This is a genomic window from Flavobacterium sp. Sd200, assembly GCF_009826935.1.
In the GTDB taxonomy this organism is placed as follows: domain Bacteria; phylum Bacteroidota; class Bacteroidia; order Flavobacteriales; family Flavobacteriaceae; genus Flavobacterium.
This window is the reverse complement of the sequence record NZ_WUMN01000004.1, coordinates 1-57,671: the sequence shown is the minus strand read 5'-3', so window position 1 is coordinate 57,671 and position 57,671 is coordinate 1. Positions and strand designations below refer to the sequence as shown.

At 39.1% G+C, this 57,671-nt stretch carries 43 protein-coding genes (1 of these 43 running past the window's edge); 16 read left to right on the top strand and 27 right to left on the bottom strand.

Going from position 1 to position 57,671, the window contains the following annotated elements:
* From GR160_RS12100 to recR, 21 genes are all read right to left on the bottom strand, one after another.
* Window positions 1-1,112: the 5' portion of a glycosyltransferase gene (locus tag GR160_RS12100; protein ID WP_160750142.1), read on the bottom strand. It extends 52 nt beyond the left edge of the window; 1,112 of the gene's 1,164 nt are visible here — the first part of the coding sequence; its start codon is at window positions 1,110-1,112; its stop codon lies off the left edge, out of view.
* An 11-nt stretch (window positions 1,113-1,123) separates the two neighbouring features.
* Window positions 1,124-1,753, bottom strand: a complete 630-nt coding sequence (locus GR160_RS12095; protein ID WP_237421219.1) for an acyltransferase — start codon at window positions 1,751-1,753, stop codon at window positions 1,124-1,126.
* 43 nt (window positions 1,754-1,796) lie between these two features.
* Window positions 1,797-2,924, bottom strand: coding sequence for a glycosyltransferase family 1 protein (locus GR160_RS12090; protein WP_160750140.1), 1,128 nt, complete (start codon window positions 2,922-2,924; stop codon window positions 1,797-1,799).
* A 35-nt stretch (window positions 2,925-2,959) separates the two neighbouring features.
* Window positions 2,960-4,018 carry a glycosyltransferase gene (locus tag GR160_RS12085; RefSeq protein WP_160750139.1) on the bottom strand — a complete coding sequence of 353 codons (1,059 nt, stop codon included), beginning with the start codon at window positions 4,016-4,018 and terminating at the stop codon, window positions 2,960-2,962.
* Window positions 4,019-4,066: 48 nt separating this feature from the next.
* Window positions 4,067-5,167 carry an acyltransferase gene (locus tag GR160_RS12080; RefSeq protein WP_160750138.1) on the bottom strand — a complete coding sequence of 367 codons (1,101 nt, stop codon included), beginning with the start codon at window positions 5,165-5,167 and terminating at the stop codon, window positions 4,067-4,069.
* Between the two features lie 11 nt (window positions 5,168-5,178).
* Complete coding sequence (locus tag GR160_RS12075; protein ID WP_160750137.1) at window positions 5,179-6,696, bottom strand: hypothetical protein; 1,518 nt, start codon at window positions 6,694-6,696, stop codon at window positions 5,179-5,181.
* A gap of 7 nt (window positions 6,697-6,703) precedes the next feature.
* Complete coding sequence (locus tag GR160_RS12070) at window positions 6,704-7,861, bottom strand: glycosyltransferase family 4 protein (protein ID WP_202390776.1); 1,158 nt, start codon at window positions 7,859-7,861, stop codon at window positions 6,704-6,706.
* Window position 7,862: 1 nt separating this feature from the next.
* A complete protein-coding gene (locus GR160_RS12065) occupies window positions 7,863-8,723 on the bottom strand; it encodes a hypothetical protein (protein ID WP_160750136.1) in 861 nt (286 codons plus the stop codon).
* Between the two features lie 136 nt (window positions 8,724-8,859).
* A complete protein-coding gene (locus GR160_RS12060; protein WP_160750135.1) occupies window positions 8,860-10,383 on the bottom strand; it encodes a lipopolysaccharide biosynthesis protein in 1,524 nt (507 codons plus the stop codon).
* Window positions 10,384-10,456: 73 nt separating this feature from the next.
* Window positions 10,457-11,446 carry an acyltransferase gene (locus tag GR160_RS12055; protein WP_160750134.1) on the bottom strand — a complete coding sequence of 330 codons (990 nt, stop codon included), beginning with the start codon at window positions 11,444-11,446 and terminating at the stop codon, window positions 10,457-10,459.
* Window positions 11,447-11,553: 107 nt separating this feature from the next.
* Window positions 11,554-12,666, bottom strand: a complete 1,113-nt coding sequence (gmd, locus tag GR160_RS12050; protein ID WP_160750133.1) for a GDP-mannose 4,6-dehydratase — start codon at window positions 12,664-12,666, stop codon at window positions 11,554-11,556.
* Window positions 12,667-12,690: 24 nt separating this feature from the next.
* Window positions 12,691-13,641, bottom strand: coding sequence for a GDP-L-fucose synthase (locus tag GR160_RS12045; RefSeq protein ID WP_160750132.1), 951 nt, complete (start codon window positions 13,639-13,641; stop codon window positions 12,691-12,693).
* A gap of 276 nt (window positions 13,642-13,917) precedes the next feature.
* Complete coding sequence (locus GR160_RS12040) at window positions 13,918-15,147, bottom strand: hypothetical protein (RefSeq protein WP_160750131.1); 1,230 nt, start codon at window positions 15,145-15,147, stop codon at window positions 13,918-13,920.
* A gap of 118 nt (window positions 15,148-15,265) precedes the next feature.
* Window positions 15,266-16,714, bottom strand: a complete 1,449-nt coding sequence (locus GR160_RS12035) for a hypothetical protein (RefSeq protein WP_160750130.1) — start codon at window positions 16,712-16,714, stop codon at window positions 15,266-15,268.
* A gap of 131 nt (window positions 16,715-16,845) precedes the next feature.
* Complete coding sequence (locus tag GR160_RS12030) at window positions 16,846-17,841, bottom strand: mannose-1-phosphate guanylyltransferase (protein ID WP_160750129.1); 996 nt, start codon at window positions 17,839-17,841, stop codon at window positions 16,846-16,848.
* Window positions 17,842-17,899: 58 nt separating this feature from the next.
* Window positions 17,900-18,769: a glucose-1-phosphate thymidylyltransferase RfbA gene (gene rfbA, locus GR160_RS12025; RefSeq protein ID WP_160750128.1), complete on the bottom strand. Its 870-nt coding sequence runs from the start codon at window positions 18,767-18,769 to the stop codon at window positions 17,900-17,902.
* A 15-nt stretch (window positions 18,770-18,784) separates the two neighbouring features.
* Window positions 18,785-19,840, bottom strand: coding sequence for a dTDP-glucose 4,6-dehydratase (gene rfbB, locus GR160_RS12020; protein ID WP_160750127.1), 1,056 nt, complete (start codon window positions 19,838-19,840; stop codon window positions 18,785-18,787).
* Between the two features lie 88 nt (window positions 19,841-19,928).
* Window positions 19,929-21,332, bottom strand: a complete 1,404-nt coding sequence (locus tag GR160_RS12015; RefSeq protein ID WP_160750126.1) for a UDP-glucose 6-dehydrogenase — start codon at window positions 21,330-21,332, stop codon at window positions 19,929-19,931.
* A gap of 147 nt (window positions 21,333-21,479) precedes the next feature.
* Window positions 21,480-22,751, bottom strand: coding sequence for a nucleotide sugar dehydrogenase (locus GR160_RS12010; RefSeq protein WP_160750125.1), 1,272 nt, complete (start codon window positions 22,749-22,751; stop codon window positions 21,480-21,482).
* A gap of 4 nt (window positions 22,752-22,755) precedes the next feature.
* On the bottom strand, window positions 22,756-23,757 hold the full coding sequence (locus GR160_RS12005; RefSeq protein ID WP_160750124.1) for an SDR family oxidoreductase: 1,002 nt from the start codon (window positions 23,755-23,757) through the stop codon (window positions 22,756-22,758).
* A gap of 129 nt (window positions 23,758-23,886) precedes the next feature.
* A complete protein-coding gene (gene recR / locus GR160_RS12000) occupies window positions 23,887-24,507 on the bottom strand; it encodes a recombination mediator RecR (protein ID WP_160750123.1) in 621 nt (206 codons plus the stop codon).
* A 172-nt stretch (window positions 24,508-24,679) separates the two neighbouring features.
* Between recR and GR160_RS11995 the strand changes: the two genes are divergently transcribed.
* Entirely contained in the window at window positions 24,680-26,179 is a 1,500-nt protein-coding gene (locus GR160_RS11995) for a sodium:solute symporter (protein ID WP_160750122.1), read from the top strand.
* A gap of 288 nt (window positions 26,180-26,467) precedes the next feature.
* Here the strand turns inward: GR160_RS11995 and GR160_RS11990 are convergent, their stop codons facing one another.
* Together GR160_RS11990 and GR160_RS11985 are read right to left on the bottom strand one after the other, a co-directional pair.
* Window positions 26,468-26,833: a CoA-binding protein gene (locus GR160_RS11990; RefSeq protein ID WP_160750121.1), complete on the bottom strand. Its 366-nt coding sequence runs from the start codon at window positions 26,831-26,833 to the stop codon at window positions 26,468-26,470.
* A gap of 203 nt (window positions 26,834-27,036) precedes the next feature.
* Window positions 27,037-28,131: a carboxypeptidase-like regulatory domain-containing protein gene (locus tag GR160_RS11985; protein WP_160750120.1), complete on the bottom strand. Its 1,095-nt coding sequence runs from the start codon at window positions 28,129-28,131 to the stop codon at window positions 27,037-27,039.
* 108 nt (window positions 28,132-28,239) lie between these two features.
* Here GR160_RS11985 and GR160_RS11980 point away from each other — a divergent pair, with 108 nt between their 5' ends.
* The 3 genes from GR160_RS11980 to GR160_RS11970 all read left to right on the top strand — a co-directional run bounded on the left by GR160_RS11980 (window position 28,240) and on the right by GR160_RS11970 (window position 30,669).
* Entirely contained in the window at window positions 28,240-28,869 is a 630-nt protein-coding gene (locus GR160_RS11980) for a hypothetical protein (protein ID WP_160750119.1), read from the top strand.
* Between the two features lie 89 nt (window positions 28,870-28,958).
* Window positions 28,959-29,720 (top strand): intradiol ring-cleavage dioxygenase, encoded by a 762-nt coding sequence (locus GR160_RS11975; RefSeq protein WP_160750118.1) that lies wholly within the window; start codon window positions 28,959-28,961, stop codon window positions 29,718-29,720.
* 316 nt (window positions 29,721-30,036) lie between these two features.
* Window positions 30,037-30,669, top strand: a complete 633-nt coding sequence (locus tag GR160_RS11970) for a MarC family NAAT transporter (protein WP_160750117.1) — start codon at window positions 30,037-30,039, stop codon at window positions 30,667-30,669.
* Window positions 30,670-30,750: 81 nt separating this feature from the next.
* On the opposite strand, the gene GR160_RS11965 is transcribed toward GR160_RS11970, so the two are convergent.
* The 3 genes from GR160_RS11965 to GR160_RS11955 form a co-directional block, all read right to left on the bottom strand.
* Window positions 30,751-32,847, bottom strand: a complete 2,097-nt coding sequence (locus GR160_RS11965) for a glycoside hydrolase family 97 protein (protein WP_160750116.1) — start codon at window positions 32,845-32,847, stop codon at window positions 30,751-30,753.
* A gap of 322 nt (window positions 32,848-33,169) precedes the next feature.
* A complete protein-coding gene (locus GR160_RS11960) occupies window positions 33,170-33,934 on the bottom strand; it encodes an alpha/beta fold hydrolase (protein ID WP_160750115.1) in 765 nt (254 codons plus the stop codon).
* Between the two features lies 1 nt (window position 33,935).
* The gene (locus GR160_RS11955) at window positions 33,936-34,649 is read right to left on the bottom strand and encodes a pyridoxine 5'-phosphate synthase (protein WP_160750114.1); all 714 of its coding nucleotides are present in this window, start codon (window positions 34,647-34,649) and stop codon (window positions 33,936-33,938) included.
* A gap of 98 nt (window positions 34,650-34,747) precedes the next feature.
* Between GR160_RS11955 and GR160_RS11950 the strand changes: the two genes are divergently transcribed.
* The 7 genes from GR160_RS11950 to GR160_RS11920 all read left to right on the top strand — a co-directional run bounded on the left by GR160_RS11950 (window position 34,748) and on the right by GR160_RS11920 (window position 42,247).
* The gene (locus GR160_RS11950) at window positions 34,748-35,407 is read left to right on the top strand and encodes a CBS domain-containing protein (protein ID WP_160750113.1); all 660 of its coding nucleotides are present in this window, start codon (window positions 34,748-34,750) and stop codon (window positions 35,405-35,407) included.
* Between the two features lie 6 nt (window positions 35,408-35,413).
* Window positions 35,414-36,292 (top strand): NAD kinase, encoded by an 879-nt coding sequence (locus GR160_RS11945; protein ID WP_160750112.1) that lies wholly within the window; start codon window positions 35,414-35,416, stop codon window positions 36,290-36,292.
* Between the two features lie 158 nt (window positions 36,293-36,450).
* Entirely contained in the window at window positions 36,451-37,134 is a 684-nt protein-coding gene (locus GR160_RS11940; protein ID WP_160750111.1) for a DUF6089 family protein, read from the top strand.
* 1 nt (window position 37,135) lies between these two features.
* Complete coding sequence (locus GR160_RS11935) at window positions 37,136-37,876, top strand: isoprenyl transferase (RefSeq protein WP_160750110.1); 741 nt, start codon at window positions 37,136-37,138, stop codon at window positions 37,874-37,876.
* 1 nt (window position 37,877) lies between these two features.
* Entirely contained in the window at window positions 37,878-40,529 is a 2,652-nt protein-coding gene (gene bamA / locus GR160_RS11930; protein WP_202390775.1) for an outer membrane protein assembly factor BamA, read from the top strand.
* A gap of 36 nt (window positions 40,530-40,565) precedes the next feature.
* Window positions 40,566-41,693, top strand: a complete 1,128-nt coding sequence (locus GR160_RS11925; protein ID WP_160750109.1) for an OmpH family outer membrane protein — start codon at window positions 40,566-40,568, stop codon at window positions 41,691-41,693.
* Window positions 41,694-41,728: 35 nt separating this feature from the next.
* Window positions 41,729-42,247 carry an OmpH family outer membrane protein gene (locus tag GR160_RS11920; protein ID WP_160750108.1) on the top strand — a complete coding sequence of 173 codons (519 nt, stop codon included), beginning with the start codon at window positions 41,729-41,731 and terminating at the stop codon, window positions 42,245-42,247.
* A 62-nt stretch (window positions 42,248-42,309) separates the two neighbouring features.
* Here GR160_RS11920 and GR160_RS11915 read toward each other — a convergent pair whose 3' ends face one another.
* Window positions 42,310-43,242 (bottom strand): hypothetical protein, encoded by a 933-nt coding sequence (locus tag GR160_RS11915; RefSeq protein ID WP_160750107.1) that lies wholly within the window; start codon window positions 43,240-43,242, stop codon window positions 42,310-42,312.
* A gap of 332 nt (window positions 43,243-43,574) precedes the next feature.
* Between GR160_RS11915 and GR160_RS11910 the strand changes: the two genes are divergently transcribed.
* From GR160_RS11910 to GR160_RS11895, 5 genes are all read left to right on the top strand, one after another.
* Complete coding sequence (locus tag GR160_RS11910; RefSeq protein ID WP_160750106.1) at window positions 43,575-43,772, top strand: hypothetical protein; 198 nt, start codon at window positions 43,575-43,577, stop codon at window positions 43,770-43,772.
* Between the two features lie 30 nt (window positions 43,773-43,802).
* Complete coding sequence (locus tag GR160_RS11905; RefSeq protein WP_160750105.1) at window positions 43,803-45,491, top strand: tetratricopeptide repeat-containing sensor histidine kinase; 1,689 nt, start codon at window positions 43,803-43,805, stop codon at window positions 45,489-45,491.
* An 11-nt stretch (window positions 45,492-45,502) separates the two neighbouring features.
* Window positions 45,503-46,168 (top strand): response regulator transcription factor, encoded by a 666-nt coding sequence (locus GR160_RS11900; protein WP_160750104.1) that lies wholly within the window; start codon window positions 45,503-45,505, stop codon window positions 46,166-46,168.
* A gap of 149 nt (window positions 46,169-46,317) precedes the next feature.
* Window positions 46,318-46,632, top strand: coding sequence for a DUF6804 family protein (locus tag GR160_RS19575; RefSeq protein WP_370519217.1), 315 nt, complete (start codon window positions 46,318-46,320; stop codon window positions 46,630-46,632).
* A 367-nt stretch (window positions 46,633-46,999) separates the two neighbouring features.
* Window positions 47,000-57,671 (top strand): SBBP repeat-containing protein (locus GR160_RS11895; protein ID WP_160750103.1); only part of this gene is annotated, 10,672 nt, incomplete at its 3' end.

Sequence of the window (57,671 nt, the reverse complement as noted above, 5' to 3'; positions counted from 1 at the left end):
TTATAAACTTCGAGCGCATTGTTGCCCATTGCCTTTTTCTCTTCATCCGGCAAATTGCTCCAATCAAAAAGTATTTTATAAGTATCTTCTTCAGTATCATTGCCAATTAAGCCAGCATTTCCATTGTCGATTTCCCGCCAAATATTAACCTGCTTACTAATTAATACGGGGCTTCCCGTTGCCATAGCTTCTACTACCGAAATGCCAAAATTTTCCTGATGGCTTGGAAGAATAAATGCTTCACAATTATAGAATGCTCCCCACTTTGAATTTCCGGAAAGCATTCCCGGAAAAATAATGTTACTATCTTTTTCGGCAAGCTTTTTAATTTCCTGTCCAAAATCAGTGTCTAACCCTGGCCCCGCAATTACTAAAGGAGCTACGTCTATATTATTATCTTTTAATTTTAAGTATGCTTTTACCAGTAGGTCTACCCCTTTCTTTTCGTGTATCCTACTCAGAAACAAAATAAATTTGCTGTCTTTTAATTGAGGGCACTTTTCTAAAAATGCTTCGGTCATTGCAGGCATGTAAACCGGGGGCTGCTGTATTCCATAGCCCACGTTCAGTTCCTGTTCCGGTTTATAATCATTAAAGGTTTGCCTTGCCAAAATCAATTCTTCCTGACAGGTAAATAAAACACCTGTAGCACCGTTAACAGCTCTTTTTTCAAACAATTTCCAAAAAACAGAATTGCGTATTGCTTTAAGTTTACGCTCCGGAGCTTTTTGAAAATACGGATCCAGCATGCCATGCGGCATTACATAAAGCTTTGGTGCGTTGCCATGCTTTGATTTATATTTTTTCCAGGCTTTATATGTTCCAAAATTATTATACAGCCATAATCCGTGAATAATAACAGCATCAAATCTACTAAAGTTATCTAAAAGCCATTGATGCAATGATGGACAGTATGCATATGGGCCTTTAGAAGGACCTATAGCATGTATTTTAAAACTATCATTGCCTAAAAAACCGGCATCAGGGCTATCAAAACACACAACTTCATTGTACACACCTATCTTTTCCAGCGCAGGTATACTATTCCTTATACCCTGGCATGGCCCTCCGTTTTCAGGATTCATAGATGTTATTACACGTAATACTCTCATAACTTAATTATTTATACAACAAACCCTGTATCACGGCTAAAGTATTTAGCATTTTTATCTATATCCAAAATAGGCTTCGCAGGATTACCTCCATACAGCTTCCATTCCTCGGTATAAGCTTTATTAAGCAAAGACTTAGCTCCTAAAACAGAATAGCCCGGCAAAACAGCTCCTCCAAGCATTACTACATTAGTACCTACAAAACAGTAATCACCAATTACAATTTGCTTACTGTCCTGCCTGTTATCATATACATTTATTGAATGACTGAGAAATTGAGACTGATACCCTGCAATAGTAACAAATTTGCCAATTATAATAGGGCTTGTGCAGTCTATATGATGATTTTTAGTTATGGCACTATGATCTCCAATACTTAAAATTGATTTCCTCTCGGGCTGGTGTTTAAAGTGTTTGGAAGCAGTGCCGGTTGCAAAACCTGTTATCCAGTTGCCACGCCCAATAGATACACGCTCACCTAAAATAATTTCGTCTAAATGCACTGCTGTATTAAAATGTCCTATGCGGCTGTTTGGCCCCATAGTTAGTTTTTTAGGATAGATCCATGATAAACCAATATGGGCTGTTTTATGAATTTCATACTTATAAAAAAACTTAAGCAAATGTCTTTTTATAAACATGGGCATTAAACAAATAAATAACTTCAACAGTTTATGCATAATATTATATCGTAAAAAAGTTCAAATATGCTTTGATCATAACGTCAGTATCAAAACGTTTTGTGTTCTCAAAACCTGAAGCTACTAATCTCTCAGCTACACTTGGGTTAATTATTTCTAAAAATTTAGCTGCAAAACTATCTGCATCATCAGGGTTTGCATATAAAGCACCATTGCCTCCTACTTCGGGCATCGGCTCTAAATGACTTGCAAGCACTGGCGTACCACATGCCTGAGCCTCTATTACAGGCCATCCAAAACCTTCTGAATAAGACGGAAAAACAAATACCTGAGCTCCACAAATTAAGGCTTCAAGATATTTATGGTCAGGCTTTTTAATTTCCACAATTCTGTCTGTAAGATTAAGTTCCTGTGCCAGTTGCTTCAGTTTACTATCCATGGGTTGTCCTGTAAAACAAATAATACCATCCCATTTAGCACCAAGTTTATCAACCATTAAAAGCAACATCTTTCTGTTCTTTCTTGGCAAATTAGATCCAACATGAACTATATATGGCTTATTAATTAACCTTTCCATGTTATGTTCCCTCAGCTTCTGTTGCCATTCTTCCTCTTTAAGAGACACAAAACCTGCATTAAAACCGTTATGTATAACGGTCCAGTTAGGTTTGCTTTTACCGTTGTTCAGATCGGTAAGCTGATTATGTGTTAAATGCGAAACCGATGCTATTTTATCTGTTTTCAGCAAATTTTTCAATATACTGTTTTGCAGCACTTTTCCCATAGCGGAAGCCTCACAGTAGGCATCCTTAAATCCTAATGCCCCTCTTATGGCCAGCACGTCATGACAGGTAATACTTGTTCGTGATTTAGGCAGCGGATTTAGATATGCCGAATTGGAGTGATCGCAAATATGATAATGATATTCTTTACTTAAAAACAGTCCCCTGAAAAACAATACAACAGGAAACAGCAACCATTTATCAATATACCCCAGCCATTTTCCAAAACCGCTCAGTGTGGTTTTAGGTATGTATCCAAAAAAAACTGTGGGACGCCAAACTGTAACCGAAAACCCTGATTGCTTAAAACCGTCACGCAACATGTTTGTAAAGCGTCTCATGCTTTCCTGCCTGTCAGGAGTATAATTATCTATTAATATAATTTTCATAATAATATTAAATGTCCATTGCTGTTATCTCAGCATTAATTAGCCTTCAACATGTTATTATTGCGCAACTCGTTTATAATTGCATTACACACATCTTCATTTCCGGCTTTATTTAAAAGTATCCTTTTTCTTCCGTTCAATTTTATTTCATCAATAAGCTCCGGTTTATTCAATATTTTTTTACATTCGGCAATACACTCATCGGCATTATCCCAAAATAAAGCTTCAGTGCCTTCATTATACATTGCTGTATGTTCTGTAGTTCTCTCCGCGCACAGCAGCCCGCCTATATAAGGTATTTCTAAAGAACGTGTAGTATGCAAATCACGGTTTCCTTTAGAGAGCATTCCTAAACAAATTTTTGCTCCCTGTATGGCTGCAACATAATCACGTCCACCCAGAGACCCGCCTTTATAACTGCCTTTTAGTTTATCCCACAGCGGAGATTTAGGCCATCTGTCTCCCCAAATATTTACAGGTATACCCGCTTCGATCAGTTTCAAAATAAACTCGTCCCTGTTTTCATTACGCATCCATGTACCAATAAATGCAACATCCGACCTGAATTTCTCAGGTATCTCTGCAGCAGAATCAAAGGGTTTATGAGCTACTTCATCATAAGACATATTGACCCTTATTACATTCTTTGCTCCTAAAGCTTTAAACTCTTCTACATTTTGGTTACGAACCACAGCACAAAGATCATAATACGGTATGGCATTAAGAAGGGTTTTAAACCTGTTTCCGTCTCTGCCTCCTGTAGGGTCATCATTATGATATAATATTACCGGAACACCTTCCTTTTTTAATTCCTGTACACATTTAGAACCAATGAGCTCGCCGGCGTTTACCCAAATTAAATCGGGCTTAAACTCACCAGCAAGTTCCTTTTTCAGCCATTTAAACATGGTGTTTTGAAATAGGGCATAACCGGTATGAAAATGTACTTTGCTTAATATAGGATGCTTAAGTTGTTTACTAACTGCATTTTTAGGGTTAATGATGTGCACAGTATGCCCTAACCTTTGTAAAGCAGTTGCTCTATGATAAGATGTAGAGGATTTGCCGTCATCCCCGATATATAGAATATTCATTTTTAAGCATATAATTATTTAATACCTATACTATTTATACTTCCTTAATTATTTAGAAGATTTTGACAAACTATTAATGACATTTTTACCCCATGTGATCGATGGTGCTTCTGTAATATGAAAACTAGCCCATGCTAACAACAAAGATGATACTGTACACACCAAAAATGTTATAGCATTACCTTCGTGAAAATACATACTGACAAACAATAGCGATACAGGGTGCCATAAATAAAACGAATAAGATATTTTACCCATCCATTTTAAAATATTGCTGCTCCATGTTTTTACAGGAGAAAAAATAAGACCACCAAAAAACACAAAACTTATTACAGGTAAAACAAATCTTTGATATTGTAAAGACATTGAATCACTCATGAAAACCAACGGAACGAAACATAATAAAAGTGCGATAAATGTAACAGGCGTACTGCTTAAAAACTTAATCAGTCCTTTAGGTTTTAAATTATAGTAAAACTCTGCCAGCACCATACCTAAAACCCATTTCCACAATAGTGCCACAGAGGTATGCTGATGCATGATTCTTTCAGGACCCGGTACCGTAAACTTTGCTGATAAAACAAAATAAGCCAAGCCTATTAGAAGAGTAACACCCAATACTGTCCAGATAGAATAGCGCCTGAGCATCCACCATAAAACAGGATATATTATATAAAAATGTACCTCTACTATAACCGTCCAAAAAATGGCATTTATATTCTCAAAATAATGTGTAAAATAGGTACTTATCATTGTAATGTGCGCAAATAAGTTACCAAAGTCTTCATTAGAGATCATGTTAGACTGAAAATACTTACCCAAAACATACGAGAATATTAAACAAACCAAAAAAGGCGGATATATCCTGAAAAAACGTCTCATGAAATAGTTTTTCCATGAAACAGTATTAGTTTTTTCAAACTCCCTCCTTGTACCGCTATGAATTAAAAAGCCGCTTAATATAAAAAAGATAGATACACCCCAAACTCCAAGAACATCTGCCCTTGCACCTAAAATGCCTAATGTTTTAGTGTTATAATATAACTGTATAAAATGTATCAAAAATACGGCAAGAGCTGCAATCCCCCTAATTTCATCAAGAGGTCCATAAGTATGGTGGGTAACAGTTTTAGGTATATTTTTTTCCATATATAGTTTAATTAAATAGTAGCAAGGGTGTTTGACGGTTTGTTTTTAATAATTTTAAAAAATAATAATGCTTTATATACGAGTACCCAAAACAAAAATGACCTAAGTGCCACCAGCCACGCCAATGGCGAACTCTCTCCAATTGAGGCCATAAATAGTTCCTGGAATACGCAGATACTTATACTTATATATATACCCTTTAACTTAGAATTGTATGAAAGGGTAATTATCAGTTTCCATAATGAATACAAAAGCCAACCGTAAAAAAGGATGCCAAACCACCAAAACTCCGTATAGGCAGTTAGGTATAATGAATCGGAGGTGTCTTCTTCATCATCCTTACCAATCTTAAAGTGTTTGTACAAAAGTGTTTCCTGTGTAGGATAATCGCCCTTATTTTTAATCAGAGGTCCGGGAATAACCCACACGATTGAGTTTATAAGATTCTCACCCAAAGTATACGATGCAAACTGCTCAGGATATTGCAAACACATGGCAAGTGGTGTAGCAACGAGCGGCCTCGAAGCAAGGTTGTTTGTTGTTGTTTCTTCTTCCTGCTCCAAAATTTGCGACGATGAATTGAAACTCTTCCAGGCTGCAGGAAGGAAGTCAATTGCACTTGCTGTTTGCCATTCTGCAGAGGCATTCGCACCCCTTAAAAAGTTACTGAACAGTAGTAGCTGGGATATAAACGGATATAAGACGACTACTATGATAATAATTCTTTTTAGTTTTGGACGTATTCCAAGGAAAAAGCAATACCAAAAACCAAAAATGATTATGGAGAAAACCAAGGGTCTTCTTCCTTGCGAAAAATACATATAAGTGGTAATAAGAATAGAGAACACTAGTAATGCCCAATATATCTTATTACTGTTTTTTAATAATTTTATTAAAAGGATGGCATTAAGCAATGTTATTACCGGTAGTATGGATCTGAACAATACATACCAAAACGGCAGCTTACCCTCATCATAGCCCTCTACAACAATGTTCCTCTGCCCTACAACTCCGGTAAGTATCATTAATAACGACAGTCCTGCAACAACTGCAACACACCTTACAATGTGTGAAGTAGATACGAATTGAAAATCATACAGCGCTTTGCAAAACCACATTTCGAGTTTTAAAACTTTTTCCTGAGACCCCAAATAGCATATAAATGCCCCAAATAAAGACACATATACGATAGCCAAAAAGTAAGACTCAATGCGCATGCCTCCGCTCATAAGGGTACTGAGAGTAGACTCAATAGACCTGTTTAGTGAAGAATAGTGGATGTTGGCTGCTGACAACCAGCCTGCATTTTGAAACAGGCATAAAAAGACTGCTCCTAACCTAAGCATCCTTACCATTTCAAGGCTGTTGCCTAACGCATTCCATAACCAAACAGAAAGTACAACCGTACCAAAACCTGCTGCAATGAGGCCCAAAACTTCTAACTGACCAAAATAAGCAACTAACCATAATGGAATAGTTATCATTATGGCCTGAGTAGGCGATTGTATTTTATTTACATTAAACTGCATTCAGCATTTATTTATTCAAACTTGCTACAAGTTTCCCCATCAAATCTCCATAATTGTCCCATCCTCCAAAACTTTTTACCTTTTCTATAGCCGAAAAAGACATCTCTTCCCTCAAAACAGGATTATCGCTTAGTTGTTGCATGTATCCTGCTATCAGCTCCGGGCTTCTCACCGGAACGATAAAGCCCTGTTTACCCGGATCGATCAAATCCTGAGCACCTGTATTACTACTGGCAATAACCGGACAGCCACAGGCCATAGCTTCACCCTGCACCATGCCGTATCCATCTTCTAAAGAAGGAAATAAAAATACAGATGACGTGCTGTATAAATGGGGCAACTCTGCATTAGGAACTAATCCTTTAAAGGTTACATTTCTTAAATCCTGCCCTACGAGCAATTGTTTAATTTCGGGGGTCATACCTCCAATAACCAAAAACTCTTTGGTAGGGTTTTTAAGTAGCTGAAAAGCCTTAAGTGCATCCATAAAACCTTTACGGATACTTACGCCCCCTACCCAAATAACCCTAAAAACATTTTTATCAGGTTCGCCAACTTTGCTAAAACGCTCTAATCTGGCACCATAAGATATTTTTACCAGCTTTTCGGCCGGAACGCCTTTATCTATAAACGACTTTCTTACAAACTCTGAAGGTATTGTAATTTTATCAGCCAAACTATATTCTGCTTCCTCTTTATCTATAACTCTCGGGTCTACACCTTTAAACTTATATCCCCAGCGCTTATATTCTTCATGCAATACCTCGTCCTGAAAACGGATATGGGAAGAGCCTCTGTCGCAAATAAATTTACCACCCAATTCCTGCACTTTTTTCCCGCAAATAAGGCCACTGCTCGACAGTGCTATAAGCACTGTTGGGTGTGTAATTTGCGATGCAACATATTTATCCATAGTTTGCCTGGCAATCCACTCCCATTCTTTATTTAATACTTCCCATTTATCAAGATGCAATACAGTTCTTTTCATGTATGGGGTATGAAACCACGGAAATGTAATGATCTTGTCCTGAGGTATTCCTGGTTCATCCTTTAATTTAAACTTAGGATAGCCGGTGTAAATGCTTTCCAGCAACCCTAAGCGTTCCATTTGCCTTGCAAGATGAAAATGATGAAAACGTCCTATAGAAACCTGAGTTACCTTCATGCTATTTATTTAAAAATTTTTCCCAAAGGGGTTTAGAATAATCCATTGAAAATTCTTCCTGCTCCTTAGGCCATTTGCCTTGTTTAAAATTATTTACAACCTCTGTCATTATAGGGTCATTCGCCTCTCCATTAGATATTATATGCAAGGTATTGCCAAACTTTTTATCTATTTGGGTATGGGTCAAAACGCCTTTATCAATCGCATCATTTATTGCTCTTTCTAAACTAAAATACAAACTATATTTTTTAGAATCAAAGATATCCTGTCTGCGATATATACGGGCCGCTATTTGTATTAAAGACAGTTTGGGCAATACAATAGGAAGCTTTGACCCATAAAGCTTTTTCCTGTTTATAAAAAAGCCACGGCTCGACACAGTATGCCCCGGCAGAGGGTTACGCGGTGGGCTAACTATATCGTACTGATCAAGAAGTTTTATTGCCTCGTTGGTAAAACCATTTTCATAAGTAACGATATCGCAATCACATTTAAGCATTATATCATACTTAGCTTTATCTATAGCATATAAAAAAGTATAAATTGGCGAGCCATTTTGGCAACGCACCGGGCTTCCTTTTTTAAACCACTTCCTTGAAATTACTTCAAGTTCTGAATAATCCAGGTTTAAAACTTTAACCCTCGGATCTATCTTTGTTAACTCATTTAATTGCCCCAAAATATCTTCAGAGGTATACTGCTGTTTGTGCAATTGTTTGATGCGTCCCGAAAGTTCGTTATTATCATAAATCAAAAGCAACTCTCCAAGATTTTCGTCAAATACTTCTAACCAATGCGGTATGATATTTTTAATCCTTGGCAAATCTGCATTCGAGATATTCGTAGCTATTGATATTTTCATTATTTCTAATTTGTCTTAAACTATCGTATAGTAATTATTAAACTTCACCAGGCGTTAAAAACAGCAAAGAGCCGCAATAATTGCTGAATTTTTAACATTTTTCACCCTCAAAGATATTGTATTTAAGTAGATATTGTTATTTTTTTCTATAAAACTTACCCAATAGCTGCTGAACTTTGTTTCTGGCAATTTGTGGTAGTGTAGCCCAATACTTTATGCTTATAAAAGCATACAAAACTAAGTATCCTAATAATACTAAATATTTATATTGTGGTAACCATATAATTAATAACCCAAAAATAAAAGCACTCCACATAGAGAGCAGTGCATACTGAAAATTTTTAACAGGCCAGGTTAAACCTTTTTCATTTATCCATCTTTTTGCATAAAGTCTGTAACCATAGGTAGACATGAGCTCTGCAATAACCAGCGCAATACCGGCACCTACTATATCTAAATACGGAATTAGCACAAACATAAGAACGATCAGTACTACACTGGACAGCACAGACATTTGGAGCTGCTGCTTTAATAAATTATTACCGGTTACCAAAGCTATTGCAGGCTGGGATAAAGTATAGATCAGGATTGTAAAGGAAAACAATAGAAACAAAAGAGGATCGAACTCTATCTGGCCTTTAGTCCACGCTATAAAAATAGGCTCCATTATCAACTGCAAAATTACTATTCCTGGAGCCATCATAAACACGAGTAGTGCCCATATGGTATTAAATGCTGCATCGATGCGTGGTTGGTCTTTGTTTCTCAAAAACTGCATTAACTCCGGTATCATAGGATTAGTAATAGTATTTAATCCCTGAAGCAAAACATTCGCCCCCGTTCTTGTAGTAGAAAAAACAGCCAAACCTGCTCCACCAACAATAGAACTCAACACAACACGTATGCCCTGTTGCCTGAAATTTTCTAAAACATCTTTTACTGATACTGCTAAAGACTTGAATAAATTACTAAAACCTATTGATGAAGAAAACTTGCCTAATGATATATCCTTTTTTCTGATAATGCGGTACATATCTATATGAAAAGGAATATTGAATATCATACTTCCAACAAACAGGCTCATTGTAGCCTCCAATAACGTTCCTCCAAGGTAAACAGTAATAGCAGGTGTTACAGCAGTAACCGTAGTACCCAAAACATTCCACCATGCAACTCTGGGATAATATCCCTTAACAGCAAGAATACGCCCCATTAAACCACCCGAAATACCAAATAATACCCAGACAAGCCCCTGTAATAACAAAGACATATTTATAAAATGAAGACCTTCGGGAGTGGTAGTATCTGTTAGACCAAAGAGTTGCTTTGTAAATCCAAACCCTATTATACCAAAAATAATTAATACCTGAAGTAAACCGCTTAAGATGCCGACCCTTAAACTTGAGCCAAAAAACAAATTAAATTTGTTTTTTTCGCTTTCATCCATTTTTAGGGCCTCAAAATAAATATAGTATTGGTGCCCCTTATCGATCATCGAAATAAGACTTATAAAAGACTGTATAGCAAGCCATATACCATACTGTTCTTTGCCCCATGCAACTAAAAAAACAGGAACAAGAACAACCTGAACAACAAGTGTAATGAGTATTTGAACCCAAGACGCAACGCTACCCGAAATCAAACGTCTTGTAATAGACATATCAAATTATGTTAAGAAAGTTATGCTTATACAAAAGCATTATAATTAAGACTTAAAGCAAAAAAAATTAAAATCAGAACTTAATTGATCTTGCAATTTTATGCGAGGGTTTTTCGATTAAATTATAGAATACCCACGAAGCCACTATTACTAAAAGTACAGATATGATGAATACTACTAAACTATAGTTTCCTAAAGCTGTAGTTAATAAATATTCTTTAGAAAGATGTAAAATAAGTATATGAACAAGATATACTGAATAACTTATTATACCACCATAACTCAACAAAGCACTCTCCTGTTTATCTTTATAATAAAGAATCTCCTTTTTGATCCATGCAAAAGTAAGAATCCCAAAAAGAGGCATTGTGTAACCATAAGGTATATTTGCCTGAAAACGCAAGATCAGAATAAATGAAGCAATGCCATAAACACAGATTCTCCATATCCATAATAATTTATACGTCGGAGCCTCCTTGTGCTGTAATTCCTTTTGATATTGATCTGCCAGAAGTACACCCAATAGCCAAACAGGCAATCCTACAATCCATGTTAACAAGAAGCCATCGCGATGGAAGTTGCCATTATAATCACCATCGGCAAAAAGAGTGTAATTAAGGGTCATTAGATAACTCAATACAAAAGACCCTATCAACATCTGTTTGAAATATTTTTCTTTATACTTAAGAATTAACGGATATAAAAAGTAATAAAACACTTCGCAGATTAAACTCCAAATAACGGTAAGCTCTACATCGAAAAAATAATATATTATTAAAGCGGCAATTGCAGGAAGTGCCACCCTCAATATCCTTCTTGAATAAAATTCAGGAATATTAATGGTTTTTCCAGTTGCGAACGGATAATGAATAACAAAGCCTGAAATTACGAAAAAAGCCATTACTGCTCCAAGACCATTAGGAACCATTGCCTTGATACCCAGATCAAGATATCGTAAATATTTACTACCCTCATGCGGAATAGAAGGAATAGATGCATGACCCAAAACAACAATTAATGCCAATATAATTCGTATAGGGTCTAAACCAAGAACTCTTTTCATAAAAATAGCAAGGGGTTATATCTACAATTATTAAATACAAGGAAAAATTAAAGCCAATATTAAATTTGTTTTTTTTGAGATTTAATATTGGCTTTTAAAAGTTTTTTTTATCCGGCTAAGTGCTCTAACTGAGAGTTACGGCTTTGTTTAGCCACCTCAATATCGCCTGCCATCATTTCTTTAACCAATCCGGCAAGGTCATATTTAGGCTCCCAGCCAAGCTTGGTTTTAGATTTCGTAGGGTCGCCAATAAGTAAATCTACCTCAGTAGGGCGATAGTATGTTGGATCTACCTGAACAACAGTTTTTCCTATTTCAAGTTTGTATTCAGGATTATTGCAGGCTTTTACTTTAGCCACCTCATTTTCATTCTCGCCTTCAAACTCAAGTTCTACACCAACCTCTGCAAAAGCAAGACGCACAAAATCACGTACAGATGTAGTTATACCGGTAGCAATAACATAATCTTCTGCCACATCCTGTTGTAAAATTCTCCACATTGCTTCAACATAGTCTTTAGCATGCCCCCAGTCTCTCAAAGCGTTAAGATTACCTAAATAAAGGCAATCCTGTTTTCCAAGAGCAATGGCAGCTGCTGCCATTGTAATTTTACGGGTTACGAAAGTTTCTCCCCTTCTTGGCGATTCGTGGTTAAACAAAATACCATTACAAGCAAACATATCATATGCTTCACGGTAGTTTTTAGTTATCCAGAAACCATATATTTTTGCTACCCCATAAGGAGAACGTGGATAAAACGGAGAGTTTTCATCATAAAAACCTTTCTCGTTTTTATTTTCTTCAAGACCACCATACAATTCAGATGTAGATGCCTGATATATTCTTGTTTTCTTTTCAAGGCCTAAAATACGAACAGCCTCTAATATCCTTAATGTACCAATACCGTCAACGTTTGCAACATATTCTGGCGAATCAAAAGATACCTTTACGTGGCTCATTGCGCCAAGATTATAAATTTCGTCAGGTTTTATTTCCTGTATAATCCTTATAAGATTGGTAGAATCTGTCAAATCACCATAATGCAGCTTAAAATTAACATTTTTTTCGTGCTGGTCTATGTACAGGTGATCTATCCTTTGAGTGTTAAACGACGACGACCTTCTTTTTACGCCATGTACATTATATCCTTTTTCTAACAAAAGCTCAGCCAAATAAGACCCATCTTGCCCTGTAATTCCTGTAATTAAAGCTGTTTTCATATAATAATTGCTGTGGTTTGTTCTTTATATCGTTACTTTTTTAACATCGTTTATATTCTCCGTAAACCACTTGTAGGTTTTCTCTATACCCTGCTCAAGCTCAATCTGGTGTTTCCAGCCCAGATCATGCATTTTAGACACGTCCATTAATTTTCTTGGAGTCCCATCAGGTTTTTCGCTATCCCAAATTATCTCTCCGGTATGACCAACTATCTTTGCAATTGTTTCGGCAAGATCTTTTATTGTTAAGTCTTTTCCTGTACCAATATTGTACAAATAATCCGGAAGCCTGTTTTCAAGTGCAAACACCACAGCGTCGGCCATGTCATCTACAAACAAAAACTCCCTCATAGGCGTACCGCTCCCCCATAAGGTTACAGGTGTTTGCCCGTTTTCTTTAGCTTCATGAAACTTACGTATCATTGCAGGAAGAACGTGTGAACTATTCAAATCAAAATTATCGTGAGTACCATAAAGATTGGTAGGCATAAGACTTACATAATCTTTATCAAATTGCTTTCTAATAGACTGACAAGCCTTTACCCCTGCAATTTTTGCTATGGCATACCACTCGTTGGTAGGCTCAAGCGAATCTGTTAAAAGATAATCTTCTTTTAGTGGTTGAGGAGCAAATTTAGGATAAATACACGAACTGCCTAAAAAAATAAATTTTTCTACATTAGTTTTTAGAGCAGCATCTATAAGATTATTTTGTATTTGCATATTTTCCATCAGGAACTGATATGGAAAATTATTGTTTGCAAGAATACCCCCTACTTTTGCAGCAGCATCTATTATAACATCGGGTTTTTCCTGAGCCATGTAATCCCTTACATCCTGTTGCTCTCTCAGATCGAGCTCTTTACTTGTAGAACCAATTAGATTTTGATAACCCTTAGCACTGAGAGACCTCCATATAGCACTCCCAACCATGCCTTTATGTCCGGCAATATAAATTTTAGCGTCCTTATTCATAATACATATTGATTCTAATCATTAAGAAATCCCCAAAAACACTGGTGTTTTTTTGATTTAGGCAAATATAACAAAATTTAAACAATCACAATATAATTAAAAAAATTTTGTTAAAATTCACACCACACATATCATTATAACAACAAACAGCATAAATAAATGGACATTTATTGCAATTTGTTTACAAAACAGTAAACTTCAGTTTAAACAAAATTTCAACACTCAAACCGTGCTAAAAAAGTTTCCAATCCTGCTATTTATCGCTTCTCAAATATACTATAATAATCTATTACTTTTTTTATGGTTTGTTACAATATAAAACAGCACATAGCACACTAAAGCTATTGGCAGTGTTGCAGCAAGTTGGCTAAGGCGCAGGTTACTGAAATTAAAGTTAAACACCACAAAAACATACATAAATTGCAGCGCAGGGTTAACCACTTCTTTCTTCAAAAAGCCATATACAAGAGCAAATATCAATCCTTGTAAATAAAACGCAACAATAACACCCGGCAATAAAAAATTTGCGTATCCAAAACCAAAGTTTTCTATAGGCCACGAGTTTTTATGCATTTTGCCACGGGGTATTGATGGACTAAAATCTTTCTTATATTTTACTATATTCCAAAAATAAACTCCCTGATCTACCGGAGGAGCTTCAGACTTATCTCCTTTAAACAGAAATACCTTTACGGGATCTGACAAACCTTTAAGATGCCAGGCATTTTCTTCGTTAAAATAATTGGCAGCAAAAACGTCTATAAAGGTATACGAAACATTATAAAGCAATGTTTTTACACTAAGGGCTTTTTCATAATTAATTTCTTTACTCTCAATTTTTGCCAAAGCATCCTTACGCCTCACTATAGGTATGGCAAGAATATATAAACTGAGAGCCACTACAGCTATTAGCAAAAATGTTTTGTTTACACCTTTAAACGTAATTTTTTTTAATGTGTAATGATAAGAGACCACAACTAATATGAGCAATATAAGTGTGTTTTTACGGGCACCAAAACTTGAAAAAATAAAACTTATTAAAACGATACTCAAAATTAGCAGCACTTTATCTGATACTTTATTTTTTAGCTTTATACACAACATTAAGAATAAAGGAACAAAATATAAAAAGTTTAAAGCTATTAAATAATACTGTCCGCTTTGCAATTCGACCCTGTTATGTAAATGTGTAAATAAATAACCGAAGCCTCCTATCCTGATTATAAAAAAAGAATATCCTGATATGGCAACAACCAACAAAGACAAACCAAGTCTTTTTATATTTTTATAATTATATAATATTTTAAAACTATCCGGTTCTTTAATTGAATTCCGTGTAAACCTGCTGTATGTATATATACCCAAAATCAATGACACAAAAGCGATTGACTGAACAACGGTATATTTTAAAAATGCATCATTAAGGTTTGTACTACAGGCTTCAAGTATAGATTTATAAAAACTCTCCGGATAAAGAGCTGTAAACAATATAAAAGGTAAATTCAACAACGCATATTTTACAGAAACAAACCTAACCGGCGAAAGATTATCGTTTGTTTTAAAAAGCAGGTAAACACCTGCATACATTATCAAGAACCAAAAGAAGCAAAAAAACACCATATTATTAAGTGTGCTTAAATTTGTATATAGACAATATAGCTAAAAAGTTACACATTAAAAGCAATGCATAGTTTTGCAAATAAATATAAAGCGCCAGTGAAATACTAAAAATTACTACAGGCAGCAAATTGCCAATAAAGATCTTTAAAACATAATTTGTCTTAAAAGAATTCATTACAACTTTAAAAACATATACAAGAGATACTACCTCACCCATAATCATAGCAATACCTAACCCCGGAACATTGTTTATAAAACCAAACAAAAAAATACCGCTAACGGTTAGGCTAACTTTTATAATATTTACAGTGAGCATTTGTTTGGTTAAATTAGTCTTTTTAAAGAACTCTATAAATATCATACTAAAGTTTTGAAAAGCAATAGCAATAAATAAATAACAGATAAGCCCCATATTGAGCTCTAACTTATTGCCAGTCCAAAACTTATACAGATCAAAAAAAAAGGGCATTCCCAAAGTAATACACACAATCAATACTGCGTTGGAAACCCTCCAAAAAGTAACCATATTGGACAAAACGTAGCGTTCATTGTTAAGCGTAAACTCTTTTTGAATAGCCGGAAAAAGGGGCTTAACCATTACATCCGAAACGCGGTATAAAAAATTCGACATTACCCTATTGGTCGTAAACTGTGGCAGTACCTGAGTAGCATACGTCCTTACAACCACCAAATTTAATCCTACTTCATATATCTTTTCTATAACGAAACTAAAGGTTAGATACATTGAAGCTTTTACTATCAAAAAAGATTCGTAATAATTTATCCCTTTAAAAACAGGAACAGTAAACGGAACATTCCGTTTTACAAACAGGTAAATAAATACTAAAAAAACCAATGAAAACACAAATACTATTAAACAGCTATAAAAAATACTGCCGCTAATATATATGCCTATTAGTAATGCCGCAAAATCGATCAGGTCTGAAAAAAACTGATATTTAATTGTAAGGTTAATTTTACCCAAAGGCTCAAATAACCTAAGAAGATACAAATTAGTATACTGAAAAATAATTCGGGAAAAGAGCAATAATATAAAACTGTATTGGGCCCAGCTCGAAACAAGATAATTTACAGAAAAATTAGAAAAAAAGGCAAGCACCTGCGGAAACGATACTGCCAATCCTATTATTACCTGTATCAATATCCATATTATATTTGCCCCCTGACCAGAGCGAAGTTCTGAATCAATATTTTTCTTATAATGATAATTAAGATTGATAAGGTTAGACGTATAGTGCAACTGGCCAAGGTTTAAAGACCTTATCATTAAAACAATTGCACTAAGCACTAACCAAAAGGCATAATCATTAAAGCCTATAGCAGCAAAAAAAACAGGCACTATTAAAAGCTGCCTTATAAAGCTGAGTGCTATTATATAGCCACCCCATTTTACAGAGTGAAAATATCCGGATCTAATTTTAAACAGACTCAAGGGCTATACTTTTGATAACACAAAAATTTTATGTCAAATTACAATAAAAGCAAATATAGCTAATAAAAAAATCTGCCTGCAAAATAATACTCACGGGATAATTTTGCAGACAGATTTTTTTATTTATTCATTTAAAGCAAATGAGGCTTATTTTTTTCTAAGTGATTGTATACATTTTTAACCTCCTGAGAATGTTCTTTATGCAGAATAAGATTAGCTGTTGGTGTATATACAAAAATCGTATTTTCCAATCCTAAAAACGCCGTATAGTTGTCATTACCTATTACCATATTGCCTGACTCATCTACGCTATGACCCTTAGACTTTAAATAGTCATAAACAGAATCAAAAGACCCAAGATCAGACCAACTAAAAATAGCAGGAACAACCCTGATCTTTTTACTGCGCTCCATAACTGCATAATCTATACTTATAGAAGGTATATCCATAGACAATGCCTCATCAAGCTTTCCGTCTTGCGCTGCATTCCATGCAATTAAAGATTTTTCATAAACTTCAGGCTGATAAGCCTTAAGCTCCTCTAACAAAACACTGGCTTTAAAGCAAAACATACCACTGTTCCATAAAAAGTTACCACGATCTATAAAATCCTGAGCAGTAACAAGATTTGGTTTTTCCCTAAAAGATAATACCTCATCTTCTTTATGCTCTATATACCCATAGCCTGTTTCCGGTTTGGTTGGGTGTACACCAAAAGTTACAATAAAGTTTTGCTTTGCTTTTTCCACTGCTTCGGCAATAGCCTGGGCATAGGTACTTTCACCATCAATAACGTGGTCAGAAGGAGTAATAATAAGCACATCTTCCGGATCTGAAGCAAAAGCTGCAAAAGCAATAGCTGCAGCAGTATTTCTTGGCACTGCTTCTACAATATCTAAATATTCCTTTCCTGCCTTTTCAAGAATCTCCCTGCTTAGGTGGCAGTTATCCCTGCTTCCCACAACAACAAGCTTTTCGGCCACAAGACTGTTTCTTTCGGCAGTCATCTCAAAAAGAGACTTACCTTCAAATATTTCAAGATACTGTTTTGGCCTGCTTTTTCTTGAAAGTGGCCATAAACGGCTTCCAACGCCACCAGTAAGTATAACGTGTGTAATTTTACTCATATAATTGTTTATAATTGGTTAGAACACCTAAAAGATAAGGTTAGCAATTACTATCCTTTTATTTTCTCCTGTCAATCAACGACAGTAATTTTTTACCATAACCGCTCTTTAGCAAAGGTTCGCAAAGTGCCCTGAACTGAGTTTCGTCTATATAGCCCATTTCATAAGCTATACCTTCTATAGCACCTATTTTTAAGCCCTGGCGCTCCTCAATAACCTCTACAAACTGACTTGCCTGCATGAGCGATTGAAATGTGCCTGTATCAAGCCATGCGGTACCTCTGTCTAATATACTTACCTTAAGCTTTCCCTGCTCTAAATAAGCTTTATTAACATCCGTAATTTCATATTCGCCCCTATGGCTTGGTTTAATGTTTTTGGCAATTTCTATAACACTATTGTCATAAAAATAAATTCCGGGCACTGCATAGTTAGATTTCGGCACTACAGGTTTTTCTTCTATAGAAACAGCCATACCGGCATCATCAAACTCCACAACGCCATAACGTTCAGGATCATGCACATGATAGGCATAGATAACACCTCCATCGGGATCGTTGTTACTTTGAAGCAGTTCTGCCATACCCGATCCATAAAATATGTTATCTCCCAGTATTAGCGCAACTTTATCGTTACCAATAAACTTTTCGCCAATAACAAATGCCTGCGCAAGTCCGTCAGGTTTTTCCTGTACAGTATATTCAAAGCTGCAGCCATATTTTTTGCCATCCCCTAAAAGGTCCTGAAACAGAGGCAGGTCTTTGGGAGTAGATATAATAAGTATTTCTCTTATGCCCGCCTGCATTAATGTAGAAAGAGGATAATATATCATTGGTTTGTCATAAATAGGCATCAATTGCTTACTTACTGACAGTGTTAGCGGATGAAGCCTCGTTCCCGAACCTCCGGCCAATATAATTCCTTTCATTAGTACATACTTTAATTAATGGCTGTCAAGGTATTGCTTCTCATAATATTTTTCATATTCTCCCGAAGTTACATTTTTAAGCCACTCTTTGTTCTCTAAAAACCAATCGATAGTAATTTCAAGTCCCTGTTCAAAAGTAACAGATGGTTTCCAGCCGAGCTCACGATTTATTTTTGTAGCATCAATGGCATACCTAAGGTCGTGTCCCGGGCGGTCTGTTACATAAGTAATAAGCTTTTCAGATGTTCCGGCTCCCCTGTCAAGCTTAACATCCATAAGTCTGCACAACAGTTTAACGAGGTCAATATTTTGCCACTCATTAAAACCGCCTATATTATAGGTTTCATGGTTCTTGCCTTCAAAAAATATAAGATCTATAGCTGCTGCGTGGTCTTTTACAAAAAGCCAGTCGCGGGTATATTTACCATCTCCATATACAGGCAAAGCCCTGTTTTCTATAATATTATTTATAAATAACGGAATAAGCTTTTCAGGAAAATGGTTAGGTCCATAATTGTTAGAGCAATTAGATATTACGTAAGGCAATCCGTAGGTTTCGCCATACGCCCTTACAAAATGATCTGATGATGCTTTTGAAGCGGAATACGGAGAATTAGGATCATAAGCCGTAGTTTCGGTAAATAGACCTTCAGCCCCTAAACTTCCGTAAACCTCATCGGTGCTTATATGATAAAAACGCTTTTCTCCGCTATCTTTACCCCAAAGCTCTTTACTTGCATTAAGCAGGTTAAGTGTACCTATAATGTTTGTTTTTACAAACGCTAACGGATCTTTTATAGATCTGTCTACATGTGATTCTGCCGCAAGGTGAATTACTCCATCAAAAGAAAATTTATTAAAAAGCCCGGTTATAAAATCAGCATCAGTAATATCACCTTTAATAAAGGTATAATTATCAGCTTTTTCTATATCCTTAATATTTTCAAGGTTTCCGGCATAAGTCAATGCGTCCAGATTATAAATATGTATATCAGGATACTTGGTTACAAATCGTCTAACTACATGCGACCCTATAAAACCGGCTCCTCCGGTAACTAATATTCTTTTCATGTCTTGCTGTAACAGCGCTTAAAATCACATTATTTTATTAATACAAAGGAGATACGTTTTAAAGCATCTCCTTTGAATAATTATTTTTTTATTTGCTTTTTCCTATAACCTGGAATACAAAGCCAATTTCTTCAAGTTTTTTACCGTCAAGTACGCTTCTTCCGTCAAATACAAAAGCAGGTTTTTTCATATTATCATAAATACGTTGCCAGTCATAGCCTTTAAACTCATCCCATTCTGTTAAAACAGCTATAGCATGGGCATCTTTACAAGCTTCATATGCATCTTCAAAAGTTGTAACAAGCTTCGCATTTTCATCTTTAGACCTTGTATCAAGATAATCAAGGTCGGCAAGAACTTTTTCGCTCTCAACTTTAGGATCATAAACCGCTATTGATGCCTGCTCATACAAAAGTTCATCGGCAACCTGAATTGCAGCAGACTCTCTTGTATCGTTAGTATCTTTTTTAAACGCCCATCCAAGGAAAGCTATTTTCTTACCAGAAACAGTGTTATATAATGTTTTAACAATGTTTGCAGCAAAGCGCGATTTTTGGTGATCGTTCATTATAACAACCTGTTCCCAGTAATCTGCCACTTCGTTAAGCCCGTAAGATTTTGCAATGTAAACGAGGTTAAGAATATCTTTTTGGAAACATGAACCTCCAAAACCTACTGATGCTTTAAGAAATTTAGGACCAATACGGCTATCCATACCAATAGCACGGGCAACCTCATTAACGTCTGCTCCTGTTTTTTCACAAAGCTCAGACATTGCATTGATAGAAGAAACCCTTTGGGCAAGGAATGCATTTGCCGTAAGCTTAGAAAGTTCAGACGACCAAACGTTTGTAGTAAGTATACGCTCTTTAGGAATCCACTCTGCATACACATCAGCAAGAGCCTGTATCGCTGCCTGGCCTTCTTCATCAGTATCGCCACCAATAAGTACCCTATCAGGACTTAAAAGATCTTCTACCGCAGTACCTTCTGCAAGGAACTCAGGATTACTAAGTATCTGGAATTTAACACCATTACCCGTATTATCAAGTATACTTCTCACTGCCTCGGCTGTACGCACAGGCAATGTAGATTTTTCAACTACGATCTTATCATCTTTGGCTACGGCAGCAATTTGTCTTGCACAAAGCTCTATATACTTAAGGTCGGCTGCTTTACCTTTACCAAGGCCGTATGTTTTAGTCGGTGTATTAACCGATATAAATATCATTTGAGCTTCATCTATAGCCTTTTCTACCTCTGTAGTAAAGAAAAGATTACGCCCCCTTGCCTGACCAACTATATCTGCAAGTCCCGGTTCGTATACCGGAAGGTTATCAAGATTTTCATCGTTCCACGCAGCAATACGGGCTGCATTAAGGTCTACAATTGTAACTTTAATATGCGGACATTTTGCGGCAATTACTGCCATGGTAGGGCCACCCACATATCCTGCACCTATACAGCAGATATTTGTTATTTTATTAGCCATGCTTTTATTGGTTGATAATTACGTTAAATTTTAACTAAATATTATGGTTTACAAACTTACATTTTTTTTCTAAAAAAATCGAAAAACTCCTTATTGTTGCAGAATTATTTTCATTTTTTTAACGGTATGCATACAAATAGCTATCAATTAGAGTTTACCCTGTGCATTTTGACCTAAAACTCCTTTAACATCATACACAACGCTAACCGGTTTTTTAAGCAAATCCATATTCATGCTTGTAAACTCGTTATGGGCGACACCTAAAACCACAGCATCAAACCGTGTGTCCGGCTGTACGCAACAGGTTTCAAGCCCATACTCTTCTAAAACTTCTTCAGGATCTGCCCAAGGATCATAAACAGTAACAGCAATACCATAATCTTTGAGCGCCTTTATGACATCAACAATTTTTGTATTGCGCACATCGGTACAGTTCTCCTTAAAAGTTATACCCAGCATAAGCAGTTGAGCACCGTTTACAATTACGCCATTTTTTATCATCAGTTTCACTACCTGAGAGGCCACATATTCGCCCATACTGTCGTTAAGCCTGCGGCCTGCAAGTATAATTTCAGGATGATAGCCTGCTTCTTGGGCCTTTTGTGCAAGATAGTACGGATCTACACCTATACAATGACCACCCACAAGACCTGGCTTAAATGGCAGGAAGTTCCACTTTGTGCCTGCCGCCTGTAACACTGCCTGCGTATCTATATCTAAAAGATTGAAAATTTTAGAAAGCTCATTTACAAAAGCTATATTAATATCGCGCTGGGAGTTTTCTATAACCTTAGCAGCTTCGGCAACTTTTATAGAGGGCGCCTTGTGTGTTCCGGCCGTAATAACCGAACGGTATAAGGCATCCACTTTATCGGCTACTTCAGGAGTTGAACCCGATGTTACTTTAATGATCTTGTCTACAGTATGCTCTTTATCTCCGGGATTAATGCGCTCCGGCGAATATCCTGCAAAAAAATCAGTATTGAATGTAAGCCCGCTAACACTCTCCAGTACAGGAACACATTCCTCTTCTGTAACTCCAGGATAGACGGTAGATTCATAAATAACAATATCGCCCTTTTTAAGCACTTTGCCTACCACCTCACTTGCACCATAAAGCGCCCTGAGGTTTGGCCTGTTATTTTTATCTACCGGGGTAGGAACCGTAACTATATAATAACTGCATCCGTTTAACTCTTCAGGGTTATCGGTACACAGTAATCCGTTTTGCCCTTTGCTGTAGTTCGACAAAACCTCTTTAAGCGTATCGCTGTCTACTTCTTTTGTAGTATCTTCTCCTTCATTCAGTTCGGCAATTCGGGCTTGCTTAATATCAAACCCAACTACCGTATATTTTTTCGCCATTAAAACTGCCAGTGGCAGCCCTACATAGCCTAAACCTATTATTGCTATCTTCATTGTATTACTTTTCAGTGGCGTCGCTTCTTAAATTGTTCCAGTACCAGCCCGTTGCTTCTTTAAGTCCCTCTTCCATACTAAACTTAGGGCTGTAGCCCAGCAGTTGTTTTGCTTTTTCTACACTGGCCAAAGAATGCGGAATGTCTCCTGCACGATTTGGCCCATGTGTTACCTGCACATTTGCAATGGCAGCATCATATACCGAAAGGTATTTTTTTAAATACCTGAGTAAATCATTAAGTGTAGTGCGTTCGCCAAAAGCAGTGTTATAAACTGTATTAACGGCCTCTTTATTATTTGTAAACAATGCGAGTTCATTCATTTGTACCACATTGTCTATATAAGTAAAATCGCGCGAATAGTTACCATCACCATTCACAACCGGGCTTTCGTGCGCCATGAGCTGCGACACAAATTTAGGTATTACTGCAGCATATGCACCATTAGGATCCTGTCTGCGTCCAAAAACATTAAAATAGCGCAAACCAATGGTTTCAATACCGTAAGTTTTACTGAATATTTCGGCATAAAGCTCATTTACATATTTAGTAATAGCGTAAGGCGACAATGGCTTTCCTATTTTATCTTCCACCTTTGGTAAAGCCTCACTGTCTCCGTAAGTAGAAGAGCTCGCTGCATACACAAACCTTTTAACGTTGGCATCACGCGCGGCAACCAGCATGTTTAAAAATCCCCCTACATTAACATCGTTAGTGGTAACCGGATCTAACAACGACCGTGGTACCGATCCCAATGCAGCTTCATGTAATACATAATCTGCCCCATTAACTGCTTTTTGGCAATCGTCCATATTACGGATATCTCCTTCTATAAACGTAAAATCAGGATTAGAAAAATGATGCTCAATATTTTTTAAATGCCCCGTAGCAAGATTATCAAGACAAACCACCTTGTAGCCTTTAGCAATAAAATTATCGCATAGTGCAGATCCTATAAATCCTGCGCCCCCAGTTATAAGAATTGTAATTTTAGATTGTGCCTGCATGAAACCAATAGTGGCTCACAAAGAATATTTGTTGTAGTGACCCATGCAAATATAGGTACATTTTAACAAAATGTTATTTACGTCTACTATTATTATAAGTTAAATAATAGCTAAAAAAGCACATCTGCTTTACAGACTCTTTATAGAATTTTCGAATGGCACGCGGTGCACAATGCTCCTGCCAAGCGTAACCTCATCGGCAAATTCGAGCTCATCTCCCACCCCAATTCCTCTTGCAATAGCCGATGTTACCACATCATAATCTTTTATTTGCCTGTAAATATAAAAGTTGGTAGTATCGCCCTCCATAGTAGAGCTCAACGCAAAAATAAGCTCTTTAACACCGCCTGTCTTTACTTTTTCTGTTAGTGTATGGATGTTGAGCTGGCTTGGGCCAATACCATCTATTGGCGATATTTTTCCGCCAAGAACATGATAAACACCTTTAAACAAACCTGTGTTCTCTATTGCCATTACATCCCTTATATCTTCTACCACACAAATCACAGAGGCATCACGCCCCGGATTGGCGCATATATAACACACATCATTATCCGATATATTGTGGCAGCGGTTGCAAAACACAATATCCTCGCGCATTTTTTGTAACGACTCTGCCAGCAGGCGTGTGTGTTCTTCGGGTTGCTTAAGCAAATGAAGGGCAAGCCGCAAAGCAGTGCGCTTGCCAATACCCGGCAGTTGAGATATTTCGGCTACGGCCTTTTCCAGTAGTTTCGACGACATTTCCATAGTAGTGCAAAGGTATGAAAATGGTATGATATTTTTTTTTCAGGACACGAATCACACTAATTTTAATAATCAGTTGGCTTCACAAAATTCCTATTTTATGGTGCCTGATAAAAATTAGTTCAATTTGTGTAATTCGTGGCTATATTTGTTCTGGACAACTAATTATTTATACATGACTCCTACCACCATACTCGCCATAATAATAATTTACTTTGGCATTCTTATATTCATATCGCGCGTTGTTAGTAAAAAAGACAGTAGCAACGATACTTTTTTTAAGGCCAATAAAAACTCAAAGTGGTATCTGGTAGCTTTTGGCATGATTGGCACGGCACTCTCGGGAGTTACATTTATATCGGTACCTGGAGAGGTAGGCGCACCAACAGGCGAGCAGTTTAAATATTTCCAATTCATCCTTGGCAATGCTCTGGGCTTTATAATTATTGCTAAAGTATTACTACCCTTGTATTACCGACTAAACCTTACCTCTATTTACGGATATATTGAAGGCCGGCTCGGCTATTATAGCTACAAAACATCGGCAGGGATATTTTTAATAAGTCGTACCATAGGGTCGGCATTCAGGTTATATCTGGTGGTAATCGTGTTGCAGCGTTATGTATTTGATGATTTTGGAGTGCCCTTTTGGGCAACCGTGCTTATATCGCTCCTCTTAATTTTTGCCTACACTTATAAAGGCGGACTAAAAACCATTATTATTACCGATACACTGCAAACGCTTTTCCTTGTATCGTCTGTCTTTTTTACCATTTACTTTATTTGCGACAGCCTGAACCTTAGCCTGCCCGAAGCTTTTGAAACCGTAAAGAACAGCAACTACTCTAAAATATTTTTCTTTGAAGATTTTATCGGCAGCCGTTTTCATTTTGTAAAGCAAATATTGGGCGGAATGTTTGTAACCATTGCCATGGTGGGGCTGGACCAGGACCTGATGCAAAAAAACCTGAGCTGCAAAAACATAGGCGAGGCACAAAAAAACATGTTTACGTTTACCGGAATTTTTGTGGTTATCAACCTCTTTTTCCTGGGCGTGGGCGCATTGCTGTATATTTATGCCAATAACAATGGCATTGCCGTGCCTAACGATATGGGCAAGCCGCGCACCGACCTGCTGTTCCCGGAAATTGCCTTTAACTACCTTACCATAGTGCCGGCTGTAATATTTTTATTAGGTTTAACCGCAGCCACCTTTGCCACTACCGACAGTGCCCTTACGGCACTAACCACGTCATTTTGTGTAGATTTTTTGGGTATGGATAAAGCCGAAAACCTTGCCAATAAAAACAATGTACGCAACAGGCATTTGGTACACGTGGCTTTTTCGCTGCTTATGTTTGTGGTTATCATTATATTCAACTCGCTTAACGATAAATCAGTGGTAAGCATGATTTTCAGGATAGCATCTTATACTTATGGCCCACTGCTGGGGCTGTACAGCTTTGGCCTGTTTATGAAAAACCATGCCGTTAAAGATAAACTTGTGCCGTTTATATGCCTTGCCTCTCCCCTGCTTACGTTGGCATTAAGCCTAAACTCTCAGGCTGTTTTTGGAAACTATGTTTTTGATAACGAACTGATAATAGTAAACGGACTGATAACTTTTGTTTTATTGCTATGCATTAGCAGGAAAGCAGAGCGTGTTTTGGGATAGTCTGCCCACGGAGATACTGCGGGGATATTACATGCAACCCTTTCAGAGTCGGGCACGAGTTGCCGAGCGATGAGGAAAATCCGTGTAAACTTGCTTTACAACATGCTATAACGCAAAGACACACAAAGAAGACACGAAGATTCGCAAAGAAAAATTGTGTGAATCCGTGCAATTAGTGTCTTAAAAAAAACGCACAAATCCGCGAGTATGAAGCATCCGCGTCATCCGCGTTCCATTATAAATATAAAAACAATCAAATCATCAAATCAACAAATAACCACTAAAAAATCAATACTGGTTTATAGAGAGCATAACCAGCGTACACCCTACCTCGATATCTATATTGTTTTCTTTTAAAATGGCATACAATTCCGGATTTTCGGTACCGGGGTTAAAAATAACGCGCTTGGGCTTTAGGCTAACAATGTAATCATAATACTGCTTTTGGTTCATGGGGTTAAGGTACAACGTAACGGTATTAACCCCATCAAAAGAAGCAGCACCTTTTTCTATCTTAATTCCATCAAGGTTATCTTCTTTTTTTCCCATAGCCACCACAGGGTGGCCAAACCTCTGCAGCATTTTTACTGCTTTATATGCATATCGGCCGGGCTCTGTAGAGGCACCCACGACCAGTGTTTTTTTAGTTTCCATAGCACGTATTTTTCAATTACATAAAGGACTTGTTAAACCTACAAGGTTAAAAAAACCTTGCAGGTTAGGCAAACCTCTTTTGTTATCCTGCAAGGTCTCAAAGACCTTGTAGGTATAATCCAAAAAAATTCTTCAAGTTTGTTTATATAAAAATACCAAATACCCTTGGTATATAATATTATTTTAGGGTAACAATAACATTACTATGGTGTATAAACATAATCTGCCGGAAGCAGGTCGCCCGCCTTTAGGTCGCCCATGTAGCCAACAAAAGTAATCTCGCTCAACGGAAAGAACAGCCCGTTTGCATCTATATAAAAATAACCGTTGTTAAACATAAGGCCGCTTTGCAGTTGTTTATCATACAGCACATCAAACTTTACATCAGAGAATTTCCCACCTTTTTTTTCTTTAACCTTAATGGAATACTGACTGTTGGCCGCTATTTCCTCACGGATTTTTTTCGCCCCAGGAGGGATATCTATAAGCGTTACCTTTTTAAAGCTAAGGCTATCGGTTACGCTAAAATAGCGGTTAGGATCGGCAGGCCAGCGATCGGCATATAGTCCATATTTTTGTTCCTGCCAGTCGCCTTTGGCAATAGTTTTCATAAAATGCACTGCCGAACCAAGATATACCTCTTTTCTTTTCTTGTCGGCACTATGGTTTTTAGAAATGTCAGTAAAAAAAGTAGTCCCTGCAAAAAAGCTCCTTCTCATGTTGAAAGCATCGAGCGTTTTGGCACTGTAATTCACTTCAAAATCGGCCAGGTCAAAGTTTATTTTATATTCAAGCCGTTTATTAATAATACGTATAGGCTTATAGGCCTGTGCCCTGAGCGAATTGGTTTTAAGGTCAAAATAAAGATTTATATCGTCTTCATTCTCAATTTTACACGAACTGCCCGCACGCGTAGTCCCCAAAAACTGTTCCCTGAAAACTTTTAGCATTTGCCTGCGGCTAAACGGCCCGCCTTTGTTTATTACTACTTCTTTCAGGGCAATGGCATCGGTGCGCAATACAGCTTTAAATGGCTTATTGTAGCTGTAAGGCTCTTCAATCCGCAAAGTTTCAAATCCAATAAAACTTATTACAAGTGGCGCATTAAACTGCTGTGGGGTTACTATTTTAAAATACCCCTTAGCATTGGTGCTTGCTGAAAAAGTAGTACCATCTACATAAACAAAGGCTCCTTCAAGAGGTTTATTTTCCTCTTCATCATAAACAAAACCCTGAAGCGTTTGCCCCAAAGCAATATTTACACACAGCAGTGCAGCTATAAACATTAGTAGTTTCATACTATAAAGATACCGTAAAATTGTTAGCCGCAAAACGAAAACGGTTTACCTCTATTTTAAAAAGAGCATATAAACAAATTATAGCTTTGGTTTAAATGATAAGAGATTATGATAGTACACACCCCTGCCAAAATATATAAAGCGCAGCAGCGCAGCCTTAACGAAACTAACACTCATAAGGTTTACAGCACACAAAATGAAATGATTGTTTGCAATGATGAAACCCTTGCTCCGCAGCATTCGGTAACACGTATATGGCGAAACACAACCTCTACCCTCCTGATACCCTTAGTAGGAAAACTGGATTATGTAGCCAATACAAAAAAAACATTAGTTCCCGGCGATGTGGCTGTACTGCCGGGCAACAGCACTATAACCCTTATCAATCCTTATAAAGCAGAGCTAATAAATTACCTGTCTATTACAGCCTCCGATATAATCACAGACCAACCGATGACTGCTACGGTAAATTTCAATTTAAGGAATATACTGCACTCTTTTATTGAAGAGAAAAACATAAAAGGATGTATCGGGATTTTCGATGGCAGAAACGAAACTACTTATAGCCCAAGTAGCGCATCTTCTACACTATTTGTATTTGTAATAAACGGAGCTTTTGAGGCAGAAGGCCGCCTGTTGGAAAGCCGCGATGCCCTTGCCCTTACAGGAATAAAAAAGGTAGAAATAGAAGCCCTCTCGCCCGATGCCATTATCCTGATGCTCGAGCTGACTAAATAATGGTTGGCCGACAATTATAGACGGTTGGCCTCATTTTACTAATAAGCACCCCAAAACACGCGTTAAACAGAAATAAAACAAAGACTATTATGGAAAGAAAAGAATTTTTAAGAACGTTTGCTCTGGCCGGACTGGCATTGGCCGGACTTAAAGTTATTGATGCCTGTAGTACAGACGACAGTACCACTCCTGAAACTTCAGGCACAGATACTTCTGGAGGTAGTGGTAGTGGCAGCGGAAGCACTTCGGGCAATTGTGTGGTATCACCTACCGAAACTGCCGGGCCTTTCCCTACACACAACCCATCAACGCTGGTAGCAACAAATATTATAGGCGACAGGACGGGTATTCCGTTAACTATTAACATTGCACTTAAAAACACTAATAACAGCTGTAATGCATTAACTGATACTATTGTAGATATATGGCATTGCGACAAAGACGGCAACTATAGCGAATATGGCGGCAGTGGCATGCAAAGCACCAACTATACCAACAACCACTTTTTGAGGGGAAGGCAAACTACCAATGCAAATGGTGAAGTGGCTTTTACTTCTATATTTCCGGGTTGGTACACTGGTAGGGCTACCCACATACACGTGCATGTTTACAATTCGGCAGGCACATCTTTGCTTATAACTCAAATTGCTTTTCCTGAAAGCAGCAGCAGTGCAGTGGTACAGGTAAATGCGTCTTCGGCTAACGGATATACCAAAGGAATGAGCGGATATACCTATAATGCCAACGATAATGTTTTTAGTGATGACAGTACCGGAGCAGAAATAGCTACGGTTACGGGTACTGTTTCTGATGGTTTTGTGTTAGCTCACACTATAAATGTGGCAGCATAAATACCATATATCGAAAGAAAACAACCATTCACCGAAATAAAAGAGCTATTCACCTCTAAAACATTTTGAGGTGATAAAATGTTAACTATATTTGTTATATGTTAAAAAATAAAGATTTATACTTGTTTAAGTAACATTATAATTTTTAATTTAAATCTTTAGTATATATTTGCAGTGCAAAAACGCACTACATTTTTTAAAATGCGTTTTATTGTTGGTTATTTGTATATTTGAAGAGAGGGATGTGGTGTTCCTCTCTTCTGCTTTTACAGCAGGTAGTAAAAAACCTTTAAATATATAAACCCAATTTCAATACATGGAGTTATTCTTACTCATCTTCGGAGCACTCTTTTCAGTTATCAACCCACTTGGCGCAGTACCAATTTTTGTTGGCCTCACTCAGGACGACAGCACCAAAGAACGCCAGCGCATTTCGTTCTGGACAGCCATAAACGTTTTTATAATTCTTGTTATTGCTTTTTTTGTGGGGCAATATGTCCTGGCCTTTTTTGGCATAAGCATCGACGCGCTTCGCATAGCAGGTGGTTTTATTATTGTTAATTCAGGATTTTCATTATTAAACCGCAGGTTTAACAAAGGCCGCGGTGTACACAAAGAGGTAGAAGACGATGCCCAAAAACGTAACGACATTGCCCTTACACCTCTCGCCATCCCCATGCTTGCAGGCCCGGGATCCATATCGTTGCTCATTGCTATGTATCAGGATTACCCACTTATAGAACAGCAAATAATAGCCACGCTTGCCATGGCTGCTGTAGCATTGGTAATATTTTTTATGATGCGCAGCGCACATTACATTTCCAACCTATTAGGAGCATCGGGCATTGTAGCCATATCGCGCATTATAGGCTTTATAACCATTGCAATTGGCGTGCAATATATTACCAGCTCTGTCGTAAACATATTGCAAACAGTCAGCTTTAAATAAACCTACCGAACAACAATTAAAAAACCCGGCAGCGAATAATTCGTATGCCGGGTTTTACCTAAAAAATAGAAATTACAAAAATTATTTAATGCTTATAGCAGCCCCTCCACCACGGGCAAGTTTTTGCTTAAGCTTTGTTTTGCTTGTCACTTTAATGGTTTTAATAGCATAGCTCTGCGGATTCTTGTCGTAGCTTGCATCATCGCCATCGGCATAAATCGTAGCTGTATAGGTTTTGCCTTTTGGCAAAAAGTCAAAACTTATCTCGGCTGTACGGGCATTCTCATCGGTAATAGCACCTATAAACCACTCGTTTTTACCTTTCGCTTTACGGGCTATTGTAATATAATCGCCCGGTTCTGCTTCAAGCACACGGCTCTCATCCCAATCTACCGCTACATCTTTAATAAACTGGAAAGCATCTAAGAATTTGTTGTATGTTTCCGGGAAATCAGCAGCCATTTGCAACGGACTGTACATGGTTACATATAACGCCAATTGTTTTGTAAGGGTAGTATTTACATGGCTGTTGTTCTCAGGGTTATACTTGCTCACGTTCATCTCAAAAATACCAGGAGTATAATCCATTGGTCCACCCATAAGCCTTGTAAACGGCAATATAGTTGTGTGATCAGGGTTATTGCCGCCAAAAGCCTCAAACTCTGTACCGCGGGCAGATTCGTTGCCTATAAGGTTAGGATAGGTACGCGCCAAACCTGTAGGACGAATAGCCTCGTGCGCGTTTACCATAATTTTATATTTCTCAGCCTCAGTAACACAATACAAGTAATGGTTTACCATATACTGGCCGTAATGACGCTCGCCATGCGGAACGATACCGCCCACATAGCCGCTCTTAACAGCATTATATCCATTGTCTGCCATAAACTGATATGCCTTTTGCAGATGCCTTTCGTAGTTGCGCACAGAACCGGATGTTTCGTGGTGCATAATTATTTTAATGCCTTTAGAAGCCGCATAGCGATGCAGTTCTTTAACATCAAAATCAGGATAAGGAGTAACAAAATCAAAAACATAATCTTTGCTATGACCAAACCAGTCTTCCCAGCCCTCATTCCAGCCTTCTACAAGAACGGCATCAAAACCATGTTTAGCGGCAAAGTCAATATACTCTTTTACATGGGCAGTGTTGGCACCATGCTTGCCGTTTGGCTTGGTTTTACTATAATCAAGCTCACCAAGTTTAACGTTTGTAAGATCGTTATAAGCCCATGAGCTTTTTCCGGTAATCATTTCCCACCAAACACCTACATATTTAACCGGCTTGATCCACGATACATCTTTGTATTTGGTTGGTTCGTTAAGATTATAGATAGTTTTAGACATTAATATATCTCCGGCTTTGTCGCTAACAATAACTGTCCTCCATGGTGATTGTGCAGACGCCTGAATATAGCCTTTATTGCCTTCTGCATCGGGCGTAAGCCATGATTCCAACACCATGTTCTTATCATCAAGGTTAAGCGACATACATGAATAGTCTACAAGTGCAGCCTCGTGGATGTTAATGTAAAGTCCGTCTTTACTTTTAAGCATCAATGGAGTTTGAATCCCCGTTGGTGAAAAAGTTTCCTGAGAGGCATTATACGTAACGGCGTCTTTCATTTTGCCACGCACCTCGCTAAGGTTAGAAGTAGTAGTGTTATACTCCTGAGTATCATAGTCGCCCGGAAGCCAAAATGCTTTGTGGTCTCCGGCAAGTGCAAACTGGGTTTTTTCTTCTTTAATTATAAAGTAGTTAAGATCTTTTTGCTGAGGGAACTCATACCTAAAACCAAGGCCGTCGTTAAACACCCTGAAACGGATGCGGATGTACCTGCCGTTTTGTGCTTTTTGGCTTAGGGTTACCAATAGCTCGTTGTAATTATTGCGAATGTTTTTTTGCTCGCCCCACACCGGAGACCAGGTTTCATCAAATGTTGCCGTCTCGGTCTTATCTATAGAGAAGCCCTCCAGCATGGCGGGTACGTCTTTGGTATCGATACCCAGCTTACTGGTTTTAATTACGGGCTTCTTCTTATAGGTTAGGGCATAAGTTGGTTCGCCTTTTTGGGAAAGCGAAAAGGCTAGGGTTACATTCTTATCGGGAGAGCTGATCTGCTGGGAATGCAGAACCATGCCTGCAAGAAGCATGACAGCCGATAATAGTTTTTTCATAAGGCTTGGGTTTTAAAATTAATGCTATAGCGGCATTAAAATTACCTAAAATTAAAGCATGAAAAATACTATATCGTTACAAAACACCTCATACAACGTTTGCGTGTTAAAAACTTTACTTTTTTAAACTCCTAAAATTAAGGATTATGCAGTTTTAAGCACACTTTAACTAATGTATCGCAGAGACACACAGAGAAGGCACAAAGATTCGCAAAGAGAAAAAATAAAAAGTATTTTGACAACATCCCTTCTCCCTTCATGAATCTTTGAGCCTGCTTTGAGCACCTTTGTGTAATAACCAAAACTGCCCTATAAATTTTAATTAGTCCTGTAAAAACTTCAATGTTTTTTCAAAAAAATCCTTAGGGTTTTCCGCATGAACCCAGTGCCCCGAGTTGGTAATATCTTTTATTTCTGCCTGCGGAAAAATCTCTTTTATCTGTTCGATATCTTCATCCATTATATAACGCGATCGATCACCCCTTAAAAAAAGTGCAGGCCCTTCAAAACGCGAATTCTCCGGCAGTGCCTGCCCTATTTGGTCAATTTCCTTATTAAAGGCCACAAGGTTAAACCTAAAATCAAGCTGCCCCGGCTCCTTCCAATACAGGTTTTTCATTAAAAACTGTCGTGTACCTGCATCAGTAATATATTCGCTCATGGTAGCCTCTACAGCAGCACGGTCGGGTTTTGCACTAAAATCTACCGCGTTTAAGGCTTCAAGTTCTGTTTGGTGGTGTGGCTTATAATATTTAGGACTAATATCTGCCACTACAAGTTTATTAATCTTATCAGGATGCTGCACTGCCAAAAACATAGCAGCTTTACCACCCATGGAGTGACCTATAACATCTACCCTTCCTAAATTGTTACCATCTATATATTCTACAAGGTCGGCAACCATAGCATCATAACTAAACTCATCAGAATGAAAACTTTTACCATGGTTACGCATATCTACAGCATGCACCTGATAGCCTTGTGCAGCATATTGCCCGCCAAGGGTTTTCCAGTTATCGCTCATACCCATAAAGCCATGAATAATCAGTAGGGGTTTACCCTCTCCTTCTATACGTGAGTATAACATATTACTTTAGTTTTTGAAGATACATATTTACAACATTGTCCAACCCAAGATATAATGCCTCGGCAATAAGCGCATGCCCTATAGACACCTCAAGAAGCCCGGGAATATTATCTTTAAAGAATTTAATATTATCAAGACTAAGATCATGCCCTGCATTAAGCCCAAGCTGCAATTGCTCTGCCAGTATTGCCGACTGTGTATAGGGCTTTATTCCATCAAAATTGCCCAGACCATATTGGTGTGCAAAGCCTTCGGTGTACAGCTCTATCCTGTCGGTTCCGGTTTCCTTTGCACCTTCTACCATTTTAAGATCGGGATCTACAAAAACAGACGTACGTATGCCATTGCGCTTAAACTCCTGTATAACTTCCTGTAAAAAGCTTTTGTGTTTTATGGTATCCCACCCGGCATTGCTTGTAATAGCATCATCGGCATCGGGTACCAGCGTAACCTGTGTAGGCTTAACCTCCAGAACAAGATCCATAAAACTCTGTATAGGATTACCCTCAATATTATATTCAGTATAAACCACCGGCACCAAATCGCGCGCATCCTGATAACGAATGTGCCTTTCATCGGGTCTTGGATGTATGGTAACACCCTGTGCACCAAATTTCTGAACGTCATCCGCCACTTTAAGTACATCGGGCACATTGCCACCGCGTGAGTTGCGAAGGGTAGCTATTTTATTAATATTTACGCTTAATTTAGCCATAGTGTTGCTTAATGTTATTTCAATCACAAAAATACAAAGTAAAAAGTGCCCTTATTTTTATTTTTCATTATTTTGCATAATAATTAGTACGTTTCCCCATGATTGAAATTACCGATTTTTTAAACACCAATATTAAAGCACTGAGAACCACCGATTCGGTTGCCGATGCACAGGATCTTTTTGCTGAGTATCCTTTTTCGCACTTTCCGGTACTGGAAGACGGTGTGTATATAGGCTGTGCCGATGCTGAAGACACGGAACTTATGGACATTGAAAAAACCATAGGCGATATGCGCTATAGCTTTGACCGCTTTTTTGTGCGCGACACTACTATTTGGCTGGATGTTTTAGAGGTGTTTGCCAAGAATGAAACCAACCTTGTGCCGGTACTTAGCGAAGACAACAAATATTTGGGTTATTATGAAATTACCGATATTATAAAATTTTTTGATCAAACCCCTTTTCTTAAAGAACAAGGTGGTATACTTGTAGTGGAAAAAGGCACCACAGAATACAGCATGAGCGAAGTTGCCCAAATTGTGGAAAGCAACAACGGCAGGCTGTTGGGAGTGTTTATATCTGAAGCAAGTTTAGAAAAAGTACAGATAACCCTTAAAGTGAGCATGGGCGGCCTGAGCGAGATCATACAAACATTCAGGCGTTACAACTACGATATTATTACAGAGCATCAGGAAGATGCCTACCTCAATACGCTTAAAGACCGATCTGATTATCTGGATAAATACCTCAATATATAACCCATCATGAAAATTGCTGTTTACGGCCAATATTATAAAGACAACACCGCAGATATCATTCACACAGTGCTGCGCGTTTTTGAGCAGTATCAACCCGAAGTTGTTTTTGAGACCGATTTTTATGATGTATTAAACGGACACAACCTTCTCAATAAATCATTCTCTGTGTTTAGCGGTCATGACGACCTTGACGAGAGCTACAACATGTTTATTAGCATCGGCGGAGACGGCACCATGCTGCGTGCTGCCACGTTGGTGCGCAATAAAAACATTCCTATTATAGGTATAAACGCAGGGCGTTTGGGCTTTTTGGCTACCGTACAGCAGGAAAATATAGAAACCCTGCTGCCTCTTATTTTTTCTAACAGCTATAAAATCTCTACCCGCACATTATTAACGGTAGATTATGAAGGCAGCGACCTTGGCGACCTTGATTATGCCCTTAACGAAGTAACCGTTAGCCGTAAAGACACCACCTCTATGATTACTATAGAAACGAGGCTTAACGGAGAATACCTGAACTCGTATTGGGCAGACGGGCTTATAGTGAGTACCCCAACAGGATCTACAGGATATTCTTTGAGCTGTGGCGGCCCTGTACTGATGCCTGATGTAAACAGCCTGGTAATTACACCCATAGCCCCACACAACCTTAATGCCCGCCCATTAGTAATACCGGATGACACAGAAATAGAGTTGCGCGTTAGTAGCCGCGAAGAGCAGCACCTTGTATCTTTGGATTCGCGTATAATATCTGTAAATGTTGAAACGGTGCTTCGCATTAAAAAAGGCGGTTACAAAATAAATTTAGTAGAGTTTCAGGAAGAAAAATTTTTGGTAACCCTGCGCAAAAAGCTGCTTTGGGGAGAAGACAAGCGCAATTAATTTTGCCAAAATTACCTGTGCCTGCATACTACATTTACACTTCTTCCGTTTTCAAGTCTGTATATTTTGCATTAATGCAATTTATATGGGGTAAAATGTCTAATTGTAAGGCAATTTAAAAAATCTATATTGCTATATTTGCAGCCAATTTTCGTTTAATGAAACGCATACTCATAGTATTATTAATAACCGCAATGTCTTTAACGGCTAAAGCCCAGATAAACGAACTGGGAATTTTTGCCGGAGGGGCTAATTATATTGGCGATGTAGGCCCAACCAACTACATTGCCCCTAATGACCTTGCCGTGGGGTTAATGTATCGTTGGAACCGCAGCCCGAGGCACTCGTGGAGGGCTTCATTTATGTATGGAAAGCTTTCATCTAACGATGCCGATTCTGAGGTTGCCGGACGTAAAGACCGCGGAAACAAGTTTGAAAATACCGTAAAAGAATTATCTTTAGGGCTTGAATTTAACTTTTTTGATTTTAATCTTCATGAAGACGATTTTAAGGTTACACCATATATATATAGTGGCCTTAGCTATTTTTTTTATGATGAAAAATATATGTATAACCGCAATGCACGCGACTATAAAAACGGCAGCAGCCTGGCAATACCCATGACCGTAGGTATAAAAGCACATGTTGCCCGCCACCTTGTTGTGGGATTGGAAGCCGGTGCGCGCTATACTTTTACAGACAACCTTGATGCCAGCAACCCTGGAGACAGTGCCTATGAGGCTGCGCGTTTTGGAAATCTTGAAAGTAATGACTGGTATGTTTTTACGGGTTTTACCCTAACCTATACTTTTACTAATAAACCTTGCTACTGCTCGGAATAATATGGATATAACCACTACTATAAACACCGATAACCTGCCGGAACATATTGCCATAATTATGGATGGCAACGGTCGTTGGGCAAAAAAACAGGGCATGCTCAGGGCTTTTGGCCACGAAAACGGTGTTAAGTCTGTCAGGACAACAGTAGAGGCCTGTGCAAAGCTTGGCATAGGGTATCTTACATTGTATGCCTTTTCTACAGAGAACTGGAACAGGCCCAAACTGGAGGTGGATGCATTAATGAGCATCCTTATGAACTCTTTAAAAAAAGAGTTGCCTGTCATGCAAAAAAATAACATCAGGCTAAACACCATAGGCAATGCAAATATGCTGCCGGACAGAGCCAGAAAGCAACTTTTTGATGTTATAGAACAAACCGCAACAAATACCGGAATGACCCTTACGCTGGCACTTAGTTATGGCAGCCGTGAGGAAATAATCGCTGCAATAAAACAAATTAGCGAAAAAATAAAAAACAACCAGTTAAACGTTGATGATATTAATGAGTCTTTAGTAACATCGCACCTGTACACACACAACCTGCCCGATGCCGATTTGGTGATTCGCACCAGCGGGGAACAGCGCATAAGCAACTTTTTGCTTTGGCAGGCGGCCTATGCCGAGCTTTATTTTACAGATGTGCTTTGGCCCGACTTTAGAGAGCAGGATCTGCACAACGCTATTATCAACTACCAAAAAAGAGAACGTAGATTTGGAAAAACCAGTGAACAAATTAAATAACATGACAATGTTTTATAAAAGCATTGTATTGCTTTTTATACTTTTTATTTCGGGCAGTGCCTTTGCACAGGGAGAAGACAACAGGCTTGAAGCCGGCACCTATGTTTTGGCCGATATTTATGTTACCGGCAAAATGAGCTATAATGCACAAACCGTTGTTACTTTTACCGGGCTTGAGCAGGGACAAACTATAAATGTACCCGGCGAAGAAATTAGTGCTGCCATTAAAAAGCTTTGGAAACTGGGGCTTTTTAGCGACGTAAACTTTATGGTAGACCAAATTAAAGGCGACAGCATTTATTTAGAGCTTGCCATTAATGAGTTGCCTAAACTTAGCGATGTAAAATTGCAGGGCGTTAAAAAGAGTAAACGCGAAAGTCTTATTAAAGATACTGATCTTACTAAAGGCAAGATCGTAAACGAAAACCTTCTTACCAATACTAAAAACTATATAGAGAACAAGTATAAAAAAGACGGTTACTACAACACTAAAGTTGCCATAAATGTTATACCCGACAGTACCAATACTGTAAAAATGGTGGTTAACATAGATCGTGGCAAAAAAGTAAAAGTTAGCAAAATAAACTTTACGGGCAATCAGCAGCTTACAAATTCTAAGCTTAAACAAGCTATGAAAAACACTAAGCAAAAGGCTTTCCCTAATCCTTTACGTATTTTTAAATCGTCTAAATTTATTGCAGAAAAATATAAGGAAGACCTTAACAGCATAGTAGACAAGTATAAAGAAAAAGGTTATCGCGATGCACGTATAATAAGTGATACGGTAGTATATAACCCTAAAAAGAATACGGTTGCCATAGATATTAATGTAGAAGAAGGCCGCAAATATTATTTTGGCGACATCAAATATCTGGGTAACACAGTATATACCAACCAACAGTTAAACCTGATATTGGGTATTAAAAAAGGCGAGGTTTACAACGGCGTACTTTTACAAAAAAGGATTGCCGATGCCAGCAAACCCGATGGTGACGACCTTACCAACTTATACCAAAACAATGGTTACCTATTCTCTAACATTAATGCCGTAGAGGTAAGTACCGCTAACGATACCATCGATTTTGAGATACGCATTGTAGAAGGTCCTATTGCTTACTTCAACAAAATATCGGTTCATGGCAATGATAAGACCAACGACCGCGTAATATACAGAGAGCTTCGCACAAGGCCGGGACAAAAATGGAACAAAGAAGATGTGATAGGCACTATTCGCGAACTCGGCGCACTGGGCTTTTTTGATGCTGAGACTATACGTCCGGACGTCAAAAATGCCGACCCTGCATCGGGTACGGTAGATGTAGAGTGGCATGTTGCCGAAAAAGGTTCAAGCCAGATAGAACTACAGGGCGGTTATGGCGGTGGAGGCTTTATTGGTACGCTGGGCTTATCGTTCAACAACTTCTCCATGCGAAACATCTTTAAAAAAGATGCCTATACCCCACTACCAATGGGCGACGGACAAAAACTGTCGTTGCGCCTTCAGGGTAGTACGTATTTCCAAACTTATAGCCTTTCGTTTACAGAGCCTTGGTTTGGAGGTAAAAAACCAATACAATTGTTTGGTTCATTATCGCATAGTAAACAATTCTCTTACAACTATTCGAGCCGCGACGTAGACAGAGACAGGAGCTTTACCATATCGTCAATAACTATGGGTATCTCTAAAAGGTTAAGCGAGCCCGATTATTACATGAGGCTTTCGCACTCGCTAACATTTCAGTACTATGCACTTAGCAATTATAACATAGGATTGTTTACCTTTGGTAACGGTATATCAAGAAACTTTGCTTATACCTTGGAACTTACAAGGGACAACAGGGGACGTAACCCTATATACCCTACTTATGGTTCGTTGTTTAGTGCCAGCTTTAGGACTACGCTACCATATTCATGGTTTAACGGCATAGACTATGGCAACCTTGGCAACCAACAGGAGTACAAAGAAGTAAATACAAACAGTCAAATTAACGGTCGTTATATAAAAGAAGATGGTACCGGAACTGATCACTGGCAACAAGCACGAGCAGACCAAGCCAAAGTAGACCAGGAAAAATTCAATTGGCTGGAGTACTGGAAAACTAAGTTTAAAGGAGATTGGTACAGCAAACTTGCCGGTAAACAAGGGCAGGAGCTTGTATTGCGCACCCTAGGTGAGTTTGGTTTTATGGGAGCCTATAATAACGAGAGGGGCTTGGTGCCGTTTGAACGTTTTTATGTAGGTGGAGACGGTATGGCTAACTATGCACTCGATGGCCGCGAGGTTATACAGCTAAGGGGGTATCCTAACCAATCGTTGAGTCCGATCATTGAAGACAGAACTGACCCTAACTGGGGGCAGCAAATTGGTGCAACAATTTATAATAAGTTCTCGTTAGAGTTGCGTTACCCTATTACGCTTAAACCGCAGGCTTCTATATTTGCATTAACCTTTGCTGAAGCTGGTGCATCGTTTGCTAACTTTAAAGAATATAACCCTTTCAAATTAAACCGTTCGGCAGGTTTCGGTCTTAGGGTATTTATGCCGGCCTTTGGTTTATTGGGTATAGACTTTGGTTATGGTTTCGACCCACTACCGGGCTACTCACAGCCTAATGGTTGGGAAACGCATTTTATCATAGGACAACAGTTCTAAAAAATTGGCATGATATTTTCTAATACGTAAATAGTTATGAAAAGATATTTAATTGCATTATTGGCCTTTATGGGCTGCCTTTCGGCAAATGCACAGGGGCGTGGTATAAAGATCGCTTATATAGACATGGAATATATCCTGGATAAGGTATCTGACTATGCCGAGGCGAAAAACCAGCTTGAACAAAAAGCCGGGAAGTGGAAACAGGAAATGGATGCCAAGCGCAACGAAATAACCAAGCTTAAAGAAAGCCTTCAGGCAGAAAAAGCACTTTTAACCAAAGAGCTTATTGAAGAGCGCGAAGAAGAGATAGCTTTTCAGGAAAAAGAGCTTAGCGATTATCAGGAAAAAAAGTTTGGCCCTAAAGGCGAACTTGTATCGCAAAAAGCCGTTTTGGTGAAACCTATACAGGATCAGGTTTTTACGATAGTACAGGATTTGGCAGAGATAAGAAAGTATGATTTTGTTTTTGATAAATCATCTGACCTAACGATGCTTTTTGCCGCAAAAAAATACGATATTAGCGACCTTATTGTAAAGCGCCTTGGCAGGACCGCTAAACGCGAAAAACTGAGCAGTAAGGAAGTTAAGAAACTAGATGAGGAAGAAAAAGCTGAAGAAGAAGCTTCTGACCCGGATAAAATAGACAAAGCCAAGCAGCTTGCCGATAAAAAAGCTGCCAGGCAGAAAGCTATAGATGACAGGAAAGCTGCCGCAGATGCCAAAAGACAGGCCGCCCTACAAAAACGTGATGAACAAAGGGCTGCAAATGCTGCCAAAAGAGAAGCGGCAGCAGCCGGTAAAACGACTGCCAAGCCTGCAACCACGACAGCAGACCCAACTGGTGGAGACGACACTACAGGAGATGATGCCGCTCCTAAAACCGCCAGCAAAACTGCTACCGATGCAACTGATGCCAAAGCGGAAAAAGCAGCCGATGCTGCTGCCCAAAGAAAACAGGCTGTAGAAGAAGCGAAAGCTGAACGCGAAAGAAAACTTGAAGAAAGAAAACAGGCTATAGAGGCACGCAAGCAACAGGCAGCAGAACAAAGGGAAGCTGCAAAAAAAGCGCGCGAAGAAAAAACTAAAAATAGCGAACCTGCAGCTGATAAGCCTGCAACGCAAACAACACCTCCCCCTACAAACACCGAGGGAGACGATTAAATAAAAACAAAAAATTAATATTAAAACCTTAAATGATGAAACAACTAAAATCTTTATTAATCGCTGCACTACTATTTGTGGGAATTAATGAAACGGTACAGGCACAAGCAAAAGTAGCGCACATTAATGTAAGTGACTTAATGGCTGCTTCACCGGAAATGAAAGCTGCACAAACGCAACTTGAAAAAGTTACCAAAACGTATGACACCGAATACAATACAATGGTAGAAGAGTTCAGGAAAAAAGTTGCGCAGTATGAGAAAGAGGCTTCTACTGTAAAAGACGATGTAAACGAAGCACGCGGCAAAGAGGTACAGGATATGCAAAAAAGGATACAGGATTACCAACAAACTGCGTCTAAAGAATTACAGGAAAAACAAGAGGCTATCTACAAACCAATCCTTGAAAAATCAAGAGCAGCTATACAAAAAGTAGCTAAAGCTAAAGGTTATCAGTATGTTCTTGACTCTTCATCAGGTAGTGGTGTACTACTTGCAGATGGTCCAGATCTTTTAGCTGATGTTAAAAAAGAGCTTGGCTTTGGTGCTAAATAATTAAACCGCTTATAATTTACAAAAGGCTATCCAACAAAATGGATAGCCCTTTTTGTTTTGTATCAAAATGGCTTTTGATGCTTTACATATTTATTGATCATGTATGGCGTAATCTTCTTTAGGGTTTTACCTGTAACCGGGTGTAAACCCGGATATGTATAATATTCAATCTCGTTGTCGCCCACTTTATAATACCATATACGCGGCAATCCGTTGGGCAGAAAAAAAGTTGTGGTGTCGCACACACTTACTCTTTTTTGATAAGCAAAGGTTTCTCTATCCATAGGTAAAACTAAAGCCGCACCAGCAAAACTATTCCCTTCAATACTGCAGGATACCTCCTCATAATGGTCTCCCCTCCAAACCATACACCCTTCTTCTTTAAAAAAAGTATTCTTAACAGCAATTATTACCGAAACAAGAAGTGCCACTATTAGTGCATTGCGAAATAAATTTTCTTTGTTAATAAATGCTTCTACCCTACTCCATTTCCAAGACGGCTTATGATTTGCCAATTGATTTTGAGGAACCACTTTGAATTCATCTACCTCTGATTTTGATGAATTCATAGTACTTACACTCATTGCATCTTTGGCAGTAGTATCAGTAAATTTCTTTATTTCTCCCTCCTCTCTGTTTAGAGTTCCATTCCTGAATTTAGAAAACGGTCTTTGATCTAGGCCAACTAACAAGGCCAAAAGATTCAGGCTGTTTAAATTGCTAAGCTCCGACTTTCCTTTTACGAAATTGGTTAGGGGTTTAAACTTATCAGTATCAAAAATCTCTATCTGCCTATGTAAAGGTTCGCCATCTTTAAAAATAAAAAAACGTTTGTATACATCTAAGTCTGCTGCATTATTCTCATTTAATAGAAGTAGGCTTAGCCTTTTGAATCTTGCTGGCGATGGTTGTAAAAAATACTCAGCATGATCGCCATCTTTTACATGATTGTAAGCTACTAAAATTGCTTTTTTATAATCGTCGAGAGTTACCACAATATTGATTTTATCAGAATTTGCCGGAATACACCGGAATTATCGGAATTGCCGGATTTTGTTAGACAAAAGCAGAAAATGCTGCCCTTACTTTGCCCTTGTAAATTAGTTACTGCCTTAAGCGCAATAGGGCAAATGTACAAAACTACTTTAAACATAGTGTTGCTATTCAGACTGTAAAGTTATTGGGGAAGTATAATTTCCTACAGTCTGTTTTAGCACACTATACTTCCCGCCAAAACAGGGAGCATTCTCCCAAACCGGTAGCAAAAAAAGCCAAAGCATTTTTGGCCAGGACTGCCTTTGTCTAAAATCAATTTTTGAAAATCATTATGAAAAAAATACTTTTTCTGGCAGCTTTTGTGCTGCTGGGAGTTACGGTTACGTCTTGTGAGGTTACAAACAATAATAATCAATTAGCTAATAATGCTTATATCGGCACTGATGACAACCCTATTCCAGACAAGCCGCAAAAGCCAACACCTCCACCTCCGCCTCCAACAATACCATCAGTTGTAAAAGGAGCGTAAATTTTTAACATTTTTTATTACTTTAGGGGAATGAAACTTGCAAAGATTTATTCCCCTTTTTTAATACTATTCTTATTTATAATCTCATGCAAAAAAGATACTATTACGAGTCCAGACAAATATAATTACGACTCATATTATGCTCAAAAATATCTTGAAAAGGGAGATATTTTTGATATGAACCGAAATGTAGATAGCGCTTTTTATTATTACAATGAATCAGCGCGATTGTTTCTAACAGGAAAAGAAACTTTAAGTGCTGGATATCCACTTGTAAAGATGGCATATATACAAAAACAACAAAGTGATTATTTTGGCGGTGAGGCAACAGCTACAGAAGCTCTAAAATTATTAAAGAACATCAACACAACACAATACAAGCCAGGGCTATATGCTACGCTGGCAATGTGTTATAAGGAACGCTATAGTTATGATGACGCTATATACTACAACAGTAAGGCCTATAGTATTACTAAAGACTCTATTGGCAAATGTGTTATTAAAAATAATATGGCCAATGTGTATGTTCAAAAAAAAGAATATAAAAAGGCAATAACTATCCTGAAAAATCTTTTAGAATCTGATTCTGTACATCATCATCTTTCAACTAAAGCTGCAGTTCTAAGCTCTCTAGCCGGCGCATTTCACGCTGTAAAAAATGATTCGGCTTATAAATACATGGAAGATGCACTTAAAATTCGTAAAGATATTAATGAAATAATAGGCGTAGCTTCATGCTATAACCATCTCGGAGAATATTATTCTGAAGTACAAAAAGACAAAGCAGTTTATAATGCAAAACAAGCCTACGATTATGCCACAAGGGCAAACAACCCGGAAAACAGAATTAAGGCTTTACACCTTCTCATTAAAAATAGTAGTAATAACACTGACTATGCAACCCAATATATTGCCTTACAAGACAGTATGAACAAAGTGCGCATGCTGGATAAAACACAGTTTGCAAAGATAAAATATGACTCTAAAAGCATTCAAAAAGACAATATAAGACTGCAGAAGCAAGATGCAATGAACAAAACCCAAAAGGCGATTTTGTTGATATTAATATTTTTTACAATTCTTACAGCCCTGCTGATATATTATATACAAAGGTTAAGGCATAAAAAGGCTAAGGTAATGGAGGTTTATAACGCTGAAAGCCGCATATCGAAAAAAATTCATGATGAATTGGCTAATGATATTTTTAACGTTATGTCTTTTGCACAAACACAGGAATATACTGAACCTGAAAAGCATGAAAAACTGATGCAAAACCTTGACAAAGTATATAGCAAAACAAGAGATATTTCCAGGGAAAACAACACCATAGATACAGGTATAAATTTCGGTATAGTTTTAAAAGAAATGCTTTCGGATTATAATACCCCTACAACTAGGGTAACCATTATAAACTTTGCCTGTATACAATGGGATGCTGTGAGTGCCCATAAAAAAATATCAGTTTACAGGGTATTACAGGAAATGATGGTAAACATGAAAAAGCATAGTGAGGCAGGTATCATTACACTCTTATTTGGTTTAAGTGGCAACAAAATCAATATACAATACAGCGATAATGGAAAAGGAATCAAAGAAAGTAAATTATTTTACAAAAATGGTCTTAAAAATGCGGAAAACCGCATTTTAGCTATAGATGGTACTATTACTTTTGACAATACAACCGGTGGGCTTAAAGTAAGCATTACTTTTCCTGCATAAACGAAAGTTATATGTTTAAAAAAATAATTGTTGCCGAAGACATAGACAGTATTAGTCTGGGATTAAAATCTTTATTGCAAAACATTCAGGATGCAAATATTAGTTATACTAAATATTGCGATGAAGCATTTTTAAAGATAAAGAAAGCCGGTTTAGACAGTATCCCTTATGAACTGCTTATCACTGACCTTTCTTTTAAAGATGGCAACAGAGAGGAAAAAATAACCTCAGGAGAGGAGCTTATCGAAGCCGTAAAAAAAGAGCAGCCTAATATAAAAATTATAGCCTATTCTATAGAAGAGCGCGGATACAAAATACGCCACCTAATGGACGACCTTGGAATAGATGCCTACGTTTGTAAAGGTCGCGAAAGCTCGGCTGAATTGCTCAGGGCTCTCAAAGAAATATATGCTGACAGAAAGTACATATCTACAAATCTTGCACATCTGCGAAAGCCAGAAACGATAAGCGAAATGGACATGGTAGACCTGGAAATAATTAAAATGCTTAGTGATGGCCTGATCCAAACAGAAATAGTAGAAAATTTTAAAAACAAAGGTCAAAAAGCATCGAGTATTAGCAGCATAGAAAAACGTATTATTAAGATGAAAACTTCTTTAATGGCCCGCAATACAACACATTTAGTCAGTATCGCTAAAGACATGGGATTGATTTAGTTGCCCTCGACTTTTTTTAAAAAAAATCTAAAAAAATAATTCTAGAGATATCTAAATTTTCAGAAATAAGGTTTTCCTTAAAATCATTCTTAACGGGAACATTATGTTTGGGCTTTATTATAAATAATGCCCTTTGAGTTTTCTTTAATATGAGTTTAATAAAACCTATTTGCTTTGCAAGCACAATATTGCTTTTACTGGCAATTCATAAGATGCCTATTGGCTATTACACTTTCTTACGATTGGCAATAACACTAAGCTGCATAACGATTATTACTAAAAATATTAAGACCTTACATGCTTTATGGATTATACTATTTGTTGTAACGGCATTGTTGTTCAATCCACTTATACCTGTATATTTTTATAAAAAATCGCTTTGGCTACCTATAGATATAGTTTGCGCACTTATCTTTCTTTGTTATGGTATAATCTATAAAGCTAATAAAAATACGCTTACTTAAATTTTGCAACATATACGCAATGAAGCTGACTAAAAAACGGTCACACTAATTACCGTTATCGCGGTAATTAGTGTGACCGTTTTATTTAAATATATCTTTATAATCAATTCAATTTTTTGCTAATCGATTTATTACGATAGGGAGTGGCATCTTCGTAATTATAAAATATGGGAAACTCAAATAAAATTGTCTTTCTGTTAACCGTATAAAAAATGATCAAAATATTAATGCTGAGTAAAAACAACATTTATTAATGTTTTGATAACACATTGTAATAGAGTAAAAAAAATGTTAAAATACGTATTAATGGGTATTTTACAAATGACTTATTTATCCTACATTGGCAGCCGCAAATCACCTATCGATTATGAAGCATATTTTACTTTCGTTATTTTCATTGCTAATTGGCATTGGATGCTATGCACAACAACCTAGTCCTGAAACTTATAACAATAAAATGCAGCAGCAAAATCTGCTTTTTATGGAAAACATGGGGCAGGTTGTCAATGCAAAAGGAACGCCGCAAACTGACGTTTTATTTACCGCAAAGAGCAACGGCGCACAACTTTGGCTTACGGCAACAGGCATAAGCTACCAGTTTAACAAAACTGATTATCCTGCCGGATACAACCTGCACGATAAAACGGCTAATCTTGCCAAACTGCAGGAACTGCAGGCGCAGGCGAAGCACAGCTCGCACCGTTTTACAGTTCAGCTTGTAGGCAGCAACCCACATCCTAAGGTAGTTAAACAAAAACAATCAGAGTATTTTGAGAACTACTACCTTGCACATTGTCCGCAAGGAATAACGGGAGTAAAAGCGTTTGAGCAGGTAACTTATAAAAATGTTTACCCTAATATAGACTGGGTTATATACAGCAAGGGCGGCTATATGGAGTATGACTTTATCGTACACCCCGGCGGTAACCCTGCACAGATAAAGCTTAAAATAAATGATGCAGATAAAGTAACTCTTACAGATAAGGGCGAGCTGGTTGTAAAAACCAGGCTTGGTGAAGTACGCGAAAAAACACCCATAAGTTATAATGAGGCAGGTAGACCAATTGCCACGCGATTTGTGATGCACAACGACGGTAGCCTTGGCTTTGCAGGCGCTTTCCCTAAAAATAAAACATTGCGTATAGATCCTGAGGTAGTGTGGGCTACTTACTATGGCGGTGGCGATCTTGAATATGCAAATGGCTGCTCGGCAGATACTGAAGGAAACGCATATTTAATCGGAGAGACGTCAAGTACCTCCGGTATAGCCTCCGGTGGTTTTCAAAACACTTATGGAGGGAGTACAATAGATGCTTTTTTAGTAAAATTCAGTGCCTCCGGAGCCCGTTTGTGGGCTACTTATTACGGAGGAGCTTCATATGATAGCGGACAGTCGTGCAAAGTAGAGAATAATGGCGCAATATATTTTAGTGGTTATACAAACAGTAATACCGCAATAGCTTCCGGGGGAGCACAAAACACATTGGCAGGAAGCTATGATGCCTTTTTAGTAAAATTTACTGCATCGGGCACGCGTACCTGGGGAACTTACTTTGGTGCAACCGGCAGAGACCATGGTTATACATGTATATTAGATGGCTCAGGTAACATTTATTTAAGCGGATATACCGAATCTGCTACCGGTATTGCTTCCAATGGTTTTCAGAGTTCACATGGAGGTGGCACACAGGATGCGTTCCTTGCTAAATTTAGCAGTAGCGGCAGCCGTCTGTGGTCCACTTATTATGGAGGGACAGGTATAGACTATGCGGAAGACATTGCGACAGATAGTGACGGGAATATATATATGGCCGGACACACTACAAGTGCGTCAGGTATTGCGTCTTTAGGATTTCAAAATTCACATGGTGGTGGTACGAGAGATGCTTACCTGGTAAAATTTAATGCTTCGGGCAGTCGTCTATGGGCTACTTATTATGGAGGCAGCGCAAATGATCGGGGTTATGCATGCGCAACAGACAGCAACGGAAATGTATATCTTTCCGGGGCTACCGGTTCCAGCGGCCTGGCTTCAGGAGGGCATCAGAATACAACAGGGCCGGACTATAAAAATGATGCTTTTTTAGTTAAATTTAATGCCGGCGGCACTCGCCAGTGGGCCACTTATTATGGTGAACCGAATGAGGATGACGCAGCCTCTTCCTGCATGGTAGACGGATTAGACAATGTATATATAGCCGGAGTTACGGGCAGTTATACAGGAATTGCATCGGGAGGTTTCCTAAATACCAGACCCGGAGGCTTAGATATGTATATAGCTAAGTTTAATGCCAACGGAAGCCGCCTTTGGGGTAGCTATTGCGGAACCTCGGGGTACGATAGCTTTAAAGACGCTGCTATAAATACAACAGGAAATGTATATATAGCAGGAGATGCAGATAGCGATACAGGACTTGCTTCCGGTGGATTTCAAAACACATATGGCGGAGGTTTTATGGATGCTTTTTTAATAAAAATATATGATGAAACTTCCTGCGTCACCCCTGCCCCAAATGCAATAGGACAGGATGTTGCGTGGGGAACCACCGTGGCAGGCCTTAGTGCAACAGGCACAGCATTGCAGTGGTACACAACTCCTACCGGTGGCACGGCATTACCTGCAACTACGGTAGTAACAACGGCTACTTATTACGTTTCACAAATCCTAAATGGCTGCGAAAGCCCAAGAACCCCTGTGCTTGTAACTGTAGATGTTCCATCATGCGCACCTCCGTTAGATGTAACAGTTACTATAACATCGGCCACAAGGGCAAACTTTAGCTGGAACAGGCCGGTAACAAACCTGCCTACTAACTACCAGTATCATGTAAGCACATCGGCTACGCCGCCTGCATCAGGAACAACACTATCGGTTACTACGATCAACAATTTTGCAATAACAGCAAATACCACATATTACCTTCATGTTAGAAGTAACTGTTCTGGCGATTACAGCGACTGGGTTACATCGGCTCCGTTTAGGGGTGTTTCAACTGGGTACACGTGTGCCACAGCTATTAACCTTGCCGATTTAGTTAGTCCGTTTAGCGGTACAACGGTAGGATCCGTACATGATTATAGTATTGCATGTACCGGTGGCAATACCGCGCCCGATATGTTTTTTTACATAGATGTGCCTAATGGGTCTACTGTAACAATAGGGCAAACAGCCAATAACTATGATTCGGAAAACTACATGGGTTATGGCAATGCATGTCCTGGTGCAACACAAATAGCCTGTTTTGATGATTCAGATATACAAAATAGGTCGTGGACCAATAATACAGGAAGTACACAACGTGTTTACTGGGTACAGGATGGCCACGGTGGCAGTACTTCGGCAGGTACCTTTACACTGGCATGGACCTTAACAGCGCCGACTACAGCCTGTAATGCCCCAACAGCATTAACGGCAACTGCTACTTCTATCAGGACCGCAAACCTTAGCTGGACTGCACCTGCCACTACTACGCCTACAGGTTACCAGTATGCCGTAACTACATCGGCTACGCCGCCTGCAAGCGGTACTAATACTACAGCTACATCGCTTACCGGTTATGTATTTTTGCCAAGTACATATTACTACCTGCATGTGCGCACTAACTGTTCCGGCACTTATAGTGCATGGGCAACGTCGGCACAGTTTAGCGGTATACCGCCCCAAGGCGATACCTGTGCCACAGCAATTAACCTCGCTACGCTAACAAGCCCATACAGCAGCACGCTAACAGGGGCTTTAAATAACACATATCCTATAGATTGTACCCTTGATGGACCAGACCTTGTATATTATATAGATGTAATGCAGGCCCAGACGTTAGTTATTGGCCTTACTGCAAGAGGTGGTTTTGATGCTCACAATTATATAGGCTATGGAAATACCTGCCCGGGCACGACACTTATTTCCTGCCATGATGATCCGGATATACACACTACAACATGGACCAATAATACAGGAAGTACCCAAAGGGTATACTGGCTACAGGAAGCTTCGTCAGGAACCAGTGCAGGTGATTTTACCCTTGCGTGGAGCGTAACGGGTGGCTGTGCACCCCCTACAAATCCAAGAACGTTAGCCATATCATATACTTCTGCAAACCTTTACTGGACAGCTCCGGAAGTAAGTACGCCTACAGGCTACGAGTATGCCGTAACAATGTCGTCTACACCGCCGGCAAGCGGCACGGCTACTACAGCTACATCCGTAACTCCTTATTACGGACTTCAAGCATTTGAAGATTATTACCTTCATGTACGTACAAATTGTAACGGCAGCTATAGTTCTTGGGTTACTTCGCCGGTATTTACCGGAAGTACTTATGGCGATCTATGTTCTAACGCCATAGACCTTTCTACACTAACGAGCCCACACAGCAATACTACAGCAAATACTACATCTGGTTCTACAGTAGTATGCGACGATTTTATTGTTAGGTCGAGAGACTTGTACTACTATATGGTTGTGCCAAACGGAGCCACATTTACCATAGGGCAAACATCAAACGATTATGACTCTTTTGTTTCTGTTAAATATACCAGCGACGCAATGTTTTGTCCGGGATCTTACAGCATAGCCTGTTTTGACAATCCGAACGTACAAACCGTAACCTGGACTAATACTACGGGGAGCACACAAATTGTATATTGGGTGCAGGGTGGCCGACTTTCAGAAGAGGTTGGAAACTTTACCCTTGCCTGGACACTAACCGGAGGCACTGCAACCTGTAACCCTCCTGCAACGGCCACGACCACAGCAACATCTTCAACGGCTGTTAACCTTAACTGGACTGCCCCAACAACTGGCACTCCTACTGGCTATCAGTATGCCGTAACCACATCGGCAACACCGCCTGCAAGTGGTACGGCAACAACAGCAAGATCTGTTACAGGCTATACTATAAACGCGGGAACAACATATTACCTACATGTAAGGAGCAACTGCTCTGGCACATATAGCAGCTGGACTACATCGGCACCATTTAGCGGTACAGCTGCAACATGTAACCCGCCTACAGCGCCTTACGGCTATTCTGTATCGCCTATAAGGGCAAACCTTAGGTGGACTGCCCCTGCATCGGGCACGCCAATCGGCTACCAATATGCTGTTTCAACATCGGCAACCCCACCGGCAAGCGGTACTGCTACTACAGGAACAACGGCTACTAACGCTGTTATATCAGCCGGAAACATTTATTACCTGCATGTGCGCAGTAACTGCAACGGCACCTACAGCAGCTGGGTAACATCACCGCCGTTTACCGGAAATGAGGCAAACGATGTTGAAGGTAATGAGTGCGCAACTGCCATAAACCTTGCCACCCTTACCAGCCCTTACACCAGCACCACTGCAGCAGCTGCACACGATTACAGCATAGCCTGTGCCGGCCACAATGCATCGCCGGACAGGTTTTATTATATAAATGTGCCTGCGGGGCAAACGCTTACTATAGGCCAGACTTCAAACAACTACAACTCTGAAAATTATGTGGGCTACGGCGACGACTGCCCTGGCATAAACCAGATAGCATGCCTTCAGGATGACCTTACCCCTGTAACATGGACTAACAACACCGGCAGCACACAAACAGTGTACTGGGTACAGGATGGTGCATGGGCCATTGATGATGCTGGCACTTTTACCCTTGCCTGGACATTAACAGGTGGTACTGCCTGTCCTGCGCCTGCAAGCCCATTTGGGCAGGTAACATCTGCCACAACGGCTAACCTTGGCTGGGCAGTACCTATTACAGGAAACCCAACTGGTTATCAATATGCGGTTACTACTTCACCTACTCCACCTGCAAGCGGAACAGCGACAACCAATATAGATATCCTTGACTATGCAATTACAGCCAATACAGACTATTACCTGCATGTGCGTAGCAATTGCAACGGAACTTACAGCTCATGGGCAACATCAGAAGTGTTTAGAAGCACATCTTCTACATGTAATCCTCCAACGAATCTAACAGCAGCCGTAACATCGGCAACAACAGTAAATCTTAGCTGGACAGCATCAACTTCAAGTGCACCTGTAGGCTATCAATATGCCGTTACTACCTCGGCAACTCCTCCCGCCAGCGGAACTGTTTTTCCTAATACATCGGTTACAGGATACAATATAATAGCAGGAACTACCTACTATCTGCATGTTCGCACATATTGTAATGGCAGCTACAGTAATTGGGCAACATCTGCTCCTTTTGTGGGTACAAATGTTATTAATGGAGATACCTGTGCCAATGCCATAAACCTTGGTGCCTTAACAAGCCCATATATTGGTACTACGACAGGTGCAGGAAATGATTATACATTTACCTGTGCTGCAACAACTACAGCACCGGAACTGTTCTTTTATATAGACGTACCTAATGGCTATAGGTTAACTATAGGCCAAACTTATAACAACTATGATTCTCAAAATTATATAGCATACGGAGGATCATGTCCAGGTACTACACGCATAGACTGTTTTGATGATGACGATTATAGACTAATTGATTGGACAAATAATACCAGAAGTACTCAAAGAGTATATTGGGTACAGGATGGCTATCAGGGAGGTTCAGGAGCCTTTACCCTTGCCTGGACATTGTGCGATACTCCTGCACCGACAGCAGTTACACAGACGGTTTGTTATAACGCTACCGTTGCAGACCTGACAGCTACAGGAACTTCTCTTAAATGGTACACGACATCTACTGGAGGTACTGCCCTGACAGCCACAACAGCAGTAACAACCCGTACATATTACGTGTCACAAACTTTAAATGGTTGCGAAGGCCCTAGGGCTGCGGTTGCGGTAACTGTTAATTCAATAATACCATCTCCAACAGCTTCAGCACAAACGCTTATAACCGGAAGCACTGTGGCAAATCTAACTGCAACAGGTACCGCTTTACAGTGGTATACTGCTTCTACAGGTGGTACGGCACTCGCAACAGGAACTGTACTTAATTCAGGCACATATTATGTTTCACAAACACTTAATGGGTGTGAAAGTACAAGAATCGCAGTTACGGTTACAATTTATACTCCTATTGCCGGAGACACCTGTGCCAATGCCATAAACCTTGCAACCCTTACAAGCCCATACAGCAGCACAACCGCAGGTGCAACAAATGATTACACCATTACCTGCAGCAATACTAATAATGCGGCCGACCTGTTTTTCTATTTAGATGTGCCTAACGGTTCAACGTTAACCATAGGCCAGACCGTGAACAACTATGATTCTATGAACTACATGGCTTATGGCGGTGCCTGCCCGGGCACTACTGTTATAGCCTGTTTTGACGATGACGATTACATCCAAACTACATGGACAAATTCTACAGGAAGTACGCAGCGCGTATACTGGGTACAGGATGGTTTCAGCACATTGTCAGGCACCTTTACCCTGGCGTGGACTCTTACAACACCAAATACAGGGTGTACAAATGCACCTTACGGGCAAGTCTCGTCAGTAGCATTTACTCCGTCATGTTTAGGCAGTGAATGGATGAACAGTGCCAGACTTGGGCAATATAATTTACTCAACTTTACTGCTAATACCAGTTATACACTTTCATCTACTGTAGCTACAGACCATTTTACAGTAACAGATGATAATGGAGCTACAATACTGGCTCATGGATCTAATCCATTTACTTTTACACCAACTACAACAGGGGTATATCGTTACTATATACATTCAAATGCGGCCTGTGGAATAACAGACAGTAATTATCGTGATATATATATAGACTGTAATACTTCAACATGTACAGCACCGACTAACGTTATAGTATCAGCTGTTCCAAATGGGGCAAATATACTATGGGCAAGACCTTCTGTTTCCATGTCTAATTACCAGGTATATATTAGCACATCTCCTGTAGCGCCTTCAGATTCAGTTGCGGCAGTAGCTGCAACAGGTGTTACATTTTATGATATGGCAAGTTATAATGTAAGCGGCCTTGATAGCAATACCACGTATTATTGTTGGGTTCGCACACTTTGTTTGTACTCAAACAGTTCTTGGGTATCCGGAGGCAGTTTTACTACAATACCACAACTTGAATGTAATAACGCAAGCTACGGATTGTATCCTTCAGCAACATACACACCTGCATGCACAGGAAGTGACGAAAGGATAACACCATCAAGCTGGGCAGGTGAGTTTAGCAATGTTAACATTACCGCAAACAGGCAGTATTCATTCAGTTCATCAATTACAACTGATTATATTACGATAACAAATGCTGCCGGTAATGCAGTACTTGCTTCAGGCCCATCGGGCGTTTCATGGAACTCTGGTTCATATAGCGGTGTAATCCGTTATTATATTCATACCAACAGCACATGTGGTGAACAGACGGGTGTAGTAAGGAGCCGATATATTTCATGTTCAGCATGTACAACAGTTGCACCAACTGCATTAGCACAAACACTATGTAATGGTGCAACCATAGCAAACCTAGTAGCTAATGGCACTTCATTAAAATGGTATTCTGTTGCTACAGGCGGAACGCAATTGGCTACAACGGCTGCACTTGTAACGGGAACTTACTATGTATCGCAGACGTTAAATAGCTGTGAAAGTACAAGGACAGCAGTAAGTGTAACTATTAACAGTACATCAATACCAACTGCACCAGATCAATTACTTTGCAACGGAGCAACCGTGGCAAGTTTAACAGCCACAGGAACAAACCTTAAATGGTATAGTACTTATACAGGCGGAACTCAATTAGCCGCGAATACTGTATTATCAACAGGTACATATTATGTTTCGCAAACCATAAATGGTTGTGAGAGTGCAAGAAATACTATAAGTGTTACCATAAATACCACTGCTGCGCCAACAGCATCTGCACAGACATTCTGTAATAGTGCTACAGTGGCAAGTTTAACAGCTAATGGTACTTCTTTAAAATGGTACTCGGTAGCAACTGGCGGAACGCAACTGGCAACGACAGCTACGCTTGCAACGGGAACTTACTATGTATCTCAGACATTGAACTCTTGTGAGAGTACAAGGACTGCGGTTGCAGTAACTATCAATACAACTGCTGTTCCAACAGCCTCTGCACAGACATTCTGTAATGGTGCGACTGTAGCAAGCCTTGTGGCTAACGGCACTTCACTGAAATGGTATTCAGCAGCAACAGGTGGAACGCAATTGGCAACAACAACTACGCTTGCAACGGGAACTTACTATGTATCGCAGACATTGAACTCTTGTGAAAGTACAAGGACAGCTGTTAGCATAACTATAAACACTACAAATGCTCCAACAGCATCTGCACAGACATTCTGTAGCGGCGCTACTGTAGCAAGTTTAACAGCTAACGGTACTTCACTAAAATGGTACACAACAGCAACAGGCGGTACGCAATTGGCAACAACAGCTACGCTTGCAACAGGTACTTATTATGTTTCTCAGACATTGAACTCATGTGAAAGTACAAGGACAGCTGTTAGCATAACTATAAACACTACAAATGCGCCAACAGCATCTGCACAGACATTCTGTAATGGTGCTACGGTGGCAAGCCTTTTAGCAAACGGTACTTCACTAAAATGGTATTCAGCAGCAACGAGTGGAACACAGTTGGCAACAACAGCTACGCTTGCAACGGGTACTTATTATGTATCACAGACTTTAAATAGCTGTGAGAGTACAAGGACAGCAGTTGCGGTTACAATTAATACTACGGCTACTCCAACGGCATCTGCACAGACATTCTGTAATGGTGCAACGGTAGCAAACTTAGCAGCTAACGGTACTGCTGTAAAATGGTACTCTGTAGCAACTGGTGGTACGCAATTGGCAACAACGGCTACGCTTGCAACGGGAACTTACTATGTATCACAGACTTTGAATAGCTGCGAAAGTACAAGAACAGCGGTTGCAGTTACAATCAATACTACCACTGCTCCAACAGCATCTGCACAGACATTCTGTAATGGTGCAACGGTAGCAAGCCTTGTGGCTAACGGTACTGCTGTGAAATGGTACTCGGTAGCAACTGGCGGAACACAATTGGCAACAACAGCTACGCTTGCAACAGGTACTTACTATGTTTCTCAAACACTGAACTCTTGTGAGAGTACAAGGACTACGGTTGCGGTTACAATAAATAACACTACTGCCCCTACAGCTGCTGCACAAACATTCTGTAACAGCGCAACTGTGGCAAGCCTTGTGGCAAACGGTACTTTATTAAAATGGTATTCTGTAGCAACAGGCGGAACGCAACTGGTAACAACAGCTACGCTTGCAACGGGAACTTACTATGTATCTCAGACATTAAATAGCTGTGAGAGTACAAGAACTGCGGTTGCAGTTACAATCAATACTACCACTGCGCCAACAGCATCTGCACAGACATTATCAGAAGGTAGCACTGTAGCTAACTTAACTGCTACAGGTAGCAACCTGCAATGGTATGCCTCTCCAATCGGTGGAACTCCTCTTGCTCCTACAACAACTTTAACTACTGGTACATATTATGTATCTCAGACTTTGAACTCATGCGAGAGTACAAGAACTGCGGTAAGTGTAACAATTAATACACCAACCACACCTGCACCAACTGCTTCGGCACAAACACTGTGTAACGGATCAAAGGTCGCTGACCTTGTAGCAGTGGGTACTAACCTTAAATGGTACACAACAGCAACAGGTGGAACACAACTGGCTTCTACTATTATTTTAACAACAGCGACCTATTATGTATCGCAAACAGTAAATAATATAGAAAGCCCAAGGACAAGTGTGGCAGTAACAATAAACACTACTCCAACAGCATCGGCTGCCAACCAGACATTCTGTGGTACAGCAACAGTTGCTGACCTGGTAGGTGTGGGTACTAACCTTAAATGGTACAGCCTTGAGGGCGACGAAGGTGCTTTAGCTCCTACTACTCCGCTAACAACAGATACTTATTTTGTAACACAAACCATAAACGGTTGTGAAAGTGCCTCTGTGCCATTCCTGGTTACTGTAAACAGGACTCTTGTTCCAACAGCATCGGCACAGACATTCTGCAATG

Bases quoted from the DNA above. Each gene is read 5' to 3' on its own strand.
- GR160_RS12055 (WP_160750134.1), bottom strand. From the start codon at position 11,446: ATGAAAAGAGTTCTTGGTTTAGACCCTATACGAATTATATTGGCATTA.
- GR160_RS12080 (WP_160750138.1), bottom strand. From the start codon at position 5,167: ATGGAAAAAAATATACCTAAAACTGTTACCCACCATACTTATGGACCT.
- GR160_RS11925 (WP_160750109.1), top strand. From the start codon at position 40,566: ATGAAAAGATATTTAATTGCATTATTGGCCTTTATGGGCTGCCTTTCG.
- GR160_RS12010 (WP_160750125.1), bottom strand. From the start codon at position 22,751: ATGAAGATAGCAATAATAGGTTTAGGCTATGTAGGGCTGCCACTGGCA.
- GR160_RS12065 (WP_160750136.1), bottom strand. From the start codon at position 8,723: ATGAAAATATCAATAGCTACGAATATCTCGAATGCAGATTTGCCAAGG.
- GR160_RS19575 (WP_370519217.1), top strand. From the start codon at position 46,318: ATGAGTTTAATAAAACCTATTTGCTTTGCAAGCACAATATTGCTTTTA.
- GR160_RS12090 (WP_160750140.1), bottom strand. From the start codon at position 2,924: ATGAAAATTATATTAATAGATAATTATACTCCTGACAGGCAGGAAAGC.
- GR160_RS12070 (WP_202390776.1), bottom strand. From the start codon at position 7,861: ATGAAGGTAACTCAGGTTTCTATAGGACGTTTTCATCATTTTCATCTT.
- GR160_RS11970 (WP_160750117.1), top strand. From the start codon at position 30,037: ATGGAGTTATTCTTACTCATCTTCGGAGCACTCTTTTCAGTTATCAAC.
- GR160_RS12030 (WP_160750129.1), bottom strand. From the start codon at position 17,841: ATGAGTAAAATTACACACGTTATACTTACTGGTGGCGTTGGAAGCCGT.
- GR160_RS11975 (WP_160750118.1), top strand. From the start codon at position 28,959: ATGGAAAGAAAAGAATTTTTAAGAACGTTTGCTCTGGCCGGACTGGCA.
- GR160_RS11910 (WP_160750106.1), top strand. From the start codon at position 43,575: ATGAAAAAAATACTTTTTCTGGCAGCTTTTGTGCTGCTGGGAGTTACG.
- GR160_RS12095 (WP_237421219.1), bottom strand. From the start codon at position 1,753: ATGTTTATAAAAAGACATTTGCTTAAGTTTTTTTATAAGTATGAAATT.
- rfbB (WP_160750127.1), bottom strand. From the start codon at position 19,840: ATGAAAAGAATATTAGTTACCGGAGGAGCCGGTTTTATAGGGTCGCAT.
- GR160_RS11920 (WP_160750108.1), top strand. From the start codon at position 41,729: ATGAAACAACTAAAATCTTTATTAATCGCTGCACTACTATTTGTGGGA.
- gmd (WP_160750133.1), bottom strand. From the start codon at position 12,666: ATGAAAACAGCTTTAATTACAGGAATTACAGGGCAAGATGGGTCTTAT.
- GR160_RS11940 (WP_160750111.1), top strand. From the start codon at position 36,451: ATGAAACGCATACTCATAGTATTATTAATAACCGCAATGTCTTTAACG.
- bamA (WP_202390775.1), top strand. From the start codon at position 37,878: ATGACAATGTTTTATAAAAGCATTGTATTGCTTTTTATACTTTTTATT.
- GR160_RS11935 (WP_160750110.1), top strand. From the start codon at position 37,136: ATGGATATAACCACTACTATAAACACCGATAACCTGCCGGAACATATT.
- GR160_RS11980 (WP_160750119.1), top strand. From the start codon at position 28,240: ATGATAGTACACACCCCTGCCAAAATATATAAAGCGCAGCAGCGCAGC.
- GR160_RS11990 (WP_160750121.1), bottom strand. From the start codon at position 26,833: ATGGAAACTAAAAAAACACTGGTCGTGGGTGCCTCTACAGAGCCCGGC.
- GR160_RS12045 (WP_160750132.1), bottom strand. From the start codon at position 13,641: ATGAATAAGGACGCTAAAATTTATATTGCCGGACATAAAGGCATGGTT.
- GR160_RS11965 (WP_160750116.1), bottom strand. From the start codon at position 32,847: ATGAAAAAACTATTATCGGCTGTCATGCTTCTTGCAGGCATGGTTCTG.
- GR160_RS11905 (WP_160750105.1), top strand. From the start codon at position 43,803: ATGAAACTTGCAAAGATTTATTCCCCTTTTTTAATACTATTCTTATTT.
- GR160_RS12005 (WP_160750124.1), bottom strand. From the start codon at position 23,757: ATGCAGGCACAATCTAAAATTACAATTCTTATAACTGGGGGCGCAGGA.
- GR160_RS11900 (WP_160750104.1), top strand. From the start codon at position 45,503: ATGTTTAAAAAAATAATTGTTGCCGAAGACATAGACAGTATTAGTCTG.
- GR160_RS12085 (WP_160750139.1), bottom strand. From the start codon at position 4,018: ATGAATATTCTATATATCGGGGATGACGGCAAATCCTCTACATCTTAT.
- GR160_RS11950 (WP_160750113.1), top strand. From the start codon at position 34,748: ATGATTGAAATTACCGATTTTTTAAACACCAATATTAAAGCACTGAGA.
- rfbA (WP_160750128.1), bottom strand. From the start codon at position 18,769: ATGAAAGGAATTATATTGGCCGGAGGTTCGGGAACGAGGCTTCATCCG.
- GR160_RS11985 (WP_160750120.1), bottom strand. From the start codon at position 28,131: ATGAAACTACTAATGTTTATAGCTGCACTGCTGTGTGTAAATATTGCT.
- recR (WP_160750123.1), bottom strand. From the start codon at position 24,507: ATGGAAATGTCGTCGAAACTACTGGAAAAGGCCGTAGCCGAAATATCT.
- GR160_RS11995 (WP_160750122.1), top strand. From the start codon at position 24,680: ATGACTCCTACCACCATACTCGCCATAATAATAATTTACTTTGGCATT.
- GR160_RS12075 (WP_160750137.1), bottom strand. From the start codon at position 6,696: ATGCAGTTTAATGTAAATAAAATACAATCGCCTACTCAGGCCATAATG.
- GR160_RS11955 (WP_160750114.1), bottom strand. From the start codon at position 34,649: ATGGCTAAATTAAGCGTAAATATTAATAAAATAGCTACCCTTCGCAAC.
- GR160_RS12015 (WP_160750126.1), bottom strand. From the start codon at position 21,332: ATGGCTAATAAAATAACAAATATCTGCTGTATAGGTGCAGGATATGTG.
- GR160_RS11960 (WP_160750115.1), bottom strand. From the start codon at position 33,934: ATGTTATACTCACGTATAGAAGGAGAGGGTAAACCCCTACTGATTATT.
- GR160_RS11945 (WP_160750112.1), top strand. From the start codon at position 35,414: ATGAAAATTGCTGTTTACGGCCAATATTATAAAGACAACACCGCAGAT.
- GR160_RS12060 (WP_160750135.1), bottom strand. From the start codon at position 10,383: ATGTCTATTACAAGACGTTTGATTTCGGGTAGCGTTGCGTCTTGGGTT.